Raw genomic sequence first — 57,671 nt, 5'->3', positions numbered from 1 at the left:
CGGAACCGGAAACGCCGGTCACCGAGGTAAAACACCCCAAGGGAAACTCGACGCCGAGGTCGTTCAGGTTATTGCGCGTGATGCCTTCCAGGCGCAGCCAATCGGTCGGCTTGCGGCTGGTTCTGGCTTCGGTGACTTGCTCGGCGAACAAGTAGGCGCGGGTCTGGGAATCTTTGATTTCGGTCAGCCCCTGTGGCGGTCCGCTGTAGAGGATCCGACCGCCATGCTCACCCGCCGCCGGGCCGACATCGATCAGCCAGTCCGCACGGCGCATGGTTTCCAGGTCGTGTTCAACCACAAACAACGTATTGCCAGCCGCCTTCAAGCGTTGCAGCGCTTCGAACAGCGCTTCCCCATCGGCCGGATGCAGACCGGCCGACGGTTCATCCAGCACGTAGATCACGCCGAACAACTGCGAACCCAATTGCGTGGCCAGGCGCAGCCGTTGCAACTCGCCGGACGACAGTGTCGGCGTGCTGCGCTCCAGCGCCAGATAACCAAGACCCAGATCGGTCAACGTGCTGACCCGTTCCAGTAAATCCTGGGCGATGCGTTGCGCGGCCAGGCGTTTCTCCACCGACAAGTTAGGCGTATGCCGCACATCCGGCGCGTTGGCATGGCCGCTGGCGCCGTGGGCCACGCGCTGTTCACGGGCCTCGCGGGTCTGACGGTGAGTCAACACCTCGCCCGCCTCATCGGCCTGTTCAAGGTAGCTGTGGGCCGCCACCGGTTTCAGCACCTCGGCCACTTGCAGCAACGGCATCTGCGACAGCTCGCCGATGTCATAGCCGGCAAAGGTCACCGACAACGCCTCGCGCTTGAGCCGTTTACCGTCGCACAACGGGCAAGGACTGCCGAGCATGAATTGCGCGACGCGCTTCTTCATCAACGCACTTTGCGAGTGGCTGAACGTGTGCAGGATGTAGCGTCGGGCGCCGGTGAAGGTGCCCTGGTAGCTGGGCTCCATTTTGCGTTTGAGCGCCACTTTGGTTTCTTCCGGGGTGAGCCCGGCATACACCGGAACAGTCGGTGTTTCCTCGGTGAAGAGGATCCAGTCACGCTGCTTTTTCGGCAGATCGCGCCAGGGTTTGTCGACGTCGTAGCCCATCGTCACCAGGATGTCGCGCAGGTTCTGCCCTTGCCACGCCGTGGGCCAGGACGCCACCGCCCGTTGGCGGATGGTCAGGCTCGGGTCCGGGACCATCAAGGCTTCGGTGACTTCATACACCCGGCCCAGGCCATGACATTCGGCGCAGGCGCCTTGAGGCGTGTTGGGCGAGAAGTCCTCGGCATACAGCATCGGCTGCCCCGGCGGATAACTCCCGGCCCGGGAGTACAGCATGCGGATCAGGCTCGACAGCGTCGTCACGCTGCCCACCGAAGACCGCGTACTCGGCGTGCCGCGCTGCTGTTGCAGGGCCACGGCCGGGGGCAGGCCTTCGATGGAATCCACGTCCGGCACACCGACCTGATCGATCAGCCGCCGCGCGTAGGGCGCCACGGATTCGAAATAGCGGCGCTGCGCTTCAGCGTACAGCGTGGAAAACGCCAGCGACGACTTGCCCGACCCCGAGACGCCGGTGAACACCACCAGGGCATCCCGTGGAATGTCGACGTCAATGTTCTTGAGGTTGTGTTCCCGGGCACCGCGTACCCTGACCATGCCGGAAGGAGGATTGGAGGTACGCGTTGAAGTCATCGTGAGCCCTTATTGGATAGCAGAAAAAACACAAAATCCTAGGGAGCGAGCGTGCTCCCACCTGATCATTCCCGCGCAGAGCGAGGGAACGATCATTCAACCACCCATATTGTGTGCGTGGTCAGCCACTGAGGACGGTGTGGATCATGTGTGTCAGGGCTTCGGGCCCATAAGGTTTGCTCAGCAGATGGGTATCCGGGCTGAGCTGGTGATTGCGCGAGATGATGTCCCGGGTGTGGCCGGAGGTAAACAGCACCGCCACCGGGGGATTCTGCACCTTGGCCCAGGCTGCCAGGTCCGAGCTTTTGATCAGGCCGGGCATGACAACATCGGTGAAAATCAGATTCACCCGCACGCCCTCCAGCAACATCTGCATCGCCTGGTCGCCGTTGGCCGCGGTGAGGACCTGATAGCCCTCTTCGCTCAGCAATTCCACCGCCGAGCTGCGCACCGCTTCGTTGTCCTCCACCACCAGGATGGTTTCGTGCCCGCCCTGCCGGGGTGAATTACGTAATGTTGTTTCACTGGGCAACGCACGCAAGCTGCGCGGGAAGTAAAGCTGCACCCGAGTGCCCTGCCCGACGATGCTGGAGATCTCGATGTGCCCGCCGCTCTGTTTGACGAAACCGAACACCATGCTCAGTCCCAACCCCGTGCCCTGACCGTCGGCCTTGGTGGTGAAAAACGGCTCGAACGCCTGCCCGAGCACTTCGGGAGACATACCGGCGCCGCTGTCGGCCACCGCGACACGCACATAATCGCCCGCCGCGATGCCCTTACCGGCACAGAATTTACGATCGAGCGCCACATTCCCGGCGCTCAGCTCAATGGTCCCTTCGCCCTGCATGGCGTCACGGGCATTGATCGCCAGGTTGAGAATGGCATTTTCCAACTGGTTGCGATCGACGTTGATGTACCAAGGTTCTTGCGGCACCTGCACATCAATCTGGATGGTTTCCCCCAGCGCTCGTTGCAACAGCTCACCCAGCCCTTCGAATATCAGTTGTGGGTCGCACACCGCCGGCGACAAAGGTTGCCGACGGGCAAACGCGAGCAATTGCGAAGACAGTTTGGCGCCGCGCTCGACGGCCGCAATCGACGCACTGACCCGGCGCTGCACGTTGGCGTTGTCCGGCTCATGCCGCGCCAGCAGGTGCAGGTTGCCGGCGATCACCTGCAACAGGTTATTGAAGTCGTGGGCCACGCCGCCGGTGAGGCCGCCGATGGCTTCGAGCTTCTGCGACTGGCGCAGTTGCTCTTCAGCCGCCAGCCGCGCATCGACTTCGTCGGCCACGCGCTGCTCCAGGTTGCGGGTGAATTTGAGCAGAGATTCTTCAGCAATCTTGCGTTCATGAATGTCAATCAACACGCCGGGGAAACGGAACGGCTCGCCCTGTTCGTTGAACTCGCAGCAGCCGCTCGCCTGCACCCACAAATAACTGCCGTCGGGGCGCAAGACCCGGTACTCGGCGTTGAAGGGCTCGCCGGTCGCCACTGACTGACTGACCCGTTCCTGGACCCAGCTGCGGTCGTCGGGATGAATCTTGGCTTCAGCAATGTCGGCGGGCAGGTCGGCCAGGTTCTGCTCGGTCGGGTAGGAGAACGTCCGGGCGAAGCGCTCGTCACCGGACAGCACGTTGCCCTTGATGTCCCAGACGAACGAGCCGAGCAATGCCCCGGCATTGAGCGCCAGGCGCACCCGTTCGTTGTCGGCGCGATAGGCGTCTTCGGCTTCCTGGCGCCGGCGTTCGGAGATCACATATTCAGTGGTTTCAACGACCATCGCCATGACCCCGGCGGGGCGCCCTTCATCATCGGCGACAGGGCTGTAATAGAGGTCCAGCCAGACGTCTTCGGGGACCCCGTCGCGTAGCAATTCCAGCAGTTTATTACGATAGGACAAGGTGCCGCCGGCCAGGCAGGTATCCACCACATGTCGATTGAACTCGGCCACTTCCGGCCAACCCAACTCGACCGGCGAGCCCAGCAGATACGGATGGCGGCCACCGGCAAACGTCGAGTAGGCATCGTTATAGATCATGTAGCCCTCGCGCCCCCAGAGCATCACCATCGGCAGTGGCGACGCGAGCATCAGCCGCACCGTGCTGCACAGACTGGCGGGCCAGGTGTCGATGTTTCCAAGCTCGGTCTGGCTCCAGTCGAACGCGCGGATGCGCCCGGCCATTTCACCGTTCCAGCCGGCACACCCGTGGCTATCAGATAGAAACTGCATCGACTGGCTCTTTGTCCCTGTGAGTGACTGAAATGCGGGATCGCAGTGCGAGGACGGCACGTGCCCGTTTGTTTCGAGCATCGCCGACGCCAATGGTTTCATATGAGGTTAGCCGATTCAAACCGTGCGGGCTCTTGTGGCGAACGCTAGACCTCAATCAGGTGCTTGAGCGGGTGGTAGCCGGTTTTCAGTGTGGCGGCAACGTCGAGGATCGCCTTCTCGATACCATTCAAATGCATGCAGGTCAGCTCAATGGCCGCGCTTTGATTGCCGGCCTCGATGTATTCGATCAGCCGAAGGTGTTCATCATCGCGGCACGCCTCGTGGCTGTCGTCATCGAGGGCGGCGGCGTACAGCGAGGCACGGGAAATCAGCTTCTGGAACCAGTCCAGCAGCACCGGGTTGTTCAGGCTTCGCGCGAGTTTGATGTGGAACTCGCCGAGCAGATGAATCAGCCGTTCGTGGTCGCCGCTGCGGTGCGCTTCATCTTCCAGCAACAAATGATCGCGCAAGTCCTGGGTCACCGCGGTGTCCCGACGACGGCAGAGTTCGCTGACGATGCCGATCTCGATCAACCGCCGGGTTTCGAACAGCGAACGGATCTCTTCGTCGCTGGGCAACGACACCGATGCCCCCTTATTGGGCTCGGTGGTGACCAGCCCATCCGCTTCCAATTGCTTGAGCGCGGCACGAACCGACGTGCGGCTGACATTAAAAAGTTCGGCCAGCGAAGCCTCACCGAGCTTCATGCCGGGGCGCAACGAACGTTTGCTGATCGCCTCGTAAACCCCTTGGTAGACGCGGTCGACCGTGGTTTCGAGTTTCTTATCGGTCATTTCAACCCTCCTTTAGCGCTAAACAACCGGCCCCAGGCGATGAGCAGCCTTTGAAAAAGGGGGTTGCACGGGCAGATTAATCCGGTTATTTGTAGATTGCATCCAGATATTGCATACAATAATTAGAGGATTGCACCATTATGGGTCAACCAATAGCTATCGAAGTGCGTAACGTCTCTAAACGGTATTCCGACGATCCGGGACTGGCTCCAGCCCTCGACAACGTATCAGTCGACATTGCCGACAACGAATTCTTCACCCTGCTCGGCCCTTCCGGCTGCGGCAAAACCACCCTCCTGCGCACCATCGCTGGCTTCGAACATGTCAGCGACGGCGAGATCCGTCTGGCGGGCGAACCGGTCAACGATTTGCCGCCGTTCAAGCGTCGGGTCAACACCGTCTTTCAGAGCTACGCGCTGTTTCCGCACATGAGTGTCGCGCAGAATATCGCCTTCGGCCTCGAGATGCAGGGTCTTGATCACAAGCAAATTGCCCAGCGTGTCGATGAGATGCTGGCGCTGGTGCAAATGCAACACCTGGCCAAGCGCAAACCGGCCGAATTGTCGGGCGGTCAACAACAACGCGTAGCCCTGGCCCGGGCCCTGGCGCCGAAACCCAAAGTACTGTTGCTGGATGAGCCGCTGTCGGCGCTGGACCTCAAGCTGCGCAAGGAAATGCAGGTCGAACTCAAGCGCGTACAGAAGGAAGCCGGCATCACCTTCATTTTCGTGACTCACGATCAGGAAGAAGCCCTAACGCTGTCTGATCGCATTGCCGTGATGTCCGCCGGCAAGATCCTGCAGATCGGCACGCCCAACGACATTTACGAACGCCCGCAACATCAATTCGTCGCCCAGTTCATCGGCGACATCAACTTCCTCCCCGGCCACCTCAAGCGCGGCCAGCAGAACGAAAAACTCTTCGTGCCGAGCGGCATGCCGGTGGAAATTCCTTGCCCGGCTCAAGGCTTCGACGGCGCCAAGGTGCAATTGGCCTTCCGCCCGGAACGTTCGCAACTGGTCGATCCGGCGCAACCGCATCACCTGCGCGGCGTAATCGAAGCGGTGTTGTATGTCGGCACCGCGACGCTTTATCAGTGCCGCTTGAACAACGACATCAAGGTCATGCTGCGCGAAAACAACGAAGGCCTGAACCGTGGCCGGGTGGTCGGTGATCGCGTGGCGGTCAATCTGCCGCCCCACGCCTGCCTGTTGATGGAGGCCTGAGATGAGCGTCAGCAGCACTTCTCCCGCCCTCAACCGCGCCCTGCTACTGAGCCCGGTAATTCTGACCTTGCTGGCGCTGATCGCGATTCCGCTGGGGATCATGGGCTACATCAGCCTGTTGCCGCGCAATGTGTATGGCGGCGTCGACTGGCAGGCCGACTGGCAATTGCAAAGCTACGTGCAGCTGTTTTTCCAGGAAGGATTCGACGGTGAACTGGAACTGAACTGGGTCTACGCCCAGGCGTTGTTGCGCTCGGTGTTCCAGGCGGGTGGCACCACCGTGCTGTGTTTCCTGTTCGGCTTTCCGGTGGCGTTGTGGATGTCGAGCCTCACGCCGCGTCGGCGCAACCTCATGGTCTTGCTGATTACCATCCCGTTCTGGACCAACCTGCTGATCCGCAACTACGCCTGGCTGATCATCCTGCGCGAGCACGGCTGGGTCGCGCAAAGCCTCAACGCGCTGTTCCCCCAGGCCGGCGGCATCACCCTGCTCTACAACGACTTCGCCGTCTGTGTCGGGCTGGTCTACAGCTTCTTGCCGTTCATGATTTTGCCGATCTATTCGACCCTGGAAAAACTCGACTGGCGCCTGGTGGAAGCCGCCTACGACCTCGGTGCCAATCGCTGGCATGCGCTGAAGCGGATCATCCTGCCGCTGTCGATGCCGGGGGTGATTGCCGGTGCCCTGCTGGTGTTTGTGCCAAGCCTGGGGGCCTTCATCACCCCGGCGATTCTCGGCGGTGGCAAGACGCTGATGATCGGCAACCTGATCCAGCAGCAGTTCGGCACCGCGCGCAACTGGCCGCTGGGCAGTTCGCTGTCGTTCCTGTTGCTGGGGATTCTGCTGCTGTCGCTGGTGGGTTACGCGCTCTATAGCCGCAGCGCTGCCAAAACACTACGTCGGGGAGCCACCGCATGATCGCCCTGCACCTGAAAAAACTGCCACTGACCCGCGAAGTCAGCCTGCTGATCCTGGCCTATCTGTACGTGCCGATCTTCGTCCTGATCGCCTACAGCTTCAACGCCAACCGCTCGGCGACGGTGTGGACCGAGTTTTCGTTCGCCTGGTACGGACGGATTCTGGCCAACCCGTCGATCCAGACGGCGGCATTGAATTCGATCATCGTCGCCAGCATCGCCACGGTCTGCGCCACGGCGATTGCGCTGCTCGCGGCATTGGCGACGTACCGGCCGTTCTATGGACAGAAGATGGTCGAGGGCGGGATCAACCTGCCGCTGATCCTGCCGGAAATCGTCACCGCCGTGGCCACGCTGCTGCTGTTCATGGCGCTGGGAATCAAGCTCGGTTTGCTGACGGTGATCGTCGCGCACATCGGCTTCTGCATTCCCTTCGCGTACCTGCCGATCCGCGCACGCCTGAATGATCTGGACAAGAGCCTGCTGGAGGCGGCGAACGACTTGTACGCCAACCCGTGGCAGGTGTTCCGCCGGGTGACGCTTCCGCTGTTGTGGCCGGCAGTGCTGTCCGGTTCGGTGCTGGCGTTCGTGGTCAGCCTCGACGATTTCATCATGACCTTCTTCGTCGCCGGCCCGGGTTCGACCACCTTGCCGGTGTACATCTTCTCGGCAATCAAGGCCGGCGTAACACCGGAGATCAATGCGATCTCGACCCTGATGCTGTTGATTTCCATCGTGCTGGTGGTGCTGGCCTTCTGGCTGGGACAGCGCGGTAAACAACAATGAGCCTGGAGCGTTCTCGAATGAAAACAAAAAGCATGCGTCCCGCTGTCGCCGGTCTGGCCCTAAGCTGCTTCACTGCACTCACTGCGTTCGGCGCGCACGCCGCCGAACCCAAGGAACTGTTTTTCTACAACTGGACCGATTATTACCCGGTCGACCTGCTGGCCAAGTTCGAAAAGGAGACCGGAATCAAGGTCACCATGGACGGCTACGACAGCAACGAAACCTTGCTGGCCAAGTTGCAGGCCGGTGGCGCGGCGTATGACGTGATCGTGCCGTCGCAGTCGATCATGCGCACCTTGATCAACCAGAACCTGCTGCTGGAAATCGACGCCTCCACCCTGCCCAACTTTCAATACGTGAAACCCGCATTCCGCGATCCGGTATTCGACCCCGGCCGCAAGTTCTCCGCACCGTATTTGTGGGGCACCACCGGGTTCTCCTATGACAGCGCGCGCGTGCCCGGCGGCAAGCTCGACGATTCGTGGAAAGAGTTCTTCGAACCGCGCAAGGAACTGCAAGGGCAACTCGCCGCCCTCGACACTTCCAGCAGCGTGATCAACGCCGCCAGCCATTACCTGAACGTCGACGAATGCAGCGAAAACCCGCAGGACGCCAAGCGCATCCTCGAACTGCTGCAAAAACAGAAACCGTTCCTGAAGATGTACAGCTCGGACAACACCGTCGACCGCATGGCCTCCGGTGAAGTGATCATGATGCAGAACTGGAACGGCTCGACCGCACGCGCCACCTTGCAGAAGAGCACCATCAAATACGTGTATCCGCGCGAAGGCCTGGCGATGTTCCAGGACAACTTCGCCGTGCCGAAAAGCGCACCGCACCCCGGTAACGCGAAGATTTTCATCGACTGGATGATGAAACCGGAAAACGCCGCCGCCGTGTCCAATTCCATTGCCTACGCCAACGGCATCCAGAGCGACAAGCTGCTCGACGCCAAGTGGAAAGTCATGGACGCCATCAACATGCCCGACGAATTTGCCTCGCGCTTGCGGCCGGAGAAAGAGTGCAGCAACAAGGCGCGGGAGCTGCAGGATCGGGTTTGGTCGAAGCTCAAGGGCTGAGTGCCTGGCTTTAGACCGAGGTGCGGCCTTGGCGGGCAAGCCTTGTTCCTACAGGGGAATGCGCAACCTTGCAGGAGCGAGGCTTGCCCGCGAAGACGCCGGCCAATCCACCATCAAATTTGAGGTGTATGCAATGACTCAACCCCGCTGGCTACGCAACGTGCGCCCCTACGGCGCCACAGCCGAAGACCTGCTGCTGGAAAACGGCCTGTTCAAACAACGCCGCCCGGCCTCCAACACCGCGCTGGCCGCCACCGACATCGACGGCCAACACCAGCTCCTCACCCCTGCCCTGGTGGAAAGTCACGTCCACCTCGACAAAACCCTGTGGGGCCAACCCTGGCGCCCGAACAGCGCCGGCCCGACCCTCAAGGACTACATCGCCAACGAGCGCCGCGTCCTGCGTGAAGTTGACGCGCCCATCGCCCATCGTGCCGGCGCGTTGCTGGAAAACTGCATCGCCCGTGGCTCGCTGACGATGCGTTGCCACGTCGACATCGACCCGGAATTCGGCCTGCGCCATGTCGAGGCCATGCAACAACTGCGCGACATCTACCGCGACCTGATCGACCTGCAACTGGTGGTGTTTCCGCAAACCGGCCTGATCAGCCGCCCCGGCACCGCCGAACTGATGCGCGAAGCCATGGCGCTGGGCGTGGAAAACGTCGGCGGCCTCGACCCGTGCGGTATCGACAACGACCCGGTCGCGCAACTCGACTTCGTGTTCAAGCTGGCCAGCGAATTCGACCGTGGCGTCGACATTCACCTGCATGACAAAGGTGAACTGGGCCTGTGGCAAATCGCGTTGATCGCCGATTACACCGAGCGCTTCGGGCGGCAAGGTCGGGTGATGATCAGTCACGCTTACTGCCTGGGGATGTTGCCGTGGAGCCAGGTCAAACCGCTGGCCGAACGCTTGGCGGCGTTGAGCATTTCGCTGATGAGTTCGGCGCCGGCCGATTGCGCGGTGCCGCCTTTCCTTGCGTTGCGTGAAACAGGCGTGAATGTCTGCCTGGGTTCGGACGGCATTCGCGATGCGTGGTCGCCGATGGGCAACGGCGACATGCTGGAACGGGCAATGCTGCTGGCCTTGCGCTTTGACTTGAACAAGGACGATGAACTGGCCGCAGCGTTCGAAGCGGCGACGGTGAACGGTGCCCGGGCGCTGGGTTGTGAACGGTATGGATTGGAGATCGGCCAAGCGGCGGACTTCCTGCTGATGCCGGTACAGACTTTGGGCGAAGCCGTGGTTTCTCGACCCGTGCGGCAGGTTTATCGCGGCGGTGAGTTGATCGCATCAGGTGGTCGGCTGCTGGAAAGCCGCTTGTGAAATGCATCGGTCTGAAGGCCAGTTGCGTGGTCGGCTTCGACGGCACGCAGCATGTGCTGTGGCGCGACGGCGAAGTGGTGTTCGAAGGTTCGCGCATTGTGTTTGTCGGGCGTGGTTTTACCGGGCCGGTCGATCAGTGGATCGACTATGGCAATGCGTTGATCGGCCCGGGTTTCATCGATCTGGACGCACTCGGGGATCTGGATTCCACGGTGCTGACGCTGGACAACGGCGATGAACGCGACATGGGCCGGATGTGGTCTGAGGACTATCTGGCGGCCGGTCCGCGCGAGAGTTTCGACCCTGATGAAGAAGTCTTCAAATACCGCTACGCCTTCACGCAGTTGATCCGCAACGGCATCACCACGGCCCTGCCAATCACCTCGATGTACTACCGCGAGTGGGCCGAGACCTACGACGAATTTGCAGCGGTGGCCGGCGTGGCGGCCGAACTGGGGCTGCGCACTTACCTCGGCCCCTGCTACATGAGCGGCATGAGTTATTGGCGGGCCGATGGCACCCTCGGGCATCACTGGGATGAAGCCCGGGGAATGGCCGGACTCGATGCGGCGGTTCGGTTTTTCCATGATTTCGAAGATGCGCACCAAGGCTTGATTCGCGGCGCCTTGTTGCCGGATCGCATCCAGACCTGCACCCCGGCGCTGCTGCAACGCACCGCTGCGCTGAGTCGCGAATTGAGCGCGCCGATGCGTTTGCATTGCTGCCAGGGGCTCGGCGAGGTGGCGATGGTCGAGCAACTGCGTGGTGTGTCGCCGCTGCACTGGTTGCAGCAACTGGACCTGCTGACCCCGCGAAGCCTGCTGCCCCACGGCATCTACACCTCGGGCGATGACGATCTGCAACGGGTGGTGGATGGCGGCGCAAGCCTGGTGCATTGCCCGGTGGTGTTTGCTCGCGATGGTGAGGCACTGAATTCGTTTGGGCGCTATCGGGCCAAGGGCATCAACTTCGCCTTGGGCACTGACACCTGGCCGGCGGATCTGCTGGAAAACATGCGCCAGGGGTTGAACATCGCCCGTTTGATGGAGGGCGGCGATGCGTTGACCTCCACGCTGGATATGTACAACGCCGCCACCCTCGGCGGTGCGAAAGCCTTGGGCCGCGATGATCTCGGTCGCCTGGCAACCGGGGCCAAGGCCGACATCACGGTGTTCAGCCTTCGCGGCCTGCACCTGGGGCCGTTGTTCGACCCGCTGAAAAACCTGGTGCTGGCCGGGCGCGGTGACGACTGCATCGCCAGTTACATCGACGGCCGCTGCGTGATGCAAGACGGCCAGGTTCAGGGCATCGATTACCCCGCTCTGCAACGCCAGGCCCAACAACAATTCGAAAAACTGATGCGCAGCCACAGCGACCGGGCCATGGGCCGACCGGACTGGAAAACCCTGTTCAAACCGGCCATTCCGTTCGCCGATGACTACAGCGCAGACGCGCCGTTGAGCGCTATCGATCCCCTTATTTAGAGATGTCTGCCTATGCAAAGCTTCGACTTCAGCACATTGAGTGCGCGGGACAAATACAAGATTCTGATCGGCAGCGTGGTGCCTCGGCCGATTGCGCTGGTCACCACGATTGATGGCGAAGGCCGGATCAATGCCGCGCCGTTCAGTTTCTTCAATGCGCTGTCCGCCGACCCGCCGATCCTGGCGCTGGGCGTGGAAAACTACGGCGACCAAAGCCCCAAGGACACCACCCGCAACATCCAGCTCAATCAGGAATTCACCGTCAACATCGTCAGCGATGCGCTGGTGGAGGCGATGAATGTGTGCGCGGTGCCCTTCGCGCCCGGCTTCGATGAGTTGACGGCTGCGGGGCTGACGGCGATTGCCGGCACCACGGTCAAATGCCCGCGCATCGGCGAGGCGCCGGTGGCGTTGGAGTGTCGGCGGATGATGGCGCTGTCCATCGGGCAGTCGCGGGAAATTATCTTCGGGGAAGTGTTGATGGCGCATGTGCGGGACGAATTGATCGACCCGAAAACCTTGTACATCGATCAGCTGGGGCTGGATGCGATCGGGCGCATGGGTGGGCATGGCTATGCGCGGACCCGGGATTATTTCGATTTACCGACGCGGTCGTTGCAGGCGTGGACGGATGCGCCGGGGGGTGGGGAGCGGTTTTGGCCTGTCACCAAATGATCGTCCCTTAACTGATCGTTCCTACGCTCTGCGTGGGAATGCAGCAAGGGCCGCTCTGCGTCCCAAAAGCGGACGCGGAGCGTCCGGGGATGCATTCCCACGCGGAGCGTGGGAACGATCTCAAACAGACCGGGTTCAATCAGTACCGTATTTCGGCGAACGCGGTCCGTACAGCAAGCCCGCCGGTTGCCCGGCCGACAGCAGGCGCGCACTGGCCACACCGGCAATCGGGTGACCGGCGTCGGTGGCGCTGTTGATCACTTGCTTGACCGCTGCCGTAATCAGCATGCCAACCAAGCCGCCGCCACCGTTGTTGCCGCCCTCTTCGCTCGAAGCCCGGGCCGAGCCGGTCCACAGGGTGGTGCCGCTCTTGAGGTCTACCAGTTTCGCGGTGGCGGTCACCACGGTTTCGCTGCTGATGATCATGTAGCGCGTACCGTAGTCCGTCACGGTGATGTACAACGCCGCATCGGCACCGAAAATTTCCTGCAGCTTGTTGGCCGGAGCCTGGTGAATGTCCGCCGGTATGGTCAGGCCATTCTGGCGGAATGTCTCATCGACCAGGGTGATCGGCAGCACGTAGTAACCGGCTTCTGCCAACGGGTACGTGACCTGCGACAACATGCTGTAGGACGCCTTGACGTCCGGCGAGTTGTTCAGCGGCGGCAGCACCAGAATGGTTTTCGGACGGGCTTGCTTGTACGCCGAATAGTCCACGGTCTTGGGGCTGACGCAGCCACCGAGCACAGCCAGCGCCAGCAACCCGGCCATCAGTTTCAATGAACGCGCGATCATTGGGTGTCTCCGGTCTTGGCGTTTTTAAGCAGAAAATCCATGTACGGCGTCGACTCGGGAAACAGGGTTTTCTCAGTCCTGAACTGCTGCACCATCTGATCGTCCTTGCCCATGCTCAGGTACAACAGCCCCAGGTGAGCGTGGTAGCCAGGCGGCGGCGTCTTGCCGGTGGACTTGATCTTCTGCAGGTCGCGTTCCAGCGCTTCGGCCTGGGCTTCCTTGGGTTCTTCACCCTTGAAGTACTCGTAAACTTCCGGCTGGTAGCTTTCCCACTGGTAAAGGGTTTTCGGGCCGGCGCAACCGGCCAACAGGCCGCTGACCAGCAATGTCGACGCCATCAGCGCCCACGACACATACGTCTTGAACATGCTTTTACCGCTCCTTGTCATCAACCTTGATCAGTTACCCGGTTTCCATGCCCCGGCGTTCATCCCGTCTACCAGGCGATTGATCGCCTCGCGCATGGCCAGGTCGAGCACTTTGCCGTTGAGGGTCGAATCGTAGGCAGCGGTGCCGCCGAAGCCGATGACTTCACGGTTGGACAAGGCGTACTCGCCCGCGCCCTGAGTCGAATAAACCACTTCGGAGGTGCTGATATTGACGATGTTCAGGTTGACCTTGGCGTAGGCCACCTGGGTCTTGGCGCGACCGAGAATGCCGAACAGTTGGTGGTCGCCGGTTTCTTTGCGGCCGAACTCGGTGACATCACCGGTGACCACAAAGTCAGCACCCTTGAGGCGCTGGGACTGGCCCTTGATCGCGGCTTCCTGCTGGATCTCGCCCATGTTGTCGCGGTCCAGCACGCTGAAGCGGTTGGTTTGCTGCAAGTGAGTGATCAGGATGGTCTTGGCCTGACCGCCGAGGCGATCCACGCCGTCGGAGAAGATGCCGCGCATGTAGCTTGAACGGTTGTCGAACTTGCCGACCGCCATGGGCACACGAACACCGGCATACGCCACGCTGGCGCTTTCGACTTTTGCGACTGGCAAGGCGCGCGAGCTTTCCGTGGCGCAACCGGCCATGCTGCCCAAAAGGGCAATCGCTGCCGCCGATACCAACATCCGAGAGATCATTCTCACTGTGCATTCCTTCTGAAAAACGGTTTATCCCGGCACGGCAATAGCCAACCGCTGCGGGTTGCAGCGGCGAAAAAGCGAGGGGAAATCAAATCGATAATCGACGTGCGGGACGTCGGCGGCCGGCATTATGCCAAAGTGCCATCACTGATAACAGTATTTAATTTTTTATTGGCGCCAATGCATTGGCTGTCGCGATCAGTGGTTGGGATCAGTGGAAATCGCGGCTGCGCACGCTGATGCCATCCAGCAAGGGGCTCAGGTCGCTCAAGCGTCCGGCAATCAGGTGGCGCACCTCGCCTTCCTTTTCCCAGCGGCCATCGACCTTGAGCAACTGCGAGCCGACCAGCACTTTTCGCTGCCGATCAGCCAGGTCGCGCCAGACGATGACGTTGATGTTGCCGAATTCGTCTTCGAGGGTGACGAAGGTCACGCCACTGGCCGTGCCCGGCCGTTGCCGGCCGGTGACCAGCCCGGCGACGCTGACCGGTCGCCCGTGCTCGACCTCCATCAGCTCTTTCGAACTGCGGCAACGTCGGGCTTTCAACTCACCACGCAACAACGCCAATGGATGCGGACCCAAGGTGGTGCCGACACTGTTGTAGTCGGCCAGCAGGTCCTCGCCCACTGTGGGTTTGGGCAGATAGATCGCAGGTTCTTCCTGACTCGGCAGGCCGGCAAACAAACCGAGTTGCTTCTGCACCCCCGCCACTTCCCAGCGCGCCCGATGACGATCGCCGGCCAGGCCCCGCAACGCACCGGCATCGGCCAGTTGCTCCTGGGCACGGGCGTCGAGTCGCGCGCGCTCGCCCAGGTCGGCGATGTCGACAAATACACCCTTTGCCCTCGCCGCTTCGATGCGCCGGGCATCGTCCTCGCGAAAGCCCTTGATCATCCGCAGCCCCATGCGAATCGCCGGCTGCGCGCCGGTGATCGGTTCGAGGCTGCAATCCCAGTCACTGGCGCGCACGTCCACCGGGCGAATCTGCAGATGATGCCGGCGCGCGTCCTGCAGAATCTGGTCCGGGCTGTAGAAACCCATGGGCCAACTATTGATCAGCGCACAGGCGAAGGCCGCCGGTTCATGGCATTTCAACCAGCAACTGGCGTAGGTCAACAAGGCGAAACTGGCGGCGTGGGACTCTGGAAAACCATAACTGCCGAAGCCTTTGATCTGCTCGAAGATCTGCGCGGCGAACTCGGCCGTATAGCCGTTTTTCTTCATCCCGGCGGCCAGCCGATCCTTGTGCGGTTCCAGTCCGCCATGGCGTTTCCAGGCGGCCATGGAGCGACGCAACTGATCAGCCTCGCCGGGGCTGTAGTCGGCGGCGACAATCGCAATCTGCATCACCTGTTCCTGAAACAGCGGCACGCCCAAGGTGCGTTTGAGCACGACTTCCAGCGCCGGGGACGGGTAAACCTCGGGTTCCTCCTTGTTTCGCCTTCGCAGGTACGGATGCACCATCCCGCCCTGGATCGGCCCCGGACGGACGATTGCCACCTCGATCACCAGGTCATAGAAGGTCCGGGGCTTGAGCCTCGGCAGCATCGACATTTGTGCCCGGGATTCGATCTGGAACACGCCGATGGTGTCGGCACGGCCGATCATGTCGTAGGTTTGGACGTCTTCGGCGGGGATCGTCGCCAGGCTCAAGTCCAGATGGCGATGACGACGCAGCAGATCAAAACAGCGGCGGATCGCACTGAGCATGCCCAAGGCCAGAATATCCACCTTGAGCAGCCCCACCGCATCGAGATCGTCCTTGTCCCACTGAATGATGGTGCGCTCGGCCATGGCAGCGTTTTCCACCGGCACCAGGCTGTCCAGTGGCTGCTCGGAAATCACGAAACCGCCGGGGTGTTGGGACAGATGCCGGGGGAAACCGATCAGTTGCTGAGTCAAACTCAGCACCCGGCGCAGCACCGGGCTCTCGGGGTCGAAACCGCCTTCAAGCAGGCGCTCCACGGGCGGCGTTGCATCGCTCCAGTGGCCGCAGCAATCGGCCAGGGCGTTGATCTGATCCGGTGGCAAACCCAGGGCCTTGGCCACATCGCGCACCGCGCCGGCCGCGTGATAGGTGCTGACCACTGCCGTGAGCGCGGCGCGGGTCCGGCCATAACGCTGGAACACGTACTGCAAGACCTCCTCGCGGCGCTCGTGTTCGAAATCGACGTCGATGTCCGGTGGTTCATTGCGCTCTTTGGAGAGAAAGCGTTCGAACAACAGCGTGGTGCGGTCCGGGTCGATTTCCGTGATGCCCAAGGCAAAACACACCGCCGAGTTCGCGGCAGAACCCCGGCCCTGACAGAGGATTTTTTGTTCACGGGCAAACCGCACAATGTCGTGCACCGTGAGGAAGTAGCTTTCATAGCCCAGCTCGGCGATCAGCTCCAGCTCCTTGTCGATCTGCACCAGCACCTTGGCTTGCGGGCCGTCCGGCCAGCGCCACGCAATCCCCTCTTCGGTCAGATGCCGCAGCCAGGACGTGGCCGTCTGGCCTTGCGGCACCAGCTCGCGGGGATACTGGTAACGCAACTGGCCGAGGTCGAAGGTGCAACGCCGGGCAATGGTCAGCGTTTCATCGAGCAGTGCTTGCGGGTAGATCGATTGCAGGGCATCGAGGCTGCGTACATGCCGCTCGCCGTTCGGATGCAGCCGCAACCCGGCCTCGGCCACCGGCAGGTGATGACGGATCGCGGTCATGGTGTCCTGCAAGGCGCGCCGTCCACGGGTGTGCATGTGCACATCGCCGCTGGCCACCGCAGGAATCCGCAGTTCCCGCGCCAGGGTCAACAGCGCGTCCAGTCGCCGGGTGTCGTCCTGCCCGCGATGCAACTGCACCGCCAGCCACAGGCCATCGGTGAACGTCTGTTTGAGCCAATGACCGCTGGCAAAATCATCGACCGTGTCCGGCACCCACAGCGCCAGCAACCCCGGCATCGGTTCACTGAAGTCCTCACGCAGCACCTGATACTGGCCTTTCTCCGTGCGGCGCCGCGCCCGGGTGATCAACCGACACAGGGTCTGGTAACCCTCAAGGTTTTCCACCAGCAGCACCAGCTTCGGACCGTTCTCGATGCGCACTTCACTGCCGATAATCAGCGGCAGCTCCACGGATTTGGCCGCTTGCCAAGCGCGGACGATGCCGGCCAGGGTGCATTCATCGGTGATCGCCAGCGCTTGATAGCCGTGTTTTTTCGCCCGCTGAAACAATTCCAGGGCACTGGAAGCACCGCGCTGGAAACTGAAGTTCGACAGGCAGTGCAGCTCCGCATACTCGACGCTCATGCGAACCAGCCTTGCAGCCACAGCGGGCCACCCTCACCCACCGCACGGTAGGCCCAGCCCTGCTGGCCGGAACGGGTTTCGATCAGGTAGTAATCGCGGCGCACGTCGTCGCCGTCCCACCAGCCGGACTCGATGCGCTCCGGCCCCATGAGGATCCGTGTCGAGCCTTCGTGTACGGCCTGCGGTTCCGTCAGCAACCAGCCCGGACGCTGCACGCCCGCCAATCCCGCACACAGTTGTTTGTCGGCCCGCGCCTGCCACGCGCACTCTGGCCGGTGATCGGCCTGGAAACGCAAGCCATGCACCGCGTCATCCCCGAGCCGTGCACGCAAGCGTTCGCGCAGTTGCTCCCAGGGCAAGGTCTGCTGCGGACGGTCGTCGAACAGTTCCTGACGTTGCGGGACGAAGCTCGGCAGGTCTTCGGCGCGCAGCCGAAAACCGCGCACCGGGGCCTCGACCTGCACCTGTTCCAGCCGTCCCCGGGCCAGTTCGAAGAGCATCGCCGGATCGCGCTCGGCGCTGAGCAGGCCGACCTTGATCAGCGTGTCCGGCAAGCCGGCGTGTTCCAGGTGCAGGTCGAAACGCTGCACGCCACTGTCCCGGCCACAAAGGAAGGCCGACAGATCGCCGGTCAAGCGACGCAATGGAAACAACAACGCCTGATGGGATTGCACATCGAAGTTGAGCTCGATGCGCACATCAAACCGGTCCGGCGGCAGGTAGAACGCCAGCGCCAGCCGCCGCTCGCCGAACAGCGCATCCAGGTGCTTGAGCACTTGGGCCTCGAAACGTCGCGCCAGGCTGTTGCGCGGCAACGCCTGAACCTGGCTCAAGGTGCGCAACCCCATGCGCGACAACGCCGTGGCCACCGCCGGTTCCAGGGCGATCCGGTCAACCGGCAATTGCCCCAGGTGATAGCGCAAGGCTTGATCGTCCGGCACCACCAGGCCGTCATACATATTGGCCAACACCCGCGCAGCCACCGGGTTGGGCGCGGCGACGATCCGATGCCGAAAGCCCAGTTCGCCGAGCTCGGCACGCAACCGCGCCTCGAACTGCGGCCACGGCCCGAACAACCCCAGGCTGGATTCGATTTCAAACACCACGGCACGCGGGTAATGCACGCTAACCTGAGAGCTGAACCGATAGGCCCACGCCGCCAGGAACTGTTGCCAGTGCTCGATCTCGGCGACATCGTATTCGGCCGTGACAAAACTTTTGCTCAAGGCCTGGGCGGCGGTCATCGACTGCCCCGGGCGCAAACCCAGCGCCCGCGCCGGAGCGTTGACCGCTTGCAACACCCGGCGCTGTGCCGGGCCCGTCAGCAGCGCCAACGGTTCATCGGGATCGGGGCGCTGACGCAGTACCGCGTCCAGCGCCAATTGCGGGAAGAGAATGCACACCCAGCGCATGGCAACCTCAATGCCCCACGGGAAAGGCAATCGGCGCCGAACGCGCCAGTCCGCCCCGACACTTGAGCACACGCAACTGTGCAGGCCGGGCATCGATGGCGATGCGCAGCGCCGCAGGCGAAGGGTTGATGGCTTCGTTGATCGAGCGATAGGCGAACGCCAGGGTCGAGCCGGTTTCGGCCGCCACCTGCAAGCGTCGCAGCGCCCGGTCATCGGCCTTGTGCGGCCAGCACAGCACCGCGCCGCAACTGCCCGAACGCAGGCATTGTTCCGCTGCCCACAGCGCATCGCGCTCGCTGGCCTGGATGATCGACAACTGGCGCAGATCGACCCCGGCGTTCTGCCAGGCCTGGGGATACGGCACGTAAGGCGGCGCCACCAGCACAATGCGCTCGCCCGCCGCCGACAGCCGTGCCAGGGCCGGCCACACCAGTTGCAACTCGCCAACGCCCTGCCCGGCCAGGAGGATTTCGGTCAGCGCCGCCTCCGGCCAGCCGCCGGTGGGCAACGCCGCGTCCAACGCGGCATGCCCGGTCGGTTGCGGGCTGACAGATGGTGGCGCAGGCCGGCCCTTCCAGACCTGGCCGCCATTGAACAGCGTATCCAACGCAACGACGGCGCCCATCACCCTTGCCTCACCAGACCGCAGAACACGCCTTCGATGGCCAGGTCCTGATTGGCCTCGACGATGATCGGCTTATAGGCCGGGTTGCGTGGCAACAACCGGACAACATCGCCGACCCGCTCGAAACGCTTGATGGTGACTTCGCCGTCGAGCCGCGCCACGACGATCTGACCGTTGAGCGCTTCGGGATTGCGGTGTACGCCCACCAGGTCGCCGTCGAGAATACCGTCCTCGATCATCGAGTCGCCCTGGACCCGCAGCATGTAGTCCGGCACCCGCGAGAAGATCGACGGGTCGAGCAGCAAGCGGCTGTGCACTTCGGCATCGGCACCGATCGGCGCACCCGCCGCGACCCGCCCGAGTACCGGGATGTCCAGCAATTCGGGCCGCGCCGGTTGCCCGAGCAAACGAATGCCCCGGGCCTGATGCGGGTTGACCTCGATAAAACCGGCCTCGGTCAGCGCCAGCACATGCTTGCGCGCCACGCTGCGGGAGGCGAAACCAAATGCCTCGCTGATTTCAGCGAGGCTCGGGGATTGACCGTGCTCCGCGATTCGATCACGGATAAAGGTCAGGATGGCGGTACGGCGGGGAGTTAAAGTCGTCATGGAGTACATTTGTACTCTTTCGGCATTTTCCTGGCAAGGACCGCCAGTCAGCTCAAGCCACGTGACGCCAGAAACCCTGCGATGTAATCGATGAAGGCCAGCACTTTGGCGGTTGCCCGCCGATGACTGGGGTACACCGCCAGGATGTACGAGCCAAAACTGTCGGGATCGATGTCGTAATCGGCCATTACCCGCACCAGCCGCCCGTCGGCGATGTACGCCGCGGCACTCCACAACGGCGTGTGCAGCAAACCGCGTCCGGCCAGTGCGTTGGCCAGCAGCAGGTCGTAGTTGTCACTGCGCAATCGTGGTGATTGCGGTTGCGCCAGGCTCAATCGTTGCCCGTCGCGCTCGGCCCACCAGAACTCGCGGCTGAGCAACGGATGACGGTAGAGCAGCCATTCGTGGTCATCGAGGGTGTCCGGCGTGACCGGCAACCCCTTGCGCGCCAGATATTCAGGGCTGGCGCATAACGCCAGCCGATTGCTGCCGACGACGCGAGCAATCAACCCCGGCAAATCGTCATGCCCCTCGCGCAACGCCAGGTCGTAGCCGCTTTCCAACAGGTTGACGAACTCATCGCACAGGTCCACTTGCAGGTTGATCTGCGGGTATTGCTCCAGAAAACCGCCGCACACCTGATCGAGAAAAGCCTGCCCATACGCCAGCGGCGCGGTGATTTTCAGGTTGCCGCGCAGGCCATGCTGCAACTGCTCGATTTCCTCGCCGGCCTCCTCCAGCCGCTGCAACACCTGGCGCGCGGTTTCCAGATAAAGACGACCCGATTCGGTCAGCAAAATCCGTCGGGTGCTGCGTTCGAACAAGCGGGCGCCGAGCTCCGCTTCGAGGTGATTGACCGCTTTGGTCAGGGCCGACGGGGTCTTGCCCAGTTGCTCGGCGGCGCGGCTGAAACTGCCGAGTTGCGCCGTGACCACGAACATTTTCAATGCACCCAACTTGTCCATTCTTTTTCCATTCAGGCAAAAACGTTTTTCGTGAGCGAGGCGTTCTGCTGGCCGTGACAAGCCACTAATCTGGCCATCAGACGCAATAACAAGGAAACATTCAATGAAAAGATTCATCCCGAATCTATTGATGGCCGCCGTCAGTTTTGCCTCGATGGAAGCCATGGCAGCGGCCGACCTGGTGCTGTTCAATGGCAAGATTTTCACCGCCGACCGCGCGCAACCGAAGGTGCAGGCGTTGGCGGTGCAGGACGGCAAAGTGCTGCAAGTGGGCAGCGATGCGCAGATCAAGGCTCTGATCGCGTCGGGCACCAAAGTCGTCGACCTCGGCGGAAAAGCCCTGATGCCCGGCCTGATCGACAGTCATTCCCACGCCATATTCGGCGGTCTGGAAATGACCTCGGCCAATATGGAAGACGAGGTGGTCGACCTCGACGAACTGGAAAAACGCCTGAAAGCCTGGCGCAATGACGGCAAGGCCAGGCATGGCGATGTGCTGGGCGTGGCCGGCATGAGTTCGGCTTATTGGGCCCAGGCCGAAGCTTTTGGCCAGAAATTCAACGTTGGCGAGTGGGCCAAGGTGCCCGTGGTGTTCACCGGCAGCGATCACCACACCGCGTGGGCCAACAACGTGATGCTCGAACGCGCCGGGATTGATGCGGCGCTGCTCAAGTCATTGCCGGACGCCGAGAAAGACACGATCGGCAAACTCGCCGATGGCAGCCCCAACGGTTTTCTGGTGGACGCCGGCTGGGATCGCGTCGCCTCGAAGATGCCGGTGCCGAGCCCCGCCGACATGTTGAAAGCCGCGCAATCCGCCGTGCGCTACAACAACAGCCTGGGCATCACCGCGTGGATGGACCCCGCCGCCAACGCCGCACCCGGCGAACCCGTGTTCGCGCTCAAGCCCACGGAGAACACCGTCGGCGTGCTGCCGGTGTACAAAGCGCTGGCCGAAAGCGGCGGCATGAGCGCCCACGTCGCCGCACTGCTGGTGGCCAATCCGAAAAGCGTGCCGGCCGATCTCGACACCCTGGACAAGGTCCGCCAGCAATTCCAGGGCATCCCGAACCTGACCTTGCCCGGGGTCAAGATCTTCGCCGACGGCGTGATCGAATACCCGGCGCAGAGCGCGGCGATGATCGATCCGTACAGCAACTCGCACAAACAGGGTGAACTGCTGATCGATCCGAAGCACTTTGGCGAATTGGTCAGTGCCATCGATCAGCGCGGCTGGCTGGTGCACATCCATGCCATCGGCGACCGCGCAGTGCGTGAATCGCTGAACGGCATCGCCCAGGCGCGCAAGGACCGCCAGAGCGGCGTGACCCACTCGATCACCCACCTGCAAATGGTCAACCCGAAAGAGTTCGCGCGGTTCAAACCGCTCAACGTCATCGCCTCGATGCAACTGCTGTGGGCCAGCGCCGACGAGTACACCCTGGACATGATCAAGCCGTATGTCAGTGTGCTCGCTTTCCGTTACCAATACCCGGCGCACTCATTGCTCAAACAGGGCGCGACTATCGCCGGCGCCAGTGACTGGGCGGTGTCTTCTCCCAATCCATGGAACGCCATGGCCCAGGCCATCTCCCGGGAAGGCCCGCTGGGCGTGCTGAACGCCGATGAGCGCATCGATCGCGAAACGATGTTGTATGCCTACACCCTGAACGCTGCGCGCACCATCGGCCTGGAGAAGCAGATCGGTTCGTTGAGCCCCGGCAAGCAAGCCGACTTCATCGTGCTGGACCGCGACGTGTTCAGCGTCGACAACAAAGCCCTGCATGACACCCAGGTGCTGCAAACCTGGTTCGCCGGTCGCGAAGTCTACGCACCGACGCTCTAAGAAAAATCATCTGAAACCACTGCCCGCCCCCCGCGTTTGTCGCCGGGGTTCGGCGCAGCCTTGCCGTAAAAAATCTGCCCATAACAATCACAATAACGGGACGCACCCCATGAAAGCTTTCACCCTGTTCGCCCTCGGTTCCTTGAGCCTTCTTCCCTTGAGCAGTCAGGCGCTGCCCTTGAATGACGATTTCGCCCTACTGGTCGACCTGACCCTGGCCAGCGACTACCGCACCCGTGGCATTTCGCAAACCCAGAATGATCCTGCGGTGCAGGCCGGTTTGACCCTGGCCCACAGCAGCGGCCTGTACCTCGGCGCATGGAGTTCAAACGTCGATTTCGGCGGCGGTCTGAAGACCCGACAGGAAGTCGATTACTACGCCGGTTGGCTCTGGCAAGCGACCGATGCGGTCAGCCTGGACCTTGGCTATCTCAAATACGCTTACCCCAGGGAAAGTCAGTTTAACCAGGGTGAGACCTACGCAATCCTCAGCGCTTATGGCGTGAAGCTGGCGGCCTACTACTCCGCGGATGCGCCAGGCATCGACAGCAAGCAGAGCTCGCTGTACAGCTACGTGGGCTACGAAACCGAGTTGCCTTACGACACCGGTCTGAAACTGCGATACGGCAACATGGATTTCAAGGACCCGCACCTTTACTCGATGTCAGGCCAGGCCGAAGACTCGTACCGCGAATGGGAGGTCAAACTGTCCCACGAACTGGCCGGTGTGATGCTGGGTTTGAGTTACATCGATACTGACCTGTCGAAAAGCCAGTGCGTCAGTAATTGGGGTTATGGAGATGTCTGCACCGCGACCGTAGTAGCAAGCCTGAGCAAATCCTTCTGACCCCCACAGGATTGCATTGAAGCTTAAATTTCAGGTGCGCTTGAGGATCTGGTCCATCACCCAGTCGGTTTTCAGCGCGTGTTCGGCCATCCCCGGATGCTGCGCTTCGCCCCGGATATGCGCGTTCATGCCCAGCACGTGATGCCACTGGATGTGCTCGTGATGGTCGATGTGCAGGCTGAGATTTTCATCCGCCTCAAGTCGCACCGGGTGCTCATCGAACACCGAAAAACTGATCCGGCCCTGGCTGCCGATCAGTTCTACCTGATCTTCGCGGCGGTCGGCGACGAAATTCCAGCAGCCCATGCCCAGGGCACCCGAAGCAAACCGCCAACTGGCGCTGACGGCGTCTTCGGCGGCATACAAACCGGCCTGCCGCGCGGTAAAACCGGCGACTTCGACGATATCCCCGAGCAAATACTGAAACAGATCGAAGCCATGACTGGCCAGGTCGGCGAAGTAGCCGCCGCCGGCAATCAGCGGGTCGGTGCGCCAATTGTCGGCGCCACCCAGATCGTTCGGTGAAGGCGCCTTGGTCAGCGTCCAGGACAGATGCCGCACCTCACCGATCCGCCCCTCCTCCAGCCACTGCCGCACTTGCGCAAAGCGCGGCAGAGAACGTCGGTAATAGGAAACGAACAGGTGCAGTCCGGCGTCGGCAAAGACCTTTTGCATCTCGCGGCTTTGCCCGGCATTCAGCGACATCGGTTTTTCGACGCAGCAATGTTTGCCGGCTGCGGCGACCTGCAAGCTATAGGCGTGGTGACTGTCGGGTGGCGTGGCGATGTACACCGCGTCCACCTCAGGATCATTGATCAGCGCTTGCGCATCGGTGTAAACCCGGGCGATGCCGTGACGTGCGGCGTAGTCGGTCACCGCGTCCAGCCGCCGCCCCATCACCGCCACCAATGCCGAACCGGGGGCCTTGTAAAAGGCCGGCCCGCTCTTGCGTTCAGCGACACTGCCACAACCGATCATGCCCCAGCGCGCTACGTCCATGTTCTCTCCTTATCCTTAGCCGATGCGCAAGGCGCGCAGGTCCAGATGGCCGTCCTTGAGTGGCGGGCACCAGTAGTAGCCGCCGGTGATCGGGCGGCTGATGCGATACAAACCGTCGGTAATGCCGTCTTCCAGTCCGCTCATGCGCCGCAGTTGGGCTTCGAAGGCGTCGAGGGAAAAACCGAACGCCAGAAACATCAGGCCGGCGCGGTCCCCTTCGATCCACGGCATCGAGCGACGGACCACGAACGCCTCAGGGGCGAAGCTTTCCTGGGCGGTGCGTTTGACGTGGGCGGAAATCGGCGCGTCATCGAGTTCTTCGTTATCGCTCAAGCGACGGCCCATGATGTTGTCTTTTTCCTGGGACGGCATCGCGTGGAAGCCTTTCAGATCATGCTGCCACTGCTGGATCGCGGCGAAGCTGCCACCGACCAGTCCTTCCGCGCCCTCGCCCAACAACGCGGCGGCCACGGCGGCTTCGTCGTGCGGGTTCTCGGTGCCGTCTTCGTAGCCGGTCAGGTCGTGGCCGGTCATGTGGCGGAAGGTTTCGTTCATCTGCACCAGGCGCAGGGCCGGTGCCAGCGCGGCTTCGATGGCGTTGCTGCGATTGAGCAGTTCACCGCGGTCGACGCCGTGTAGCCAGCACCAGAGCGCGTGTTGGGTCGACGGGTTGTCGACGCCAACGCCGGTCAGCGCCGGAAACGGTCGCAGGCCATCGATCTGTGCATGCAGCGCCTTGACCAGGGATTCACCGAAGCCGACCACCGCCGATTTTCCGTCCACCAGTTGCATCAAGTTGTCGAGCGCGGCCGGCAATGCTTCGGCGGATTCGAGGGCGAAGAACATATGGCGGGCTTGAGGCGGAACGGGGGTGGCGAGAATGCCCGGCTGGTAGTAACTCATATGAACTCCTTGAAAAAGAGCACGGAGTTTAACCGGAGCACGAGGGTTTGTGTGGCTTTGGCATCCTTCCCCACACGGCGAAATCGCGCTGGGCTCTGATTGCGAAACGCGCTGGGGCTTATCGTTAACACCGCTGAGCAGCGCCGGCAAGACGCCGCCCATCAACACCAAACAAAGGCTAGGCTTTTCAGAGACTCGAATGGCCCGCATGGCCGTCCTCTCGTGAGGTCCCCCCTCTGGGGGCCAACCAGAGGGGCATCTGGGCCATGACCGACGGTGCCGGCCATTCCACGATCGAAAACCCTGAACCGCCGAACGATGAGATGAGTCATGACAAGCGAGGCCGAGGTCTGCTAAAACGATTCATCAGTTCATCACCCAATCCAGACGGGGTAGCGACATGACCACAGCACATATCCTTGGCAACCTGTTTCCCGACTCAAGCGACATCCCGGAAAAATACCGCCTCGACGGTCAGACCGAGCAGCGTGAATACCTGGTCGACGGCGAACTGAAAACCTGGTCCGGCCCCCTCGCCCAAGTCCGCAGCCCGGTGTACCTGACCGGCGAAAATGGCGATGAACAAGTGATCCTCGGCAGCACGCCGCTGCTCGATGCAGAAACCGCATTGACCGCGCTCGACGCCGCCGTCCGCGCCTATGACCGGGGCCAGGGTTTGTGGCCGACCATGCGCGTGGCCGAACGCATCCAGCACGTCGAAACGTTTCTGGGCCGCATGCGCGAACAGCGTGAGGCGGTGGTCAAGCTGCTGATGTGGGAGATCGGCAAGAACCTCAAGGACTCGGAGAAAGAGTTCGACCGCACCTGCGATTACATCGTCGACACCATCAATGCCCTCAAGGAACTCGACCGTCGCTCCAGCCGCTTCGAGCTGGAACAGGACACCCTGGGGCAGATTCGCCGCGTACCGATGGGCGTCGCCTTGTGCATGGGGCCTTACAACTACCCGCTGAACGAAACCTTCACCACGCTGATTCCGGCGCTGATCATGGGCAACACTGTGGTGTTCAAACCGGCCAAGCTGGGTGTGCTTTTGATTCGGCCGCTGCTGGAAGCCTTTCGCGACAGTTTCCCGGCCGGGGTGATCAATGTGATCTACGGCAGCGGCCGCGAGACCGTCAGCGCACTGATGGCCAGCGGCAAGATCGATATCTTTGCGTTTATCGGCACCAATAAAGCCGCCAGCGACCTGAAAAAACTCCACCCCAAACCTCACCGCTTGCGCGCGGCACTGGGCCTGGACGCGAAGAACCCGGGCATCGTGTTGCCGGAGGTTGATCTGGACAACGCCGTCAACGAAGCGGTGACCGGCTCACTGTCGTTCAACGGTCAGCGTTGCACCGCCCTGAAAATCCTTTTCGTCCATGAAGACGTGGTCGAGTCGTTCATCGAGAAATTCAACGCCAAACTGGCCACTCTGAAACCGGGTATGCCATGGGAAAGTGGTGTTGCGCTGACGCCGCTGCCGGAAGCGAGTAAGGTCGATTACCTGCACTCGCTGGTCGCGGATGCAGTCAGCAAAGGCGCCACCGTAGTCAATCCAAATGGCGGTGAAGCGCGCGCGTCGTTCTTCTACCCGGCGGTGCTGTTCCCGGTGACGCCGCAGATGCGCGTCTACCAGGAAGAACAATTCGGCCCGGTGGTGCCGATCGTGCCTTACCGGCATCTCGATACGGTGATCGACTACGTCCTGGAATCGGACTTCGGCCAACAGTTGAGTATCTTCGGCACCAACCCGGTGGCGGTCGGTCGGCTGGTGGACACCTTTGCCAACCAGGTCGGCCGGATCAACCTCAACGCCCAGTGCCAGCGCGGCCCGGACACCTACCCGTTCAACGGCCGCAAGAACTCCGCCGAAGGCACATTGTCGGTGCATGATGCGCTGCGGGTATTTTCGATCAGGACGCTGGTCGCGACCAAGTTCCAGGAAACCAACAAGGAACTCATCAGCGAGATCATCAGCGGACGCAGTTCGAGCTTCCTGACCACCGATTACATCTTCTGAGGACACCGAGCCTGAACACGTTCAGAGCCCATCGACTGCCACCGCTGCTGCGCCGGTTACTGCGTCCGTTGCTGGACCCGTATCGGCGCTATCGCTACGCCAAGCTGATCCATGCGGTCCGCGTGTCGCTCGGCTTGTTGGCATCGATCATGCTGACCACCGGCATCAACCTGCCCCACGGTGAGTGGGCGTCGGTAACGATGCTGGTGGTGATCGGCGGTTTGCAGCACCACGGCAACATCGGCAAAAAAGCCGCCGAGCGTGCCATCGGTACGTTGATCGGCGCCGCTATCGGCCTGCTGCTGGTGGCGCAACAGGCCTGGCTCGGGATGCCTTGGCTGACCTATTTTGTGATGTCGGCGGTGTGCGGGTTTTTCTCGTATCACGCCATCGGCAAGGGCGGTTACACCGCGCTGCTGGCGGGGATCACGGTGTTTATTGTCGCCGGGCATGGCGACAACCTAATCTCCGACGGACTGTGGCGCGCAGTGGACATTCTGATTGGCGTGGCCCTGGCACTGGCCTTTTCTTTCGCCCTGCCGTCGTATGCGGTTTTTTCCTGGCGCTACAACCTGGCCAGCTCGCTGCGCGATTGTGCGACGATTTATGGACGCATTATTGATGGTCAGTCCGTCTCGGATGACGAACACCTGAAGCTGATGAATCGCCTGAACGCGTCGATGGTGCAATTGCGTTCGCTGATGCCGTCGGTGTCCAAGGAAGTGAAGATTTCCATGACCGAACTCGATGCGATTCAGCGTCATTTGCGAATGTGCGTCAGCACCTTGGAAATCCTTGGTAACACCCGGCCGGACTCCAAGGATCGCGACGCCATGGCGCATCTGCAATCGAGTTTCAAAGCCGAACACCGGCAGATTCGCGTGCAGCTGATCGGCATGGCCCGGGCGCTGAAAACCGGCGCATCGCAGCGACTCAGTCGCCCCATCGATTTGCCGGTTGATTCAAGTCTTGAAGCACCGGTCTACAACCCGCTGGACGGCTATCAATTATTGATGCGCGAGTTCGCTTCGAACATCGGCGAGATGCGCCAACGACTGGCGAAGACCGCGCCGCGCTGGAACATCTGACGCCCGTTTTATTGTGTGACCGCCCGACGAGACTTCAACCCCCAGCCCTGCTGCATGCCTGCGGCAGCCAGCAGAATCGCGGCAACACCAACCCACTGCAGCGGTTCGAGGCGATGACCGAAGGCAAACCAGTCAACGAAAATCGCCGCAATCGGGTAAATGAAAGACAACGCCCCGGTCAATGCCGTCGGCAGTTTTTGAATCGCGCCGTACAGCAGCACATACATCACGCCGGTGTGGACGATGCCCAGCGTTACCAGGCTGGCCCAGGCGCTGGGTGCTTGCGGCAACGCTGAAAAGTGCGCAAATGGCGCGAGCAGCAGCACCCCGGTGCTGACCTGGATCAGGGCAATCAAATGCGGTGGCGTGCCGGTCAGGTGTTTGATAATCAGGGCTGCAATCGCATACAGAAACGCCGCCCCCAAGGCCAGACCGATGCCCATCAGGTAATCGTTGCCACCTGCGCCCTGCTCGCCATGAGCGCTGACAATGGCCAGCATCCCGAGAAACGAAATGCCCAGCCAGAACAGTTTTTGCAGGGTGATCTTCTCGCCCAGAAACAACGCCGCCAACCCGACCAGCATGAACGGCTGAACGTTATAAACCGCCGTGCCGATGGCAATTGAGGCACGGGAATAAGAGGCGAACAACAACACCCAGTTGCCGACAATCGCGACCCCGCTGAGCACTGCCAGCAGGAAGGTGGTGCGGGTCAGAATGCCCGGACGCAGGAAGCCGAATGCCGCGCAGATCAACAACAGCGTGCCGGCGCCGAACACGCACCGCCAGAACACCACGTCCAGCACGGGCTGCCCGGACACCAGCACGAACCAACCGATGGTCCCGGAAATCAGCATGGCGGCGGTCATTTCGAATGAACCGCGACGTATGTTTTTGTCCATCATCAGACTCCTGTGATTGAGGCCAAATTATGCCAATCCGTCCAAGGGCATCTCCAGCGCAAAAAGCAGGCTAAACTCGGTTTTTGCCTTTTTTATCAAGGCGTATTCAGCCAAAGGCCTAACAGGGGACTTGCCATGACCGACGACATCGACCAAGTGCTCATCACCGCATTAATGGACGACTCACGCCGCTCGCTCAAGGCGCTGGCGCAGATCAGCGGCCTGTCCTCGCCCAGCGTTGCCGAGCGTTTGCGGCGACTCGAAGAGCGTGGTGTGCTTAAAGGTTACACCGTCGAAATCGACCCCAAGTGCTTTGGCTATCAACTCCAGGCCATCGTGCGGATCCGCCCGTTGCCGGGCCAGTTGCAGGAAGTCGAACGGCAGATTCAGGCCATCCCGGAATTCACCGAGTGCGACAAAGTCACCGGCGATGACTGCTTCATCGCGCGCCTGCATGTGCGCTCGATGGAGCAACTGGACACCCTGCTCGATCGCCTCAACACCCACGCGGAGACCAACACCGCCATCGTCAAGAAGACCCCGGTCAAACGCCGCTTGCCACCGATGGCGTGAGTGCGGTTTTGATTGGAAACGCGTAAATTGACCGCTTTCCGGCTAAGGATTGGCGGTATGAAAATTCAGGTGGTTTTACTCGCGACGTTGTTGCTCGCCGGCTGCGGCACGGTTCAAACAGTTGTGCGCGGGGATGAAGTGGCTTCGAAGAGTCTCAAGGAGTACAAAAGTTACTGCGGTGCCGTTCCCCGTATCTACAGCGGCGTGACTTACGATTTCTGCATGCTCTATGCTCCCCTGCAAAAAGGACGGGATGCACAGGTGCATGACAGTGCTCCGGCCATTGTCCTTATCGACGCAGTCATTTCCGGCGCCCTCGATACGTTGCTCCTGCCCTATACCATCTACCGCCAGCAGGCCGATGGCAGCATTATCATCACGGAATGAGCCCGAATTCCGGGCGATAAAAAACCCGCCTGAGCGGGTTTTTTACTTAGAGCCTGCGATTAATCATCGCGGCTCATGATGCCGAACAGCTGCAACAAGCTGACGAACAGGTTGTAGATCGATACATACAGGCTGATGGTCGCCATGATGTAGTTACGCTCGCCGCCGTGAATGATGGCGCTGGTCTGGAACAGAATGCAGACCGAGGAGAACAGCACGAAACCTGCGCTGATCGCCAGTTGCAGACCGCTGATCTGGAAGAAGAAGCTCGCCAGCGTCGCACCCAGCAGTACAAAGAAGCCTGCGGTGATGAAACCACCAAGGAAACTCATGTCCTTGCGGGTGATCAGCACGTAAGCCGACAGACCACCGAACACCAGCGCGGTCATCGCGAATGCCGAACTGACAACTTCAGCGCCGCCCTGCATGCCCAGGTAGCGGTTGAGGATCGGGCCAAGCAGAAAACCCATGAAACCGGTCAGGGCAAATGCCGACACCAGGCCCCAGGCCGAGTCACGGAGTTTGTTGGTGAGGAAGAAAAGCCCGTAAAAGCCGATCAGCACCACGAAAATATTCGGGTAGCCGACACGCATCTGCTGAGCAACGAACGCCATCACGCCGCTGAATGCGAGGGTGAGAGCGAGCAAGCCGTATGTGTTGCGCAGGACGCGGCTAACCTCTAGCTGCTCAACCTGCACGCTGTTATTAACTGCGTAATCCTGTTCGCGCATGGCGACACTCCTGTTGGTTTGAAACGTTCAGTCGCAAAGATCATAACAGACGCTCTGTAACAAGCCATGCAGAGAGTTTGACAGTGTGTTTCATTCAGGTATTATGGCGCCCGCAACGCAAACGGAGGTGTGGCCGAGTGGTTTAAGGCAACGGTCTTGAAAACCGTCGACTGTAACAGGTCCATGAGTTCGAATCCCATCGCCTCCGCCATATTTATACGACAAAGCCCTGATTTATCAGGGCTTTGTCGTTTCTGGGGTTTGGGAATTTTGCTCCTTCCTCTCTGGACCATATCCGCATCTTTTCGTCAGTTTCCGCAACCTTGCCCAAGCACCATTGAATCCAGCTCCAAATTTGCGCACGGCCTAAAACGCCTTAACCTGCAGTTGTCGTCTATGCGGGCGGAACGAAATCTACCGCTGGTGCACATCGCCTCACCTCCCGCGTTACCGCGGAAGACTCGGCGTGCACCAGCACTGCACGCTACAAGGTGTAGGAAATGCCAACTTGTACTGTTCGCGGCGCGCCCGGATAGGCATAGACGTTACCGAATGCGCCTTCTTCATAGTCACGATCAAACAGGTTTTTCACGTCAAGATTGAGCCGCACCTTGTCATTGATCTTGTAGAAGCTGAGCAAATCGACAACGGTGTAGCTGCCCATCGAAAACGCGGTGTTGGCGGTTTGCCCGGCGCGCTCGTCGACGTACTTGAGCCCGGTACCCAAGCCCAACCCCTTGAGGGTGCCATCCTGGAACTCATACATATTCAACAGGCTGAAGCTGTTTTTCGGGATGTTCAGCAGGCGCGTGCCAGAGCGCAGCACGTTGTCTTTGGTCACTTCGGCATCGACATAGGCGTAGCCGCCAATCACGCGCCATTCGGGCGTTAGGTTGCCGGCAACATTGACGTCGAAGCCACGGCTGCGCACCTCACCGGCCGCAACGCTGAAGGTCGAATCAACAGGGTCGGTGGTCAACACGTTACGTTTTTCGATCTGGTAGACTGCCGCGTCAACACTCAACTGCTGATCCAGCGCTTCCCACTTGATACCCATTTCGTAAGACTTGCCCTTCTCCGGCGCAAACCCGCCGCCCTCGCGGCTTGCGCCGGTGTTGGGTTTAAAGGAGCGCGCAGTGTCGGCATAGACCGCCAATGTCTCGGTCAGGTCGTAGGTCACGCCGATGCGCGGGGTCACCGCGTTGTCACTGGCCTGCCAACTCTTGCCGCCCGGCACGAAGGTTTCGTAGTCATGTTCGAAGCGTTCGAAACGCGCCCCGGCCAGCACCTTCAATTTGTCGGTCAATGCCACCTGATCCTGCACGAACGCTGCATACGTCTTGAGGTTTTCCTTGTCGTGAGTCGGCGTGCGGGTGAGTGCCGGACGCGGCTGGCCGTACACCGGATCGAAGATGTCGATCGGGTACGCGCCGACCGCACCGCTGGAGCGTTGAATGATCGACTTGTAATCGTAATCTTCGTACTCGATACCGGTGAGCAACGTGTGCTGCAAACCAGCGGTATCGAAATGGCCGGTCAGATTGAGTTGGGTATCCTTATCGGTCCACTCCAGCTTGCGATAGTTGAAGTTGCGCCCCAAGGTGCGGCCGTCATCGGCAATACCGTTGGCCTCGACCGCGTTGCCCTTGAGCGATCCGTCGAGCCACTGGAAACCGCCGCCCAGCGTCCAGTCGTCGTTGAGCATGTGTTCGAAACGCAGTTGCGCCATATTGTTGTCGTTATGCAATTTGCCAACGTCTTTTTCGCCGAAAAAGCTGTCGCGGGAGGCGGTGCCAATCTGTTTGGCGTAACGCGTAACGCCTCGATCCAGAGGCGCGTTGTTGCGCATGAAGTCGCCTTCGAAAATGAGCTTGGTCGCATCGGTTGCCTGCCACGTCAGCACCGGAGTGATACCGTAGCGTTCGGTTTCGACGTGATCGCGGAAGGTGTCGCCGCCCTCGCCCACTACGTTCAGTCGATAGGCCAGGCGCCCTTCTTCGTCGAGCGGGCCGGAAGCGTCCAGCGTGCCGCGTTTCATGCCCTGATCGTTGAGTTGACTGCCCAGGGTGACGGTGCGCTCGGGCAACGGCTGTTTGGAAACCACGTTGAAGGTGCCGCCAGGATCACCCCGACCGTAGAGCATGGTGGCCGGGCCGCGCAGCACTTCGAGTCGCTCAATCGTGTTGGCATCCGGCATGTTCGGGTAGCCGCGGTTGATCGGAAAACCGTTGCGATAAAACTCGCCAGTGGTGAAGCCTCGAACGGTAAACGTGGTCAGGCCCTGCCCACCAAAATTGTTCGCCCGCCCCACGCCCCCGGCGTAGTCCAGCGCTTCCTGCAAACGGGTGGCGCCCAGATCCTCGACTGCATCCTTCGAGACCACACTGATCGATTGCGGGGTTTCATGGATCGACGTGTCGGTACGCGTGGCGCTGGCCGAGCGCGTCGCCCGATAACCCTGCACCGGGCCGTCCGCCCTTTCGTAATTCGCGGTACCGATAACATCGGTTGCGTCCAGCTCAAGCGTTGAGGGAGCTACATCCGTTTGTTCAGCCCACGAGGAAGACGACAACGCTTGCAGTACACAAATGGAAAACAGGGTTCGACGCATGGAGAGGAAAACCTTAACGAATAGGCCAATACAGAGGGTGCAACCGCCAAAAACCAAGCGAGCATGCTATATAAAACCATTCGCAATTAACACTAATTCCCATTCACGCACGAAAAAATAGTTACCGAACAACTCATCACGTCATTCGGACAATTGCCGTTTGTGGCTTGGGTTTGCCGAGAGGTGCGCCGACACTGATGCGGCCCTCGACGCGATCAAGGACGCCTGACTCAACATGGCCCCGGCGGGCTCGGTCAGCGGCCGGGGCTTTCTCGTCAATAAGCGTGGAAGGTCTTGCGTTGAGTCATGAACGCCGAGAGCGCCCTGCCCGACTCGGGGTTGTAGCGCTTAAGCGCCTTCGCCACATAACCGAGCCCTGTCTGGTCGGCATAGTAGGTCAACCCGCCCTTGTAACGCGGGAAGCCGTAGCCATGAACCCATACCAGATCGATATCAGCAGGGTGCTCCACAATATCGTTGTCGAGCAACCAGGCAGCCTCGTTGATCATCGCAAACAGGCAGCGTTCTTCGATTTCCTGATCAGAGATGCTACGGGGCGCAATATTCCATTGCTGGCGATGCTGCTCCAACAATTGCGCCAGCCATGAATCCGGCACAGCCTGGCGGCTGCCCGGCGCATAGCAATAAAACCCAAGCCCGGTTTTTTGCCCATGCCGTCCTGCCGCATACAATTTATCGACCCAATCGCAGCGTTGCTCACGCTCGCTCAGCTCCAACAGACGCCCCTGGCGGTTGCGCCAGGCGACATCCACACCGGCCATATCACGCAGTTCAAAGGGGCCAATGGGGAAGCCAAACCCACGCATCACCCGGTCGACAGCCTCGATTGATGCGCCCTCTTCCAGCAGGAACATGGCTTCGCGCTCCCTCGCGGCCAACAGCCGATTACCCACGAAGCCGTCGCACACCCCCACGGTGACCGCCACCTTGCCCAGACGCTGCGCCAAGGTCAGCACCGCAGCCAGGACCGACCTGTCGGTCTGGGTGGTGCGCACCACTTCCAGGAGCTTCATCACCGGCGCGGGACTGAAGAAGTGCATGCCCAACACCTGTTGCGGGCGACGTGTGCAATCGGCGATGGCCTCGACGTCCAGGTACGAGGTGTTGGTCGCCAGAATCGCCTCCGGCTTGCACAGGGTATCCAGCTGGCGAAACACCGCGCGCTTGACCTCAATGTCTTCGAACACCGCTTCGATAACCAGATCGGCGTCCGCCACAGCGTCCATTGAAGTCGATGGCAGGATCAACGCCCGGCGTTCCTGACAAGCGTGTTCATCCATGCGCCCCTTAAGCAACGCGTCCCGGTAATAATCGTCGATGTTCTTTACGCCGCGTTGCAGCGCGGCCTCCTGTACATCGATCAGTCTCACGGCGAAACCTGCGTTAGCCACGCAGATGGCAATCCCGGCGCCCATGGTGCCCGAACCGATCACCGCGACCTTCTGAATCGCGTGCGCCTGGCCATTGACGGCGAGCTTGCGTGTACGGCCGGCCAGGGCCCGCTCGGCGAAAAACAGATGCCGCAAAGCCTTGGCCTGGGCGGATTGCCGCCGTCCGATAAACAGCGAACGCTCCAACGCCATGCCGTCGTCAAACGATTCGGTCAGGGCTGCGTTGATCGCTTCAAGGGCGGCCTGGGGGGCTTGTTGCCCAGCCAGTCTTTTCATCACCCCTGCCACCTTCGCATTGAATTCAGTAGCGTCGTGGGCAGGTATCAATCGATCCCGCGTGCGCCGCCAGAATGGCTCGGTGAGGAGGAAGCGCATGGCGTGCTCGATCGCCGCACTTTGCAGGTCGGTGGTCACGCAGTGGTCCACCAGCCCGACGGCCTGCGCCTGCGCCGCCGTCAGCCGCTGCCCGGCAATTACCACGTCAACGGCAACCAGCGCGCCGCACAGGCGAACCAGGCGCTGCGTGCCGCCCGCGCCAGGTATCAGGCCCAGACTGACCTCAGGAAGGCCCAGCACGGTGTGTTCATCGGCGATGCGCAAATGACACGCCAGCGCCAGCTCCAGGCCACCACCGAGCACCGAGCCATGCAGAGCGGCGATCACCGGTTTCTGGCTGTTTTCGATAGCGTTCAGAACGTCCGGCAGGTGCGGTTCCATCAACGGCTGGTCGAACTCCTTGAGGTCGGCGCCGGCCACAAACGTCTTGCCCTGGCAGGTGATGACAATGGCCTGCGCAGCGGGGTCGGCCTGCGCCTGCGCCAGACAGGCTGACAGTTGTTGCCGCACGCCCTGGGACAAGGCATTCACGGGCGGGTTGTTGATGGTGATGACACCGATGCCGTCATCTGTTTTCAGACTTACCAAGGAATCCATGAGGGTTACCCGAGTCACAGGAAGGAAATGGGATAGCTGAGGATCACCCGCGTGTCGTTGGCATTGCGGGAGAAGTCCGAGCGGTAAGCGGCGTTGCGCAAGCGTATGTCCAGGGCCTTGAGCGGTCCGCTCTGCACCCGATACTGCAATTCGATATCCAGCTCGCGCTCGCGGCCTGAATCGGTGGCCAGCACTTCTGCATCCGTGCCCTTGATATAGCGAGTCATGAAGGTCAGCCCCGGCAGGCCCCATGTCGCGAGGTCACGGGCATAACGGAGTTGCCAGGAACGCTCGCCCTTCTCGGCGAAGTCGCCCACCTGCACGAAGTTGACCAGATACGGGTCGGTGCCCTCGACGTAGGGAAAGGCCGAATCTCCACTCATGGCCTGATAACCCAGGCTGAACGCGTTGCCACGCCATTCGTAGGTGGTCATTGCGCTGAACGCGCGGTTGTCCACCTGCCCGGCGCGTGCCTGTCCCTGATCGTCGCTGATGAACAGCCGCAAGTCCGACTTGAACTTGCCCCCGCCGACCTCGTGGGCGCTGGTGAGCCCCAGGAAATGCTGCTGGTAGACATCTTCCAGGCGACCGACCTGGTAGGTCAGCTGCACGGTCTTCCAACGATAGGCGGCGCCCGCCAGCTCAAAGTTGCCGCCATCGAGCGGGCCCCTGAATCGTCGATTCTTGTTATTGATGGCCAGCCCTTGCGCACCAGTGACATCGCGGTCAGTGACTTGATCAAGGTGCCCGCCAATCAGTTCCAGGCCGCCCCACTCGCGGGATTCGAGCATGCCGCCGCGGAAGGTCTGCGGGAGCAAACGCCCGAAGTTCGATTGCAAGGTAGGCAGCTTGGGCATCAAGGTACCCACCTTCAACTCGGTTTTGGACACGCGCATTTTTGCCGTCAAGCCGGCCTTGGAATATTCATCGGGCGCCCTGCCGTCATCGTGAACCGGCAGCAAGCCGGTACCGGTGCGGTCCGGGCTGGAGTCGAGTTTCAGGCCGACCATGGCGATAGCGTCCAGGCCGAAGCCGACAACTCCGGGGGTGTAGCCCGACTGTGCACGAAGAATGAAACCCTGGGCCCATTCATCGCGTTTTGATTGGCCGCTGCCGTCGCGAAAATCGCGGTTCATGTAGAAGTTGCGCATCTCCAGGTCGACTTTGGCATCCGCCAGGAAATCCGTGGCCTGAGCGTTGGCAAGCCATGGCCCGACGGCGACGATGACGCCCCAGGATGCAGCTGTTTTCTTATTATTCATGAGCAATTCCAGGCCGTACTCGGCCACACCGAACTCAGTCGAGATCGGTGGACCGGTACCTGCTTCAGTGTTGAGAGGGGGGGATCAGCGCATGGAGGTCATGTAGTCGCTGGCCTTGCCGGGAATCGATTGGCCCTGGATCTTGCCGAGAAACACGATGGCCCGAGCCACATCTTCTTCGCTCAAGTAGGGCGTTTGCGGGAACGAGTGCTTGTTGGATTTCCAAGCCGCCGCATAGACGTTATCCGGCGTACCTTCAAAACGGGCGCGCACCAGCTTCATCGCTTGCTCAGGGTTTTCGTTGATCAGTTTTGTCGCTTGTGCCAGGCCGTCGAGGAATTGCTTCACGGTTTGCGGGTTTTCATCAGCCCACTGTTTGCGTGCGCTCAAGGCGATCGAAGGATAGCCATCGAGTTCCTTGACCTGCCCGTCGGCCATGTCCAACAGTGTGAAACCTTTGTGCTCGATAATCGCGCTGTCCGAAGTTGGCGAGGACAAGGCAAAGCCATCGATACGTCCTTGGGAGAACGCGGTCAGAATGGCACTGGCGCTGTTGAGGTAGAGCAAGGTGAAGTCTTTCTCTGCCGAAAGACCACCTTTTTCACCGAGGAAGCGCACCAGGAAGTCGGCACTGCCACCCGAACCGCTGACGGCAATCTTCAAGCCCTTCATCGCCTTCAAGCGCTCTTCCATAGGGGTTTGCGCGGTCAGACCGAGCTGGTCGGCTTTCTTCTGGCTGATGACCACATTGCTCGCATACTGCCCGACCAGTCGCCCCAGCAAGGTCAGGTCGGCGCCCTTCAATTTCGCATTGATCGAGTTCTGGATCGCGCACGAACAGAACTCGACGGTTCGACTGGCCAGGCCCGAGGTCGCGGCGCCGCCGCCCTTGAACTTGATCAGTTCGACATTCATCCCCTGTTTCTTGAAATAGCCGCCATCCACCGCCACGAACAGTGGCATGTGCACGAAGCCGTCGGTGCCCAGGGCAACCTTGATGTCCTGCGCATAGGCGCCAGCGCTTGCGGCCACCAGCGAAGCGACCAGACCCAACTTTGCAATCAGCGTTTTAATAGACATGCGTACACCTGTATTTTCTTGTGCGTTATGAACAGGTCAAACCGAAGCTTCACGATCACCCAAGTCTTTTTTCCACGGCATCAGTCGGGTTTCAACCATCCGCACGACCGCTTGCAGCAGCAGCGCCAGGGCGATAATCGCGACCAGTGCAGCGAACACACCGGCAGTGTCCAACTGCCCGGCGGCATCCTGCAGCAGGTAGCCGAGCCCACGATTGGAGGCCATGATTTCGCCGACGATGGCGCCGATCAGGGCGTAGGGCACCGAAAGCTTGAGGCCGGTGAACACCCATTGGATGGCCGAGGGGAATACCACTTTGGTGATCAGGTGGTGTTCGCGGGCGCCCATCAAGCGCAGGATCTCCAGCTGCTCGCGGTCAACCGCACGCACGCCGCTGTAGGTGTTGAGGAACACCAGGAAGAACACAATGGTGGCGGTCAGGATGATCTTCATCTCGATGCCGATGCCGAACCACATGATGAACAGCGGAGCCAGGGCCACTTTCGGCAGGCTGTAGATCGAGATCAGGATCGGATCGAGCAGCTTGGCCAGCAATTCGTTTCGGCCCAACAGCAGCCCCACCGCAATCCCGACGGTCGCCCCGAGCACGAAGCCTGCGAGCGTCTCCACCACGGTTATCCCGCCATGAGAAAACAGCCTGCCACTGATGACCAGCTCGTAGAACTTGCCGGCGATCTCACTGGGTGAGCTAACGAAAAAGGGATCGATCAACGGCCCCGATGACAGTTGCCAGGTACCGAAAATCACGATGAAAATCGCCAGGCGTCCAAGGAAAATATTCATGCTCGGTTATCCTTTGCTGCATCGTTCAAAGACGGGGTCATGAAATCCCACAAGTCACCGCAGAGCTGGTGATAGCGGGGGTCCTTGCGCAACTGCAAAATGTTGCGTTCCTCGCCCAGGGGAATCTGTACATCCTTGACGATGGTGCCGGGGCGGCCGGCGAAGATCAGGCAACGGTCGCCGAGTGCCACGGCTTCATCCAAATCGTGGGTGACGAAGATGACGGTCTTGTTCAACCGGCGACTGAGGCGGATCAATTCGGTTTGCATGCGCATCCGCAGTTGCGCATCCAGCGCCGCGAAGGGCTCGTCCATCAGCAAGGTTTCGGGGTCATAAGCCAGCAGCCGAGCCAGGGCCGCACGTTTACGCATGCCGCCGGAGAGCTGGCTGGGATAAGACTTTTCAAAGCCTTCAAGACCCACCAGTTGAATCAGTTCCTGAATGCGCACGCGCCGTTCGGCCTTGGCCATGCCCTGGATTTCCAACGGCACGGCAATGTTGCCGACCACATCACGCCAGGGCAGCAAGTGGTCACTCTGGGTCATGTAGCCGGTACGGCCATTGACCCCGCAAACGGCCTTGCCGTTGTAGACCACCTGCCCTTCAGTGGGCGCAAACAGCCCCGCGACCATGTTCAGCAGGGTGGACTTGCCGCATCCCGACGGCCCGACCACGGTGACCACTTCGCCCTTTTTGATCGACAGGTTGATGCTATGGGAGGCCTGCTTGGCCACACCCTTGACGGTGAAGGATTTGGAGACGCCGATAAACTGAATGAGCGATGAAGCCTGCTCGTCGCGTTCAGCGCCTTTGGGCTGGGTGATGGATTTCAATGCGACAGGCATGATGGGCTCCCGCTCTGAAAATGGACGTTACCCAGAGGGAGCCGTTGATTTGATGTGCAATTAAATACGTTCATAGCGACCTACTTGTTTTTATGAGTCGTTGATGAAGCTGTCTTGATTATGAAACCGAGGGTGTGGGGGTCAATCCACCTATTCCACACAGTGGAACAGGTGGAGCCTCAGGCCAACAGTGTCAGGCCATCCACCGCCCTCACGCCCTGCCCTTCGGCAAAAACCCGCAACGGGTTGATCTCTGCCTCGTCGAGCTTTGTGCCCAGGGTGGTGGCCATGTCGGCGAACGCGACAATGCAATCGACCAGCGCGTTGATATCGGCCTTGGGCGCGCCGCGATAACCATCGAGCAACGCAAAGGTTTTCAACTCCCGGAGCATCGCGTCCGCGTCTTTGCGCGTGATCGGGAGCAGCCGCATGCTGGTATCCCGCAGCAGTTCGGCGCTGACACCGCCCATGCCCAGCAGCAGCGCAGGCCCCAGTTGCGGGTCACGATGGAAGCCCAGAATCAGCTCGTGGCCACCACTGACCATCTCCTGGACAAGAAAGCGCTCGGGCACGAACCCGACCTTGCCCGCGACCACGCTGCGCATGTCGTCCAACGCTTGGCCAATGCTGTGTTCGGTCAGGCCGAGCGCAACGCCGCCGACTTCGGTCTTGTGGGTGATGCGCTCGGAGAGCACCTTGAGCACCACCTTCGGTCCGAGCATGCGGGCGGCCTCGATTGCCTGGCCGGCTTCCCCGACCGCCTGCTCGCGGGTGACGGGCACACCGAAACGGGTAAACAGGGCTTTGCTTTGCTGTTCATCAAGGGTTCCGCTCGGTAACTGCTGAACTTCCTCGGCCGTCATATGCTGGCTGCTCGATTGCGCATGCGGCGTATCTTGAGCAACGTAGGCTTTGGCTTTCATCGCCAGCAACGCACTCGCGCAGGCCTCAGGCGCAGTAAAGGCGACGCCCTGGTTGCTGTTGATGCGCAGCAAGGCTTGGGGCGCGTGCGGGCTGACATAGGCGAGTACGGGCTTGCTGCTGTCGCGCTGGCTATTACGGATCGCGTCGGCCATCAGCGTCGGGCGCGCGACGCCGGATGAGCCCACTACACTGATGACCGCGTCGTAGTCCGCGCTTTCCAGCAGGATGCGCATGGCCTCTTGCATGATCTGCGGCTGCAGGCCAGCCAGCGTCAGGTCGATAGGGTTGCGATCGAGCACCGCCTGGTCGCCGATATCCAAATCGCGCAAACGTGCGGCCGTGGCCTCACCCGGCGGCGGGGTGTCGAAACCATTGGCACCCAAGGCATCGGCGATCAGCGTGCCGGCTCCGCCGGTCGAGGTCAGAATCGCCACCCGGTTACCCACCATCGTGCGCCGGCTGGCCAACGCGAACGGCAGGTCGAGCAGATCGGCAAACGTCTGCGCCCGCACGATACCCAGTTGTTTGAAGTACACGTCGTAGAGTGCATCGGCTCCGGCCAGGGCGCCGGTATGCGAAGCCGCCGAACGGGCGCCGGCTTCGGAACGCCCGACCTTGAACACTACGATGGGCTTGCCGGCGGCACGAGCCTTGAGTGCGGCGCGGCTGAACTTCTCGGTATCGCGCAGCCCTTCCAGGTACAGGGCGATGACTTCGGTAGCTTCGTCATCCACCAGGTAGTCGACGAAATCGGCGACATCCAGGTCGACTTCGTTGCTGGTCGCCACCAGCTTGGAAAAACCAATGCCGGCGGCGGCACCGCGGGACAGGATCGAGCCCAGGATCCCGCCACTCTGGGAAATCACCGCGATATTGCCCGCTCTCAACGCATCCTGATCCAGCGCGCCGCTGGCCGACAAGGTGATGCCCTGGGTGAGGTTGATCAGACCGATGGTGTTCGGCCCCAGGATACGCATGTTGCCCCGCGCCTTTTGCAAGGCTTGCTGGCGCGCGATGCCTTCCTCGCCAGCCTCGCCATAACCACCGGCAAGCACGATGGCCGCTGGCGTGCCCATGGCCGCCAGTTCGGCAACGGCCTGGTTGGCACGTTCGGGACCGAGCAGGATGATGGCGGCATCAGGCACCTCGGGCAGCGCGGCGATAGAGGGATAGCACGTCAACCCGTCGATCTCGGTGTAACGCGGGTTGACCGGGTACAAGCGGCCCTCGAAGCCATGTTTGCGCAGGAATGCGATGGGCCGTCCGGAGGTCTTTTGCGCATCGCCGGACGCACCGATCACCGCGACACTGCGCGGGTTCATCAGGCGGGAAATGTTATCCATGCTCATCCCCTCTTCGCCTTGGCCGCCAGAAAGGCCGCGACCGACGCCTGATGCTCGGCCGAGGTGTAGCAGATGCCCTGGGCCTGGCTGCCCATGGCCAATACCTGGGCCTGGGTAAGTTCGAAGCTGTTGTTGAGAATGGATTTGCTCAATGCCAGCGCGGTCGCTGAGCCAGCGGACAATTCCAGCGCCCAGCGCCGGGTTTTGTCTAGCAGGTCATCGTGATCGACCACCCGATCCACCAGGCCGATCGCCAGACCTTCTTCAGGCTGTACGCTGCGCCCGGTGTAGATAAGCTCCTTGGCCTTGGGCAGCCCGACCCGACGCGGCAGCAGGTACAAGCCGCCACCGTCGGGGATCAGGCCTCGTGCGATGTAACTCATGGCGTAGCTGGCTTGCCGGGAGGACACCACGAAGTCGCAGCTCAAGGCCAGGTCGCAACCCAGCCCAGTGGCAGCGCCATTGACGGCGGCCAGGGTCGGTTTGGGCAGATTGAGCAACAGGGAGACCGCATGATGCACACGCTGCTGGCGCTTCCAGCCGTTAAAGGCCACCTCGCCCGCCGGTGCGCTCATACGTTTTTCCATGCCCTTGATGTCGCCTCCCGCGCAGAAGCCTTTGCCGGTGCCGGTGATGATGAGGGCGCGGATCTGGCTGCTCGCTGCCACCTCTTCCAGCAACTCGATCATGTGGCTGCGCATCTCGTCGCTGATCGCATTGCGAGCCTCGGGGCGATTGAGGGTCAGCACTGCGATGCCGTCGTCATCGACGGCCATGTGGATCGGCGAAGTAACACTTTGCAACATCGTCATGGGGAATCTCTCTCTTGTTGTTGGCATGGCAGCGGCCCAAACTGAAGAGCCTTGCGCTGATCCCAAGTCTATGGAGCTCCCCATGATTGACAATCCGGCAATTCCACTGGGTGGAACACGATGAGCGAGGACGACGGGTTTGATACGCCGGGCGCCGGCAAAGCGCCGATAAACCGTTCGCTTGAGCGCGGCCTGGAAATTCTGCGAGCCTTCCGTGCAGGCACCGAATACCTGGGCAATGGCGATATCAGCGAGCGCACCGGGTTGTCCAAGTCCACGATCAGTCGTTTGACCCAGACACTGATCCACAGCGGCATGCTGGTGTACGACGGCCAGCGCAGTGCTTATCGCCTCGCACCCGCCACCCTTTGCTTTGGCAATGCCATGTACAACAGCAGCTCGCTGATACACCTTGCCGCGCCGCTGATGCGCGAAGCCGCTCAGACGCTGAAAGTGAACGTAGGTTTGGCCGCTGCCGACCGAGATGAAATGATCTATCTGGAATCGATCCGACTGAGTCGCAAGAACACACCGCGCACAGTACAAACCGGCCAGCGAGTCCCCATGGAATTCACATCCCTGGGGCGTGCCTATCTTGCAACTATTCCCGCTCAAAAACGGCAGACGCTGATGGAGCAATTCAAGTCCAAACGCTGCGATGCCAGATGGAAGGTGCTCAAAACGGATATCGAAGAATCATGCGAAAGTGTTCGACTCAGGGGGTACTGCGCTGCGTCTTGGCAAGCTGAAGTAGTCGCTATTTCCACTCCTCTGGGCATTCACAATTACAAAGATCACATTTTGAATATCAGCTTATCTACTCCGCAGTCCATCGAAGCCGTACTGGAGCAATACGCTGAGCATTTGCTGGCTCTCGCCGACAAAATCCGCGCGGTTGTTGATACCTTGGATTAATCCTCGATGTTCGACGAGCGGCTGATATTTGAACCCCTCATCGCCGGCAACCAGTGCGGTCGCAAGAACAGAAACGTTTTACGTATCGATCAGGTATGTAACGCGAAAGCATTGATCTTTTAAAGGGTGACGCTGCCGGATAGCATCCACATCGAACCCCATACTTCATTCAGCCAATCTCTCTCGAACCATCTCAAAAAAGGTCGTCAGGATGCGCCGGGAACTCTGTGCACGCAGGCAAACCAGTGTCTCGGTGAAGCGTCGCTGACTATCGACGATTGGCAACCCGCGAAGCCGCGAGTCGAAGCCAAGCTCGGTCGCCGAGACAACACCTACGCCCATACCTATCGCCACGGCTTCGCGCGCGGCTTCACGGCCTTCCACTTCGATCGCCTTGCGGATGCGCAAGCCCGCGGTTGCCATCTCTTCCTCCAGGCACAGGCGCGTCACTGAGCCTTTTTCGCGCAGGACCAGCGGCGTGTCGTGCAGATCGCCAAGGCTGATGGATTCGCGTTGCGCCCAGGGATGGTCAAGCGCGACGAACGCGAGCATCGGATCGCTACGCAGGGGCAGCGACAGCAGTCGGTCGTCTTCGATATTGCGCCCCAGCAGAGCAATGTCGGCCTGATGGCCGAACAACCGCTGCAACACTTCATCGGTATTGGCGGTTTCAATCTTCACATCGATACCGGGATAACGACTGCAAAAGCGTGCGACATAGGGCAGCACATGCACCGGCGCATCCACAGCGAGGTTCAAGGTTCCCGTGGACAGGGTGCGGTAGTCCATCAGCATGTCGTGGGCATCGACACTGATATCAAACAAGCGCCGGGTCAGGCCGAACAACCGCTCGCCCACTTCAGTCAGGCGTACCAGACGCTTGTCGCGGTAGAACACCATCACCCCGTAGTAATCCTCAAGCTTGCGAACCTGGTCGGACACCGCCGGTTGAGACAGGCAGAGCTGCTCTGCCGCGCGGGTAAAACTTCCGTTGATAGCGACAGCGTGGAACGCCTTGAGTTGAGTATGGGAAATCGTCATCGGGGAAGCCTCAGCATAGGTTCAGCTTATTCATGCATACGTTAAATCGATTTTATTTATAAACGATGAACTGCAAGCATGGTTTTCACAAGCCCCGACCAGTGTTCGAACACTGCGCCCTCCTATCAACCTGGGAATGCTTAATGGAAATCGAACGTTTCACAGCCCTAAAACGCCGCTCGGACATGGTCCGGTACGACAACCACCTCTATATCGGAGGCCAGGTTGCCAGCGACCTCAGGGGCGATATCGAGGAGCAGACCCGCGAGGTGCTCGCCGGTATCGAGCAGCTATTGCTCAGTGCCGGCAGCAGCCGCAAGCAGGTGCTTTCGGTGCGTATCCTGCTCGCCCATCGCGAGGACTATGCAGGGCTCAACAAAGTCTGGGACGCGTTCTTTCCCGAAGGCCATGCCCCCACACGAGCTTGCACCCTGGCGGATTTGATCGACCCCGGTTGGCGCGTGGAAATGATCGTGGTCGCCGCGTGCGGCTGATTGCTTCCTGAAACCCTGCCCCCAAACCGCTCCAACGGAGATGACCTCATGCGCCCCTACTGGCTCGATCAGGCCCTGAAAACTCAACCCGACTCGCCCTGCCCGCCGCTGCGGCAGAACACCCGCGCCGATGTCTGCATTGTCGGTGGTGGTTACACCGGTTTGTGGACCGCGATCATGCTCAAAGAACAGAATCCCGAGCTGGACGTGGTCATCGTCGAAGCCGACATCTGCGGTGCCGGTGCCAGTGGGCGCAACGGCGGCTGTGCACTGTCCTGGTCGGCCAAGTACTTCACCCTGGAACGCTTGTTCGGCGTCGAGGAGGCAATACGCCTGGTCAAGGAATCGGAGCAGAGCATTTACGCCATCGGCAGCTTTTGCGAGAAGTACGCGGTTGATGCCGATTACCGTCTCGATGGCACGCTTTACACGGCGACTAACCGCGCTCAGGTCGGTTCGACCGACGGGGTGATCGCCGCGCTGGAGCGCAATGGCATCAACTCTTTCTCCAAATGCGCGCTAGCTGACGTACAGCGTATGGCGGGTTCAACCCGACACGTGGAAGGCTGGTTCTCGCCTGCGGCAGCCAGTGTGCAACCGGGCAAGCTGGTGCGTGGTCTGCGTCGAGTCGCAATGGAGTTGGGTGTGCGCATCTACGAAGGCTCGCCGATGACCGGTTTGGAAGAGGGGCTGCCCACCATCGTCAACACGCCGAACGGGAAAGTGACCTGCGATCGTGTCGTGTTGGCGATGAACGCCTGGATGGCCCGTGCTTTTCCACAGTTCTCGCGGTCGGTAGCCATCGTCTCCAGCGACATGATTATTACTGAGCCACGACCTGACCTGCTCGAGCGCATAGGCCTGACCAGCGGGGTCACCGTGCTCGACTCACGTATCTTCGTGCATTACTACCACAACACTCCGGACGGCCGGATCATGCTCGGCAAAGGTGGCAATACCTTCGCTTACGGCGGGCGCATCCTGCCCGTATTCGACCAGCCTTCGCCCTACAAAGGATTGTTGCGCAACACCCTTGCGGAGTTCTTCCCGGACTTTGCCAATGTCGGCATCGCCGCCACCTGGAATGGCCCGTCCGATCGCTCCGTCACCGGGCTACCGTTCTTCGGTCGCATGGGCGCTAGCGGCAACATCTTTTATGGCTTCGGCTATTCCGGCAGCGGCGTCGGCCCGTGTCATATGGGAGGGAAAATCCTCTCATCGCTGGTGTTGGGGATGGACAACCCATGGACACGCTCGCCGCTGGTGCAAGGTCCACTCGGCCATTTCCCACCGGAGCCGATCCGTTACCTGGGCTCACTGATGGTGCGCAACGCCATTCGCCGCAAGGAGCACGCCGAGGACCACAACCTGCGCCCCCGTCGACTGGATGTGCGTCTGGCGAAATTCGCCGCGGCGGCTGGCAAGTCAGACAAGGGCTAACGCCTCCATCACGCAGCGAAAACATTACGCTTGCCACTAAAAACCGCCTGGCCATTGGCCGGGCGGTTTTTTTGTTTACAACACAGATGCGTCGCGCCGCCCAGTGGCCTTGATCGCCCAGGGCGCGGCGATCTGAACCGGATAACCATGGAATCGCGATAATAGAGCGCGAGATCCAAGATGCTCACTTATAAGCTCAGCTTGTTATTGACATGTGATAAATCGATTTCAGTTATTTCTAGGCGAGTGTTTTTATTGGCCCATGCATCACTCCTTACAAAAACAACACCGCCGGAGAAGATCATGACCAAAGCTGAATTCCCGACCACACAAGCGCTGGCTACTCCAGCCTTGGGTGAACCTTACCTGCTGACGCCAGGCCCGTTGACCACGTCCAAAGCCACCAAGGAAGCGATGCTGCGCGACTGGGGTTCATGGGATGTTTCCTTCAATCAAGTCACTGCTGAAGTTCGCCAGAACTTGCTCAGCATGGCAGGCATAAAGGACGACAGCTTCGTCTGCGTGCCTTTGCAAGGCAGCGGCAGCTATTCGGTGGAGGCTGCTTTAGCCACTGCCATCCCTCGAGACGGCAAAGCGCTTGTATTAATGAATGGCGCCTATGGCCAACGCGCCACCAAGACCCTGGAGTATCTGGGTCGCGCGTTTATCACCCTGGACAAAGGGGATTACTTGCCGCCCCAGCCCGAGGAAGTGGACGCCCTGCTCAGGGATAACCCGGACGTCACCAACGTCTTCCTCGTCCATTGCGAAACCAGCTCCGGCATTCTCAATCCGCTGCGCCAAATTGCCGATGTGGTGAATGCGCATGGCAAGAGCCTGATCATCGATGCGATGAGCTCCTTCGGAGCTGTGCCATTGGCGGTCGATGAAATACCTTTCGACGTGGTGGTGTCTTCTGCCAACAAATGCATCGAGGGTATTCCGGGGTTCGGTTTCGTTATCATCCGTCGCTCCGTGATCGAGGCCGCCAAAGGCCGCGCCAATTCACTCAGCCTCGACCTTTACGAGCAGTGGGTTTACATGGAGCGCACTGGCCAATGGCGTTTCACGCCACCGACCCACAGCGTGGTAGCGTTCCATAAAGCCTTGGAGCAACACACTGCCGAAGGCGGCGTGCATGGCCGGTTGGCGCGCTACACCCGCAATCGCGATGTACTCGTCACCGGCATGCGCGAACTTGGCTTTAGAACATTGCTTGAGGACCGTTGGCTGTCGCCAATCATCACCACGTTCTTCAGTCCAGAACATCCAAATTTTGAGTTCAAACGGTTCTACGATGAACTCAAAGCCCGTCAGTTCATCATCTACCCCGGCAAACTGACGGTAGCCGAAAGTTTCCGTATTGGCTGTATCGGCCAGATCGACGAATACATCGTCCACCAGTTGCTGCGCGCCATCGCCGACAGTCTTGTAGCGATGAACGTCGACATGCAACAGCCGACAGGCTGACCGCCCCTTTAAAGGTTCTTGTCAATTCGAGCACAGGTGCAATGGGTAGCACCTTTGGACAGGGATCTTTTTTTAAAACATGGATCCGGTGACTTATCGCTAGGCAATGCCGAGCAGCAGTCAGTGACCGTGGCAATTTAAAACTTAAAGCCTGATGCCATTCACTGCCATCTAATCGATGTCGTGTGCGTGGACAGATTTTCTGTACCGAAAACAAAAACAATTACTTTGCGCTGTCTGGCACCACATACGGGATCAGAACACCATGAACAAGAATGCTACAAGTCCTCTCGCAACCGGCTGGAAATCGCTCCAGCGTTGGCGCGTGCAAATTTTCCTCATCACCTGGGTGGCCTATGCCGCCTTCTACTTTACCCGCAAGGCGTTTTCTGTCGCCAAACTGGGTATTGGCGAAGACCCGAACTTCATCCTCGAAAAGTCCATGATGGCCAATCTGGATGCCCTCTACCTTACCGCGTATGCAGTAGGACAGTTTCTTTGGGGCAACTTCTCTGACCGCTTCGGCCCGAGGGTCGTGGTACTTAGCGGGCTCGTCATTTCCGCGTTAGCTGCGCTACTTATGGGCACTTACGCCACCTTACCGATTTTCGCCTCCTGCATGTTAATCCAGGGCCTGGCTCAGTCCACCGGTTGGTCTGGCCTGTGCAAGAACGTCGGTAGTTTTTTCAGCACTGGCGAACGCGGCCGCGTACTGGGTTACTGGAGCACCTGCTACGCCTTCGGGGGTCTGGTAGCAACACCGTTTGCCGGTTGGTGGGCTTATAACCAGTACCATGACTGGCGCATAGCGTTCATCAGCAGCGCCGTGGTGGTACTGGTTGTAGCGGTATTGTTCTTTTTCCTGCAGCGCAACCAGCCAGAAGATGTCGGCCTGCCTCCCGTCGAGATCGAAATAGAACCCGTCAGCAAGGTCGCAGTTCCGCGCGAAAGTATGTGGGCTGGCTTGCGCACGGTGATGAAAAATCGAACTGTGCTGGTGCTTGGCCTCGCGTATTTCATGCTCAAGCCAGCGCGCTACGCGATCCTCCTGTGGGGGCCAGTCATTATCTACGAACGGATGCCCGAGATTGGCAAAGTGGCATCCGCAATCGTTCCAACGGCTTTTGAACTAGCGGGTCTGGCAGGTCCGATCCTCATCGGTATCGCATCAGACAAGTACTTCGGTGCTCGTCGTATGCCGGCCTGTGTCCTTAGCCTGGTTCTTCTCACCATTTGCCTTGCGCTGTTCGTCCCCGCCATGCAGAGCGGAAGTCTTTACATGGTGGTTGGCCTGCTATTCATGATGGGCCTGACACTCTACGGGCCGGATTCGATGATGAGCGGCTCGGCTGCCATTGATTTCGGCAGTAAGGACGGTGCGGCTTCCGCCGCAGGTTTCGTCAACGGTTGCGGTTCGATAGGGGCGGTCCTCGGCGGCCTGTTACCCGGATATTTCGACACCACCACCATATTCCTGGTGTTCACCGTCGCGGCGCTGCTGGCCAGCTTGATGTTGATTCCATTTTGGAACAGTCGCCCGAAAACGGTGGAAAGCAAGGAGCTGGCCTCAACTCCAGTGCAACCGGTCATTGTCGGCACCAACTCCTGAACCCGAATCAATCACTCACCCATTACTGGAGCAATCATCATGGACTACAAACAACCTTCCCAACTGCAAGCTGTGGTTTTGGACTGGGCGGGCACCGTCGTTGATTTCGGTTCGTTCGCACCGACCCAGATTTTCGTCGAAGCCTTTGCCGAGTTCGGCGTTGCGGTTGCCCTGCAAGAAGCTCGCGGACCGATGGGCATGGGCAAGTGGGACCACATCCGCACGCTGTGCAACGAGCCACAGATTGCCGACCGCTACCATGCCGCCTTCGGTCGGTTGCCAACCGATGATGATGTCACCGCCCTCTACGAACGCTTCATGCCGCTGCAGATCGAAAAGATCGCGCTGCACTCGGCGCTGATTCCTGGTGCGCTCGACACCATCAACGGCTTGCGCGACAAGGGCCTGAAAATCGGTTCCTGCTCAGGCTACCCGGCTGTGGTCATGGAGAAAGTCGTAGAGCTGGCGCGCAAGAACGGTTATGTCACCGACCACGTGGTGGCGACTGACGAAGTGCCCAATGGACGCCCGCACCCTGCTCAAGCCTTGGCCAACGTGATTGCGCTGGGGATTAGCGACGTCGCCGCGTGCGTAAAGGTCGATGACACCTGGCCCGGCATTCTGGAAGGTCGTAGTGCGGGCATGTGGACCGTGGCGCTGACCTGCTCCGGCAATGCATTGGGCCTGACCTATGAAGAGTTCAAGGATTTATCCCTGGAGGAATTGGCCGAGGAACGCGCGCGCATCGTCAAGATGTTCGAAGGTTCCCGCCCGCACTACCTGATCGACACCATCGTTGATTTGCCGGCGGTCATCGAAGACATCAATGCCCGTCTGGCACGTGGCGAAACCCCTCAGGGCTCTTGAGCCTGTAGCGCTTGTGCAACTGACAGTGGCCGTCCCAAGGACGGCCACAACCAAAAAATACAAGAGAACGCCATCATGAACTACGCCCACCCTGGTACTCCCGGTTCCATAGTTTCCTTCAAGTCCCGTTACGGTAACTACATCGGCGGCGAGTTCGTCGCGCCTGTCAAAGGTCAGTACTTCACCAATACCTCGCCCGTGAATGGCCAACCGATTGCCGAATTCCCGCGCTCCACGGCCGAAGACATCGACAAAGCCCTGGACGCCGCCCACGCCGCTGCCTATGCCTGGGGCGCCACGTCCGCCCAGGCGCGCTCGCTGGTGCTGCTGAAAATCGCCGACCGCATTGAACAGAACCTGGAAGTTCTGGCAATCACCGAATCCTGGGACAACGGCAAAGCCGTGCGTGAAACCCTCAACGCCGACATCCCGCTGGCCGCCGACCATTTCCGCTACTTCGCCGGTTGCATCCGCGCCCAGGAAGGCAGCGCCGCCGAGATCGATGGCAACACCGTGGCCTATCACATCCACGAACCGCTGGGCGTGGTCGGGCAGATCATCCCGTGGAACTTCCCGATCCTGATGGCCGCCTGGAAACTCGCCCCGGCCCTGGCCGCCGGTAACTGCGTGGTGCTCAAGCCTGCCGAGCAAACCCCGCTGGGCATTACCGTGCTGATGGAGCTCATCGGCGACCTGCTGCCGCCGGGCGTGCTGAACGTCGTTCAAGGCTTCGGCAAAGAAGCCGGCGAAGCCCTGGCCACCAGCAAACGCATCGCCAAGATCGCCTTCACCGGCTCGACCCCGGTCGGCTCGCACATCATGAAATGCGCCGCCGAAAACATCATTCCGTCCACCGTGGAGCTGGGTGGCAAGTCGCCGAACATCTTCTTCGAAGACATCATGAAGGCCGAACCTTCCTTCATCGAAAAAGCCGCTGAAGGCCTGGTGCTGGCGTTCTTCAACCAGGGCGAAGTCTGCACCTGCCCTTCCCGCGCGCTGGTGCAGGAGTCGATCTACGACGACTTCATGAAAGTGGTGATGAAGAAAGTGCTGTCGATCAAACGTGGCGACCCGCTGGACACCGACACCATGGTTGGCGCCCAGGCGTCCGAGCAGCAATTCGACAAAATCCTGTCGTACCTGGAAATCGCCAAGGGCGAAGGCGCCGAGCTGCTGACCGGCGGCAAGGTGGAAAAACTCGAGGGCAACCTGGCGACCGGGTATTACATCCAGCCGACCCTGCTCAAGGGCACCAACAAAATGCGCGTGTTCCAGGAAGAAATCTTTGGCCCGGTGGTGAGCATCACCACCTTCAAGGACGAAGCCGAAGCCCTGGCCATCGCCAACGACACCGAGTTCGGCCTGGGTGCCGGCCTCTGGACCCGCGACATCAACCGCGCCTATCGCATGGGCCGCGCCATCAAGGCCGGTCGTGTGTGGACCAACTGCTACCACCTGTACCCGGCGCATGCCGCGTTCGGTGGTTACAAGAAGTCCGGCGTCGGCCGTGAAACCCACAAGATGATGCTCGATCACTATCAGCAGACCAAAAACCTGCTGGTGAGCTACGACATCAATCCGTTGGGCTTCTTCTAAAAATCGAGGGTTATACAGGTAATCCTGTGTCGCCCTTTCCAATAGCTTTCGCGAGCAGGCTCGCTCCCACATTTGAAATGCGTGCCCGCTGTGGGAGCCGGCTTGCTCGCGAAGGCGTCCTCGATAACCTGACATTCAAGGACTGGATGCCCTGCTCCCCTTGATCGATCCTTTGGAGTCCTCGATGAAAATCCGTTACAAGGTGAGCCTTGTGGCTGCTTGTGTGCTGTTCGTGACAACCAGTCTTCTGTCGCTGGTTCAGGTAGAGCAGATACGTACGATTTTGCGTCATCAGGTCGAGGCGAGCATCTCCGAATCGAGCAATGCTGTGGCACGTCAGATCGAAAACTGGCTGAACGGCAAACTGCGTCTGATGGATTTGACGTCCCAAGCGATCGACCGCCAGTACAGTGCGCAAGCGACCCAACGAATCATCGATTCGCCCATTTTGAAAGATGAATTCAAGCTGGTATTCGGCGCCCTTGAGTCTGATGGAAAACCCATCAAGAACACTGCCTCCTGGAATCCAAAACCTGATTATGACGGTCGCACCCGCCCTTGGTACGCAACCGGAAAAGCCGGTAGCCAGGCCGTTTTAACCGAACCCTACAAGGACTCCACCACGGGTGAAATTCTGATTTCGGCAGTCGCGCGGATCAGCGACGCCGGTCAGTTGCTCGGGGTATTTGGTGGTGACATCCGCCTGACTACGGTTGCCGATGCCATCAATACACTGGATTTCGGTGGGGCCGGTTATGCGTTCCTGCTGAGTAAAAGTGGCAACATTATTTCCCATCCGGACGCCGAGCTGAACGGCAAGCCCTACAACCAGCTTTTCGCAGGCAGCGTTCTGCCTCTCGACAGTCAGCTTCAGCAGGTCAGCAGCGGTGGGAAGTCTCTCCTGGTGTCCTTCATTCCGCTCTCCGGTCTCAAGGGCATGGATTGGTATATCGGTGTGGTGCTGGATCAGGACATCGTTATGGCCGCAGCCCACATCCTGAGCTGGCGTGCCGTCATCGGTACCGGCCTGGGCGTGCTGATTAGCCTGTTGGTGCTGGGCCTGCTGGTAAGGCGGCTACTGCGCCCCCTGGATCAACTCAAGGATTCGTTGGCAGACATCAATCGCGGAGAAGGCGACCTGACCCGCCAACTACCCGTGGTCGGCAATGATGAAATTGCGTTAGTCGCCGGGGAGTTCAACCAGTTCCTGCAGAACCTGAAAGCGCTCATTGGCGATGTGAAAAACAGCTCGCAACGCGTTCGTGAGAGCACCACAGCGACGTCATGCGAAGCGGACCAGGCAGCCAACCGTGTACAAGTTCAATTACAAGAACTGGATCAATTGGCCACCGCCATGACCGAGATGGCATCGACAGCCGAAGATGTCGCCCGTAACGCCCAAACCGCTGCCGAAGCGGCAATCGCTGCTAACGAGGAAACAGCGGACGGGGTTGCTCTGGTTTCCAGATCTACGGGGGCCATCAAGCGTTTGGCTGAAGAGATGGACGCCACAGGTCATGCGATCAATGAGTTGTCCACGCTCAGTCAAAGCATTGAGTCCATTGTGGCGGTTATCACCAGCATCGCCGACCAGACCAACCTTCTTGCACTCAATGCGGCCATCGAGGCGGCACGTGCCGGCGAATCGGGACGCGGATTTGCTGTGGTGGCTGATGAGGTGCGCTCACTGGCCTCGCGAACCCAGCAATCCACGCAGGAAATACGCGAGATGATCGACCAGTTGCAGACAGGCGTGAAACACGCCCAAGTGCAAATGCAGCAAAGCCGCGATACGGCTAGCAAGACTGCCGGGGATGCCAACGCAGCCAATGACACCCTGAAGCGCATACGTGAGGCCATTTATCGTATCAATGACATGAACCTGCAGATCGCCGCGGCGGCTGAAGAACAAAGCGCCACGACCGAAGAAATCAATCGCAACACGACCAATATCCGCGATATCAGTCTTGAGGTATCCGGCAGTGCGGACAAACAGGTTCGTCAATGTTCAGTGATGGTGGACCACGTCGGCCAGCAGGACAAACTGCTCAGTCGTTTCAGGATTTGAGTTTCGCAATTGCCTGAGTGCTCAGGCTGCAAACAGTGACAAATCACAAACAACTATTCCACCGAGGTAAGAAAGATGAGTGCGGCTTCTCTGTATCCCGTTCGTCCCGAGGTTCTGGCCAATACGCTGACTGACGAGGCAACCTACAAAGCCATGTACCAGCAGTCGGTCGTCAACCCGGACGGCTTCTGGCGCGAGCAAGCCAAGCGCCTCGACTGGATCAAGCCTTTCACCACGGTGAAGCAAACCTCCTTCGACGATCACCATGTCGACATCAAATGGTTCGCCGACGGCACCCTCAACGTTTCCTACAACTGCCTCGACCGTCATCTGGCCGAGCGCGGCGATCAAGTCGCGATCATTTGGGAAGGGGATGACCCGGCCGAAAGCCGCAACATCACCTACCGCGAGCTGCACGAACAAGTCTGCAAGTTCGCCAACGCCTTGCGCGGCCAGGATGTGCATCGCGGCGACGTGGTGACTATCTATATGCCGATGATCCCCGAAGCCGTGGTCGCCATGCTGGCCTGCACCCGGATCGGCGCGATTCACTCGGTGGTGTTCGGTGGTTTCTCGCCGGAAGCCCTGGCCGGTCGCATCATCGACTGCAAATCCAAAGTGGTCATCACCGCTGACGAAGGCATTCGTGCCGGCAAGAAGATCCCGCTCAAGTCCAACGTCGATGACGCGCTGACCAACCCGGAAACCAGCAGCATCCAGAAAGTCATCGTGTGCAAGCGCACCGGTGGCAACATCAAGTGGAACCAGCATCGCGACATCTGGTACGAAGACCTGATGAAAGTGGCGGGCAGTGTCTGCGCGCCGAAAGAGATGGGCGCTGAAGAAGCGCTGTTCATCCTTTACACCTCCGGTTCGACTGGCAAGCCGAAGGGTGTGCAGCACACCACCGGCGGTTACTTGCTGTACGCCGCCATGACCCACGAGCGCGTGTTCGACTACCGCCCGGGCGAAATCTACTGGTGCACCGCCGACGTCGGCTGGGTCACTGGCCACAGCTATATCGTCTACGGCCCGCTGGCCAACGGCGCGACCACGCTGCTGTTCGAAGGCGTGCCGAACTACCCGGACATCACCCGGGTGGCGAAGATCGTCGACAAGCACAAGGTCAACATCCTCTACACCGCACCGACCGCGATACGCGCGATGATGGCGTCGGGTCAAGCCGCTGTTGAAGGTGCTGATGGCAGCAGTTTGCGCCTGTTGGGTTCGGTGGGTGAGCCGATCAACCCGGAAGCCTGGGACTGGTACTACAAGAATGTGGGCAAGTCCCGTTGCCCGATCGTCGACACCTGGTGGCAGACCGAAACCGGCGGCAACATGATGAGCCCGCTGCCGGGCGCCCACGCCCTCAAGCCGGGTTCGGCGGCACGTCCGTTCTTCGGTGTGGTGCCAGCGTTGGTCGACAACCTGGGCAACATCATCGAAGGCGTGGCCGAGGGCAACCTGGTGATTCTCGATTCGTGGCCAGGCCAGGCGCGCACGCTGTACGGCGACCATGACCGCTTCGTCGACACCTACTTCAAGACCTTCCGTGGCATGTACTTCACCGGTGACGGCGCACGTCGCGATGAAGACGGTTACTACTGGATCACCGGGCGTGTGGACGACGTGCTCAACGTGTCCGGCCACCGCATGGGTACTGCCGAGATCGAAAGCGCGATGGTTGCGCACCCGAAAGTTGCCGAAGCGGCCGTGGTTGGTGTGCCGCACGACATCAAGGGGCAGGGCATTTATGTCTACGTCACGTTGATCGCGGGTGAAGAGCCGAGCGAGCAACTGCGTCTGGAACTGAAAAACTGGGTGCGTAAAGAGATCGGTCCGATTGCTTCGCCGGACGTGATCCAGTGGGCACCGGGGCTGCCGAAAACCCGTTCGGGCAAGATCATGCGCCGGATCCTGCGCAAGATTGCGACTGCCGAATACGATGGGTTGGGTGATATCTCCACCCTGGCGGATCCGGGTGTGGTGCAGCATTTGATTGATGAGCACATATCAATAAACGTGGCCTAACAGCTACCCATAGTCCCTGGCAGCAGGTATTCGTTCATTCCGTTGTTCAGGATGAATGAGGCTCGCTGGGGACATCGAATGTTTCTTGGTAGTCCATATACGGAGTTTCAAAAAGCACACTTTCCTGCGGACAAAACAAAACCCCTACCTGCATACGCAGATAGGGGTTTCGGAATTTAATCTTGACGATGACCTACTCTCACATGGGGAAACCCCACACTACCATCGGCGATGCATCGTTTCACTGCTGAGTTCGGGATGGGATCAGGTGGTTCCAATGCTCTATGGTCGTCAAGAAATTCGGTAGCCAGCTCGTTTGCCTTACGGCACACGCTCCAGCGAATGGGTATGTGATAGATCTCGGTGTTTGTGAACAATCGAACTTTCGGTTCATTTCGTCTTCACACACCGCAATCTGGTGCCCTTTCAGGTCAGCAAATTGCTTGGGTGTTATATGGTCAAGCCTCACGGGCAATTAGTATTGGTTAGCTCAACGCCTCACAGCGCTTACACACCCAACCTATCAACGTCGTAGTCTTCGACGGCCCTTCAGGGGACTCAAGGTCCCAGTGAGATCTCATCTTGAGGCTAGTTTCCCGCTTAGATGCTTTCAGCGGTTATCTATTCCGAACATAGCTACCCGGCAATGCCACTGGCGTGACAACCGGAACACCAGAGGTTCGTCCACTCCGGTCCTCTCGTACTAGGAGCAGCCCCTCTCAAATCTCAAACGTCCACGGCAGATAGGGACCGAACTGTCTCACGACGTTCTAAAC

46 protein-coding genes, 1 tRNA gene, 2 rRNA genes and 1 pseudogene (2 of these 50 running past the window's edge) are annotated in these 57,671 nt (G+C 60.2%); 24 read left to right on the top strand and 26 right to left on the bottom strand.

What is annotated here, in order from left to right; translation table 11 throughout:
* The 3 genes from uvrA to BLU63_RS25570 form a co-directional block, all read right to left on the bottom strand.
* On the bottom strand, positions 1 to 1,699 hold the 5' portion of the coding sequence (uvrA, locus tag BLU63_RS25580) for an excinuclease ABC subunit UvrA (protein ID WP_083376564.1). The gene continues 929 nt to the left of window position 1, outside the view; only the first 1,699 of its 2,628 coding nucleotides appear in the window; it begins with the start codon at positions 1,697 to 1,699; its stop codon lies off the left edge, out of view.
* Positions 1,700 to 1,820: 121 nt separating this feature from the next.
* A complete protein-coding gene (locus tag BLU63_RS25575) occupies positions 1,821 to 3,932 on the bottom strand; it encodes a hybrid sensor histidine kinase/response regulator (protein WP_083376563.1) in 2,112 nt (703 codons plus the stop codon).
* Positions 3,933 to 4,078: 146 nt separating this feature from the next.
* Positions 4,079 to 4,768: a GntR family transcriptional regulator gene (locus BLU63_RS25570; RefSeq protein ID WP_010460977.1), complete on the bottom strand. Its 690-nt coding sequence runs from the start codon at positions 4,766 to 4,768 to the stop codon at positions 4,079 to 4,081.
* Positions 4,769 to 4,908: 140 nt separating this feature from the next.
* On the opposite strand from BLU63_RS25570, the gene BLU63_RS25565 reads away from it, so the two are divergent.
* The 7 genes from BLU63_RS25565 to BLU63_RS25535 all read left to right on the top strand — a co-directional run bounded on the left by BLU63_RS25565 (position 4,909) and on the right by BLU63_RS25535 (position 12,266).
* Positions 4,909 to 5,994: an ABC transporter ATP-binding protein gene (locus tag BLU63_RS25565; protein ID WP_077749685.1), complete on the top strand. Its 1,086-nt coding sequence runs from the start codon at positions 4,909 to 4,911 to the stop codon at positions 5,992 to 5,994.
* A gap of 1 nt (position 5,995) precedes the next feature.
* Positions 5,996 to 6,913, top strand: coding sequence for an ABC transporter permease (locus BLU63_RS25560; RefSeq protein ID WP_010460983.1), 918 nt, complete (start codon positions 5,996 to 5,998; stop codon positions 6,911 to 6,913).
* Positions 6,910 to 7,698, top strand: coding sequence for an ABC transporter permease (locus BLU63_RS25555; protein ID WP_010460984.1), 789 nt, complete (start codon positions 6,910 to 6,912; stop codon positions 7,696 to 7,698). The genes BLU63_RS25560 and BLU63_RS25555 overlap by 4 nt, the downstream gene beginning before the upstream one ends.
* A gap of 17 nt (positions 7,699 to 7,715) precedes the next feature.
* The gene (locus BLU63_RS25550) at positions 7,716 to 8,777 is read left to right on the top strand and encodes an extracellular solute-binding protein (RefSeq protein ID WP_010460986.1); all 1,062 of its coding nucleotides are present in this window, start codon (positions 7,716 to 7,718) and stop codon (positions 8,775 to 8,777) included.
* 133 nt (positions 8,778 to 8,910) lie between these two features.
* Positions 8,911 to 10,107 carry an amidohydrolase family protein gene (locus BLU63_RS25545; protein WP_083376562.1) on the top strand — a complete coding sequence of 399 codons (1,197 nt, stop codon included), beginning with the start codon at positions 8,911 to 8,913 and terminating at the stop codon, positions 10,105 to 10,107.
* Positions 10,104 to 11,591: an amidohydrolase family protein gene (locus BLU63_RS25540; RefSeq protein ID WP_083376561.1), complete on the top strand. Its 1,488-nt coding sequence runs from the start codon at positions 10,104 to 10,106 to the stop codon at positions 11,589 to 11,591. The genes BLU63_RS25545 and BLU63_RS25540 overlap by 4 nt, the downstream gene beginning before the upstream one ends.
* Positions 11,592 to 11,603: 12 nt before the next feature.
* A complete protein-coding gene (locus tag BLU63_RS25535; protein ID WP_010460992.1) occupies positions 11,604 to 12,266 on the top strand; it encodes a flavin reductase family protein in 663 nt (220 codons plus the stop codon).
* Between the two features lie 135 nt (positions 12,267 to 12,401).
* On the opposite strand, the gene BLU63_RS25530 is transcribed toward BLU63_RS25535, so the two are convergent.
* The 8 genes from BLU63_RS25530 to BLU63_RS25495 all read right to left on the bottom strand — a co-directional run bounded on the left by BLU63_RS25530 (position 12,402) and on the right by BLU63_RS25495 (position 21,036).
* Complete coding sequence (locus BLU63_RS25530) at positions 12,402 to 13,061, bottom strand: DUF799 domain-containing protein (protein ID WP_083376560.1); 660 nt, start codon at positions 13,059 to 13,061, stop codon at positions 12,402 to 12,404.
* The gene (locus BLU63_RS25525; RefSeq protein WP_370654478.1) at positions 13,058 to 13,399 is read right to left on the bottom strand and encodes a DUF4810 domain-containing protein; all 342 of its coding nucleotides are present in this window, start codon (positions 13,397 to 13,399) and stop codon (positions 13,058 to 13,060) included. Before BLU63_RS25525 ends, BLU63_RS25530 begins: the two co-directional genes overlap by 4 nt.
* A gap of 60 nt (positions 13,400 to 13,459) precedes the next feature.
* Positions 13,460 to 14,134, bottom strand: a complete 675-nt coding sequence (locus BLU63_RS25520; RefSeq protein WP_162179691.1) for a CsgG/HfaB family protein — start codon at positions 14,132 to 14,134, stop codon at positions 13,460 to 13,462.
* A gap of 214 nt (positions 14,135 to 14,348) precedes the next feature.
* Positions 14,349 to 17,447: an error-prone DNA polymerase gene (locus BLU63_RS25515; RefSeq protein WP_197678975.1), complete on the bottom strand. Its 3,099-nt coding sequence runs from the start codon at positions 17,445 to 17,447 to the stop codon at positions 14,349 to 14,351.
* Positions 17,423 to 18,838, bottom strand: a complete 1,416-nt coding sequence (locus BLU63_RS25510) for a Y-family DNA polymerase (RefSeq protein WP_083376559.1) — start codon at positions 18,836 to 18,838, stop codon at positions 17,423 to 17,425. Before BLU63_RS25510 ends, BLU63_RS25515 begins: the two co-directional genes overlap by 25 nt.
* 7 nt (positions 18,839 to 18,845) lie before the next feature.
* Positions 18,846 to 19,463 carry a translesion DNA synthesis-associated protein ImuA gene (gene imuA / locus BLU63_RS25505; protein WP_010461005.1) on the bottom strand — a complete coding sequence of 206 codons (618 nt, stop codon included), beginning with the start codon at positions 19,461 to 19,463 and terminating at the stop codon, positions 18,846 to 18,848.
* Positions 19,463 to 20,080, bottom strand: a complete 618-nt coding sequence (gene lexA / locus BLU63_RS25500; protein ID WP_042932007.1) for a transcriptional repressor LexA — start codon at positions 20,078 to 20,080, stop codon at positions 19,463 to 19,465. The genes imuA and lexA overlap by 1 nt, the downstream gene beginning before the upstream one ends.
* Before the next feature lie 38 nt (positions 20,081 to 20,118).
* Positions 20,119 to 21,036: a LysR family transcriptional regulator gene (locus BLU63_RS25495; protein ID WP_010461008.1), complete on the bottom strand. Its 918-nt coding sequence runs from the start codon at positions 21,034 to 21,036 to the stop codon at positions 20,119 to 20,121.
* A 103-nt stretch (positions 21,037 to 21,139) separates the two neighbouring features.
* On the opposite strand from BLU63_RS25495, the gene BLU63_RS25490 reads away from it, so the two are divergent.
* Together BLU63_RS25490 and BLU63_RS25485 are read left to right on the top strand one after the other, a co-directional pair.
* Complete coding sequence (locus BLU63_RS25490; protein ID WP_083376558.1) at positions 21,140 to 22,882, top strand: amidohydrolase; 1,743 nt, start codon at positions 21,140 to 21,142, stop codon at positions 22,880 to 22,882.
* A gap of 109 nt (positions 22,883 to 22,991) precedes the next feature.
* Complete coding sequence (locus BLU63_RS25485) at positions 22,992 to 23,729, top strand: TorF family putative porin (RefSeq protein ID WP_083376557.1); 738 nt, start codon at positions 22,992 to 22,994, stop codon at positions 23,727 to 23,729.
* A 30-nt stretch (positions 23,730 to 23,759) separates the two neighbouring features.
* Here BLU63_RS25485 and BLU63_RS25480 read toward each other — a convergent pair whose 3' ends face one another.
* Complete coding sequence (locus tag BLU63_RS25480) at positions 23,760 to 24,728, bottom strand: Gfo/Idh/MocA family protein (protein ID WP_083376556.1); 969 nt, start codon at positions 24,726 to 24,728, stop codon at positions 23,760 to 23,762.
* Positions 24,729 to 24,743: 15 nt separating this feature from the next.
* Complete coding sequence (locus tag BLU63_RS25475; protein ID WP_077749693.1) at positions 24,744 to 25,631, bottom strand: Dyp-type peroxidase; 888 nt, start codon at positions 25,629 to 25,631, stop codon at positions 24,744 to 24,746.
* Positions 25,632 to 26,031: 400 nt separating this feature from the next.
* Between BLU63_RS25475 and BLU63_RS25470 the strand changes: the two genes are divergently transcribed.
* Positions 26,032 to 27,657: an NADP-dependent glyceraldehyde-3-phosphate dehydrogenase gene (locus tag BLU63_RS25470; RefSeq protein ID WP_010461018.1), complete on the top strand. Its 1,626-nt coding sequence runs from the start codon at positions 26,032 to 26,034 to the stop codon at positions 27,655 to 27,657.
* A gap of 68 nt (positions 27,658 to 27,725) precedes the next feature.
* Positions 27,726 to 28,745, top strand: a complete 1,020-nt coding sequence (locus tag BLU63_RS25465) for an FUSC family protein (RefSeq protein ID WP_174604242.1) — start codon at positions 27,726 to 27,728, stop codon at positions 28,743 to 28,745.
* An 8-nt stretch (positions 28,746 to 28,753) separates the two neighbouring features.
* Here BLU63_RS25465 and BLU63_RS25460 read toward each other — a convergent pair whose 3' ends face one another.
* Positions 28,754 to 29,647: a DMT family transporter gene (locus BLU63_RS25460; protein ID WP_077749695.1), complete on the bottom strand. Its 894-nt coding sequence runs from the start codon at positions 29,645 to 29,647 to the stop codon at positions 28,754 to 28,756.
* Between the two features lie 135 nt (positions 29,648 to 29,782).
* On the opposite strand from BLU63_RS25460, the gene BLU63_RS25455 reads away from it, so the two are divergent.
* Entirely contained in the window at positions 29,783 to 30,220 is a 438-nt protein-coding gene (locus tag BLU63_RS25455; RefSeq protein WP_010461024.1) for an Lrp/AsnC family transcriptional regulator, read from the top strand.
* Positions 30,221 to 30,277: 57 nt separating this feature from the next.
* Complete coding sequence (locus BLU63_RS25450) at positions 30,278 to 30,607, top strand: YceK/YidQ family lipoprotein (RefSeq protein ID WP_010461025.1); 330 nt, start codon at positions 30,278 to 30,280, stop codon at positions 30,605 to 30,607.
* A 59-nt stretch (positions 30,608 to 30,666) separates the two neighbouring features.
* Here BLU63_RS25450 and BLU63_RS25445 read toward each other — a convergent pair whose 3' ends face one another.
* Positions 30,667 to 31,338, bottom strand: a complete 672-nt coding sequence (locus BLU63_RS25445) for a Bax inhibitor-1/YccA family protein (RefSeq protein WP_010461027.1) — start codon at positions 31,336 to 31,338, stop codon at positions 30,667 to 30,669.
* A 123-nt stretch (positions 31,339 to 31,461) separates the two neighbouring features.
* Here BLU63_RS25445 and BLU63_RS25440 point away from each other — a divergent pair.
* Positions 31,462 to 31,549, top strand: a tRNA-Ser gene (locus tag BLU63_RS25440).
* A 273-nt stretch (positions 31,550 to 31,822) separates the two neighbouring features.
* Here BLU63_RS25440 and BLU63_RS25435 read toward each other — a convergent pair.
* From BLU63_RS25435 to BLU63_RS25400, 8 genes are all read right to left on the bottom strand, one after another.
* Positions 31,823 to 33,949 (bottom strand): TonB-dependent siderophore receptor, encoded by a 2,127-nt coding sequence (locus BLU63_RS25435; protein WP_083376554.1) that lies wholly within the window; start codon positions 33,947 to 33,949, stop codon positions 31,823 to 31,825.
* A 275-nt stretch (positions 33,950 to 34,224) separates the two neighbouring features.
* Positions 34,225 to 36,294, bottom strand: coding sequence for a 3-hydroxyacyl-CoA dehydrogenase NAD-binding domain-containing protein (locus BLU63_RS25430; RefSeq protein WP_083376553.1), 2,070 nt, complete (start codon positions 36,292 to 36,294; stop codon positions 34,225 to 34,227).
* Positions 36,295 to 36,308: 14 nt separating this feature from the next.
* Positions 36,309 to 37,556, bottom strand: coding sequence for an OprD family porin (locus tag BLU63_RS25425; RefSeq protein ID WP_186353651.1), 1,248 nt, complete (start codon positions 37,554 to 37,556; stop codon positions 36,309 to 36,311).
* 84 nt (positions 37,557 to 37,640) lie between these two features.
* A complete protein-coding gene (locus tag BLU63_RS25420) occupies positions 37,641 to 38,636 on the bottom strand; it encodes an ABC transporter substrate-binding protein (protein ID WP_083376551.1) in 996 nt (331 codons plus the stop codon).
* A gap of 36 nt (positions 38,637 to 38,672) precedes the next feature.
* Complete coding sequence (locus tag BLU63_RS25415; protein WP_017339233.1) at positions 38,673 to 39,440, bottom strand: ABC transporter permease; 768 nt, start codon at positions 39,438 to 39,440, stop codon at positions 38,673 to 38,675.
* Entirely contained in the window at positions 39,437 to 40,285 is an 849-nt protein-coding gene (locus BLU63_RS25410) for an ABC transporter ATP-binding protein (protein ID WP_083376550.1), read from the bottom strand. The genes BLU63_RS25415 and BLU63_RS25410 overlap by 4 nt, the downstream gene beginning before the upstream one ends.
* Positions 40,286 to 40,464: 179 nt before the next feature.
* Positions 40,465 to 42,552, bottom strand: a complete 2,088-nt coding sequence (locus BLU63_RS25405) for an acetate--CoA ligase family protein (RefSeq protein WP_167362282.1) — start codon at positions 42,550 to 42,552, stop codon at positions 40,465 to 40,467.
* 2 nt (positions 42,553 to 42,554) lie between these two features.
* On the bottom strand, positions 42,555 to 43,364 hold the full coding sequence (locus BLU63_RS25400; protein WP_083376548.1) for an enoyl-CoA hydratase/isomerase family protein: 810 nt from the start codon (positions 43,362 to 43,364) through the stop codon (positions 42,555 to 42,557).
* A gap of 120 nt (positions 43,365 to 43,484) precedes the next feature.
* On the opposite strand from BLU63_RS25400, the gene BLU63_RS25395 reads away from it, so the two are divergent.
* Positions 43,485 to 44,279 (top strand): IclR family transcriptional regulator, encoded by a 795-nt coding sequence (locus BLU63_RS25395; protein WP_083376547.1) that lies wholly within the window; start codon positions 43,485 to 43,487, stop codon positions 44,277 to 44,279.
* A 165-nt stretch (positions 44,280 to 44,444) separates the two neighbouring features.
* On the opposite strand, the gene BLU63_RS25390 is transcribed toward BLU63_RS25395, so the two are convergent.
* Entirely contained in the window at positions 44,445 to 45,320 is an 876-nt protein-coding gene (locus BLU63_RS25390) for a LysR substrate-binding domain-containing protein (protein ID WP_010461058.1), read from the bottom strand.
* 143 nt (positions 45,321 to 45,463) lie between these two features.
* Between BLU63_RS25390 and BLU63_RS25385 the strand changes: the two genes are divergently transcribed.
* The 9 genes and pseudogenes from BLU63_RS25385 to acs all read left to right on the top strand — a co-directional run bounded on the left by BLU63_RS25385 (position 45,464) and on the right by acs (position 56,895).
* Positions 45,464 to 45,814: a RidA family protein gene (locus BLU63_RS25385; protein WP_083376546.1), complete on the top strand. Its 351-nt coding sequence runs from the start codon at positions 45,464 to 45,466 to the stop codon at positions 45,812 to 45,814.
* Between the two features lie 48 nt (positions 45,815 to 45,862).
* Positions 45,863 to 47,254 (top strand): FAD-dependent oxidoreductase, encoded by a 1,392-nt coding sequence (locus BLU63_RS25380; RefSeq protein WP_083376545.1) that lies wholly within the window; start codon positions 45,863 to 45,865, stop codon positions 47,252 to 47,254.
* Positions 47,255 to 47,557: 303 nt separating this feature from the next.
* On the top strand, positions 47,558 to 48,724 hold the full coding sequence (locus BLU63_RS25375; RefSeq protein WP_083376544.1) for a 2-aminoethylphosphonate--pyruvate transaminase: 1,167 nt from the start codon (positions 47,558 to 47,560) through the stop codon (positions 48,722 to 48,724).
* A gap of 265 nt (positions 48,725 to 48,989) precedes the next feature.
* Entirely contained in the window at positions 48,990 to 50,333 is a 1,344-nt protein-coding gene (locus tag BLU63_RS25370) for an MFS transporter (RefSeq protein WP_010461067.1), read from the top strand.
* Between the two features lie 39 nt (positions 50,334 to 50,372).
* Positions 50,373 to 51,200 carry a phosphonoacetaldehyde hydrolase gene (phnX, locus tag BLU63_RS25365; protein ID WP_083376543.1) on the top strand — a complete coding sequence of 276 codons (828 nt, stop codon included), beginning with the start codon at positions 50,373 to 50,375 and terminating at the stop codon, positions 51,198 to 51,200.
* Between the two features lie 75 nt (positions 51,201 to 51,275).
* Positions 51,276 to 52,796: an acetaldehyde dehydrogenase ExaC gene (gene exaC / locus BLU63_RS25360; RefSeq protein WP_083376542.1), complete on the top strand. Its 1,521-nt coding sequence runs from the start codon at positions 51,276 to 51,278 to the stop codon at positions 52,794 to 52,796.
* 184 nt (positions 52,797 to 52,980) lie between these two features.
* A pseudogene (locus BLU63_RS33895) lies at positions 52,981 to 54,006 on the top strand (HAMP domain-containing protein); the annotation flags it as partial.
* A gap of 144 nt (positions 54,007 to 54,150) precedes the next feature.
* Positions 54,151 to 54,864 carry a methyl-accepting chemotaxis protein gene (locus BLU63_RS33890; protein ID WP_370693265.1) on the top strand — a complete coding sequence of 238 codons (714 nt, stop codon included), beginning with the start codon at positions 54,151 to 54,153 and terminating at the stop codon, positions 54,862 to 54,864.
* Between the two features lie 75 nt (positions 54,865 to 54,939).
* On the top strand, positions 54,940 to 56,895 hold the full coding sequence (gene acs, locus BLU63_RS25350) for an acetate--CoA ligase (RefSeq protein ID WP_083376540.1): 1,956 nt from the start codon (positions 54,940 to 54,942) through the stop codon (positions 56,893 to 56,895).
* A 180-nt stretch (positions 56,896 to 57,075) separates the two neighbouring features.
* Here the strand turns inward: acs and rrf are convergent.
* Together rrf and BLU63_RS25340 are read right to left on the bottom strand one after the other, a co-directional pair.
* A 5S ribosomal RNA gene (gene rrf / locus BLU63_RS25345) occupies positions 57,076 to 57,191 on the bottom strand.
* Positions 57,192 to 57,349: 158 nt separating this feature from the next.
* Positions 57,350 to 57,671 (bottom strand): 23S ribosomal RNA (locus BLU63_RS25340); it runs 2,570 nt beyond the window's last position.

Source organism: Pseudomonas mandelii, assembly GCF_900106065.1.
Classification (GTDB): Bacteria; Pseudomonadota; Gammaproteobacteria; order Pseudomonadales; family Pseudomonadaceae; genus Aquipseudomonas; species Aquipseudomonas mandelii.
The sequence above is the reverse complement of the archived record's forward strand: the minus strand, read 5'-3'. Positions and strand labels throughout refer to the sequence as shown.

Coding starts and splice junctions, on each gene's coding strand:
- BLU63_RS25425 (WP_186353651.1), bottom strand. CDS start 37,556: ATGAATAATAAGAAAACAGCTGCATCCTGGGGCGTCATCGTCGCCGTC.
- lexA (WP_042932007.1), bottom strand. CDS start 20,080: ATGTACTCCATGACGACTTTAACTCCCCGCCGTACCGCCATCCTGACC.
- BLU63_RS25395 (WP_083376547.1), top strand. CDS start 43,485: ATGAGCGAGGACGACGGGTTTGATACGCCGGGCGCCGGCAAAGCGCCG.
- BLU63_RS25560 (WP_010460983.1), top strand. CDS start 5,996: ATGAGCGTCAGCAGCACTTCTCCCGCCCTCAACCGCGCCCTGCTACTG.
- BLU63_RS25485 (WP_083376557.1), top strand. CDS start 22,992: ATGAAAGCTTTCACCCTGTTCGCCCTCGGTTCCTTGAGCCTTCTTCCC.
- BLU63_RS25570 (WP_010460977.1), bottom strand. CDS start 4,768: ATGACCGATAAGAAACTCGAAACCACGGTCGACCGCGTCTACCAAGGG.
- BLU63_RS25420 (WP_083376551.1), bottom strand. CDS start 38,636: ATGTCTATTAAAACGCTGATTGCAAAGTTGGGTCTGGTCGCTTCGCTG.
- BLU63_RS25555 (WP_010460984.1), top strand. CDS start 6,910: ATGATCGCCCTGCACCTGAAAAAACTGCCACTGACCCGCGAAGTCAGC.
- BLU63_RS25520 (WP_162179691.1), bottom strand. CDS start 14,134: ATGATCTCTCGGATGTTGGTATCGGCGGCAGCGATTGCCCTTTTGGGC.
- acs (WP_083376540.1), top strand. CDS start 54,940: ATGAGTGCGGCTTCTCTGTATCCCGTTCGTCCCGAGGTTCTGGCCAAT.
- BLU63_RS25460 (WP_077749695.1), bottom strand. CDS start 29,647: ATGGACAAAAACATACGTCGCGGTTCATTCGAAATGACCGCCGCCATG.
- imuA (WP_010461005.1), bottom strand. CDS start 19,463: ATGGGCGCCGTCGTTGCGTTGGATACGCTGTTCAATGGCGGCCAGGTC.
- BLU63_RS25530 (WP_083376560.1), bottom strand. CDS start 13,061: ATGATCGCGCGTTCATTGAAACTGATGGCCGGGTTGCTGGCGCTGGCT.
- BLU63_RS25495 (WP_010461008.1), bottom strand. CDS start 21,036: ATGGACAAGTTGGGTGCATTGAAAATGTTCGTGGTCACGGCGCAACTC.
- BLU63_RS25370 (WP_010461067.1), top strand. CDS start 48,990: ATGAACAAGAATGCTACAAGTCCTCTCGCAACCGGCTGGAAATCGCTC.
- BLU63_RS25390 (WP_010461058.1), bottom strand. CDS start 45,320: ATGACGATTTCCCATACTCAACTCAAGGCGTTCCACGCTGTCGCTATC.
- BLU63_RS25450 (WP_010461025.1), top strand. CDS start 30,278: ATGAAAATTCAGGTGGTTTTACTCGCGACGTTGTTGCTCGCCGGCTGC.
- BLU63_RS25380 (WP_083376545.1), top strand. CDS start 45,863: ATGCGCCCCTACTGGCTCGATCAGGCCCTGAAAACTCAACCCGACTCG.
- BLU63_RS25545 (WP_083376562.1), top strand. CDS start 8,911: ATGACTCAACCCCGCTGGCTACGCAACGTGCGCCCCTACGGCGCCACA.
- BLU63_RS25430 (WP_083376553.1), bottom strand. CDS start 36,294: ATGGATTCCTTGGTAAGTCTGAAAACAGATGACGGCATCGGTGTCATC.
- BLU63_RS25400 (WP_083376548.1), bottom strand. CDS start 43,364: ATGACGATGTTGCAAAGTGTTACTTCGCCGATCCACATGGCCGTCGAT.
- BLU63_RS25535 (WP_010460992.1), top strand. CDS start 11,604: ATGCAAAGCTTCGACTTCAGCACATTGAGTGCGCGGGACAAATACAAG.
- BLU63_RS25410 (WP_083376550.1), bottom strand. CDS start 40,285: ATGCCTGTCGCATTGAAATCCATCACCCAGCCCAAAGGCGCTGAACGC.
- BLU63_RS25435 (WP_083376554.1), bottom strand. CDS start 33,949: ATGCGTCGAACCCTGTTTTCCATTTGTGTACTGCAAGCGTTGTCGTCT.
- BLU63_RS25455 (WP_010461024.1), top strand. CDS start 29,783: ATGACCGACGACATCGACCAAGTGCTCATCACCGCATTAATGGACGAC.
- BLU63_RS25385 (WP_083376546.1), top strand. CDS start 45,464: ATGGAAATCGAACGTTTCACAGCCCTAAAACGCCGCTCGGACATGGTC.
- BLU63_RS25470 (WP_010461018.1), top strand. CDS start 26,032: ATGACCACAGCACATATCCTTGGCAACCTGTTTCCCGACTCAAGCGAC.
- BLU63_RS25375 (WP_083376544.1), top strand. CDS start 47,558: ATGACCAAAGCTGAATTCCCGACCACACAAGCGCTGGCTACTCCAGCC.
- BLU63_RS25445 (WP_010461027.1), bottom strand. CDS start 31,338: ATGCGCGAACAGGATTACGCAGTTAATAACAGCGTGCAGGTTGAGCAG.
- phnX (WP_083376543.1), top strand. CDS start 50,373: ATGGACTACAAACAACCTTCCCAACTGCAAGCTGTGGTTTTGGACTGG.
- BLU63_RS25575 (WP_083376563.1), bottom strand. CDS start 3,932: ATGCAGTTTCTATCTGATAGCCACGGGTGTGCCGGCTGGAACGGTGAA.
- BLU63_RS25550 (WP_010460986.1), top strand. CDS start 7,716: ATGAAAACAAAAAGCATGCGTCCCGCTGTCGCCGGTCTGGCCCTAAGC.
- BLU63_RS25525 (WP_370654478.1), bottom strand. CDS start 13,399: ATGGCGTCGACATTGCTGGTCAGCGGCCTGTTGGCCGGTTGCGCCGGC.
- BLU63_RS25510 (WP_083376559.1), bottom strand. CDS start 18,838: ATGCGCTGGGTGTGCATTCTCTTCCCGCAATTGGCGCTGGACGCGGTA.
- BLU63_RS25480 (WP_083376556.1), bottom strand. CDS start 24,728: ATGGACGTAGCGCGCTGGGGCATGATCGGTTGTGGCAGTGTCGCTGAA.
- BLU63_RS25565 (WP_077749685.1), top strand. CDS start 4,909: ATGGGTCAACCAATAGCTATCGAAGTGCGTAACGTCTCTAAACGGTAT.
- exaC (WP_083376542.1), top strand. CDS start 51,276: ATGAACTACGCCCACCCTGGTACTCCCGGTTCCATAGTTTCCTTCAAG.
- BLU63_RS25475 (WP_077749693.1), bottom strand. CDS start 25,631: ATGAGTTACTACCAGCCGGGCATTCTCGCCACCCCCGTTCCGCCTCAA.
- BLU63_RS25490 (WP_083376558.1), top strand. CDS start 21,140: ATGAAAAGATTCATCCCGAATCTATTGATGGCCGCCGTCAGTTTTGCC.
- BLU63_RS25415 (WP_017339233.1), bottom strand. CDS start 39,440: ATGAATATTTTCCTTGGACGCCTGGCGATTTTCATCGTGATTTTCGGT.
- BLU63_RS33890 (WP_370693265.1), top strand. CDS start 54,151: ATGACCGAGATGGCATCGACAGCCGAAGATGTCGCCCGTAACGCCCAA.
- BLU63_RS25405 (WP_167362282.1), bottom strand. CDS start 42,552: ATGGATAACATTTCCCGCCTGATGAACCCGCGCAGTGTCGCGGTGATC.